This is a genomic window from Variovorax boronicumulans, assembly GCF_030812215.1.
In the GTDB taxonomy this organism is placed as follows: Bacteria; Pseudomonadota; Gammaproteobacteria; order Burkholderiales; family Burkholderiaceae_C; genus Variovorax; species Variovorax boronicumulans_C.
This window is the reverse complement of the sequence record NZ_JAUSSG010000010.1, coordinates 275,820-332,184: the sequence shown is the minus strand read 5'-3', so window position 1 is coordinate 332,184 and position 56,365 is coordinate 275,820. Positions and strand designations below refer to the sequence as shown.

At 66.6% G+C, this 56,365-nt stretch carries 51 protein-coding genes, 2 tRNA genes and 1 other RNA gene (2 of these 54 only partly in view); 36 read left to right on the top strand and 18 right to left on the bottom strand.

What is annotated here, in order from left to right:
- Window positions 1-970, bottom strand: the start of a protein-coding gene (locus tag J2W23_RS25750) for a hydantoinase/oxoprolinase family protein (RefSeq protein ID WP_307650756.1). The gene continues 1,133 nt to the left of window position 1, outside the view; the window shows 970 of its 2,103 coding nt (coding positions 1-970); it begins with the start codon at window positions 968-970; its stop codon lies off the left edge, out of view.
- A 15-nt stretch (window positions 971-985) separates the two neighbouring features.
- Window positions 986-1,837, bottom strand: coding sequence for a fumarylacetoacetate hydrolase family protein (locus tag J2W23_RS25745; RefSeq protein WP_307650755.1), 852 nt, complete (start codon window positions 1,835-1,837; stop codon window positions 986-988).
- A 155-nt stretch (window positions 1,838-1,992) separates the two neighbouring features.
- Between J2W23_RS25745 and J2W23_RS25740 the strand changes: the two genes are divergently transcribed.
- From J2W23_RS25740 to J2W23_RS25725, 4 genes are all read left to right on the top strand, one after another.
- Window positions 1,993-2,922, top strand: coding sequence for a LysR family transcriptional regulator (locus J2W23_RS25740; protein WP_307650754.1), 930 nt, complete (start codon window positions 1,993-1,995; stop codon window positions 2,920-2,922).
- A gap of 425 nt (window positions 2,923-3,347) precedes the next feature.
- A complete protein-coding gene (locus J2W23_RS25735) occupies window positions 3,348-3,647 on the top strand; it encodes a helix-turn-helix domain-containing protein (protein ID WP_176657010.1) in 300 nt (99 codons plus the stop codon).
- Window positions 3,647-4,978 (top strand): HipA domain-containing protein, encoded by a 1,332-nt coding sequence (locus tag J2W23_RS25730; RefSeq protein WP_307650753.1) that lies wholly within the window; start codon window positions 3,647-3,649, stop codon window positions 4,976-4,978. Before J2W23_RS25735 ends, J2W23_RS25730 begins: the two co-directional genes overlap by 1 nt.
- Before the next feature lie 154 nt (window positions 4,979-5,132).
- Window positions 5,133-5,546 (top strand): PaaI family thioesterase, encoded by a 414-nt coding sequence (locus J2W23_RS25725; RefSeq protein WP_307650752.1) that lies wholly within the window; start codon window positions 5,133-5,135, stop codon window positions 5,544-5,546.
- A gap of 240 nt (window positions 5,547-5,786) precedes the next feature.
- Here J2W23_RS25725 and J2W23_RS25720 read toward each other — a convergent pair.
- The 5 genes from J2W23_RS25720 to J2W23_RS25700 form a co-directional block, all read right to left on the bottom strand.
- A tRNA-Arg gene (locus tag J2W23_RS25720) sits at window positions 5,787-5,863 on the bottom strand.
- A gap of 47 nt (window positions 5,864-5,910) precedes the next feature.
- A tRNA-Pro gene (locus tag J2W23_RS25715) sits at window positions 5,911-5,987 on the bottom strand.
- A gap of 47 nt (window positions 5,988-6,034) precedes the next feature.
- The gene (locus tag J2W23_RS25710; RefSeq protein WP_176657031.1) at window positions 6,035-6,739 is read right to left on the bottom strand and encodes a glutathione binding-like protein; all 705 of its coding nucleotides are present in this window, start codon (window positions 6,737-6,739) and stop codon (window positions 6,035-6,037) included.
- Window positions 6,740-6,842: 103 nt separating this feature from the next.
- On the bottom strand, window positions 6,843-7,106 hold the full coding sequence (locus J2W23_RS25705; protein ID WP_176657032.1) for a UBP-type zinc finger domain-containing protein: 264 nt from the start codon (window positions 7,104-7,106) through the stop codon (window positions 6,843-6,845).
- 41 nt (window positions 7,107-7,147) lie between these two features.
- Window positions 7,148-8,827 (bottom strand): FAD-dependent oxidoreductase, encoded by a 1,680-nt coding sequence (locus J2W23_RS25700; RefSeq protein WP_176657033.1) that lies wholly within the window; start codon window positions 8,825-8,827, stop codon window positions 7,148-7,150.
- Between the two features lie 137 nt (window positions 8,828-8,964).
- Between J2W23_RS25700 and J2W23_RS25695 the strand changes: the two genes are divergently transcribed.
- The 3 genes from J2W23_RS25695 to J2W23_RS25685 are packed head-to-tail and all read left to right on the top strand — an operon-like array spanning window position 8,965 to window position 12,654.
- Entirely contained in the window at window positions 8,965-9,855 is an 891-nt protein-coding gene (locus J2W23_RS25695) for a GNAT family N-acetyltransferase (RefSeq protein WP_176657034.1), read from the top strand.
- A complete protein-coding gene (gene ppk1, locus J2W23_RS25690) occupies window positions 9,852-12,173 on the top strand; it encodes a polyphosphate kinase 1 (RefSeq protein ID WP_373423984.1) in 2,322 nt (773 codons plus the stop codon). The genes J2W23_RS25695 and ppk1 overlap by 4 nt, the downstream gene beginning before the upstream one ends.
- 19 nt (window positions 12,174-12,192) lie before the next feature.
- Complete coding sequence (locus tag J2W23_RS25685) at window positions 12,193-12,654, top strand: SixA phosphatase family protein (protein ID WP_176657664.1); 462 nt, start codon at window positions 12,193-12,195, stop codon at window positions 12,652-12,654.
- 1 nt (window position 12,655) lies between these two features.
- Here the strand turns inward: J2W23_RS25685 and J2W23_RS25680 are convergent, their stop codons facing one another.
- Entirely contained in the window at window positions 12,656-14,176 is a 1,521-nt protein-coding gene (locus J2W23_RS25680; RefSeq protein WP_307650750.1) for a Ppx/GppA phosphatase family protein, read from the bottom strand.
- Between the two features lie 256 nt (window positions 14,177-14,432).
- Between J2W23_RS25680 and pstS the strand changes: the two genes are divergently transcribed.
- Genes pstS through phoR form a run of 7 tightly spaced genes read left to right on the top strand, consistent with a single transcriptional unit; the run spans window position 14,433 to window position 21,075 of the window.
- Complete coding sequence (pstS, locus tag J2W23_RS25675; RefSeq protein ID WP_176657037.1) at window positions 14,433-15,467, top strand: phosphate ABC transporter substrate-binding protein PstS; 1,035 nt, start codon at window positions 14,433-14,435, stop codon at window positions 15,465-15,467.
- 33 nt (window positions 15,468-15,500) lie between these two features.
- The gene (gene pstC, locus J2W23_RS25670) at window positions 15,501-16,580 is read left to right on the top strand and encodes a phosphate ABC transporter permease subunit PstC (RefSeq protein ID WP_176657038.1); all 1,080 of its coding nucleotides are present in this window, start codon (window positions 15,501-15,503) and stop codon (window positions 16,578-16,580) included.
- Window positions 16,577-17,461 carry a phosphate ABC transporter permease PstA gene (pstA, locus tag J2W23_RS25665; protein ID WP_307650749.1) on the top strand — a complete coding sequence of 295 codons (885 nt, stop codon included), beginning with the start codon at window positions 16,577-16,579 and terminating at the stop codon, window positions 17,459-17,461. The genes pstC and pstA overlap by 4 nt, the downstream gene beginning before the upstream one ends.
- 18 nt (window positions 17,462-17,479) lie before the next feature.
- Complete coding sequence (gene pstB, locus J2W23_RS25660) at window positions 17,480-18,259, top strand: phosphate ABC transporter ATP-binding protein PstB (RefSeq protein ID WP_021007056.1); 780 nt, start codon at window positions 17,480-17,482, stop codon at window positions 18,257-18,259.
- 12 nt (window positions 18,260-18,271) lie between these two features.
- Window positions 18,272-18,973 carry a phosphate signaling complex protein PhoU gene (gene phoU, locus J2W23_RS25655; protein WP_176657040.1) on the top strand — a complete coding sequence of 234 codons (702 nt, stop codon included), beginning with the start codon at window positions 18,272-18,274 and terminating at the stop codon, window positions 18,971-18,973.
- A gap of 27 nt (window positions 18,974-19,000) precedes the next feature.
- The gene (gene phoB / locus J2W23_RS25650; RefSeq protein WP_042578302.1) at window positions 19,001-19,693 is read left to right on the top strand and encodes a phosphate regulon transcriptional regulator PhoB; all 693 of its coding nucleotides are present in this window, start codon (window positions 19,001-19,003) and stop codon (window positions 19,691-19,693) included.
- Window positions 19,694-19,737: 44 nt separating this feature from the next.
- Entirely contained in the window at window positions 19,738-21,075 is a 1,338-nt protein-coding gene (gene phoR, locus J2W23_RS25645) for a phosphate regulon sensor histidine kinase PhoR (RefSeq protein WP_307650748.1), read from the top strand.
- Between the two features lie 24 nt (window positions 21,076-21,099).
- Here the strand turns inward: phoR and J2W23_RS25640 are convergent, their stop codons facing one another.
- From J2W23_RS25640 to J2W23_RS25630, 3 genes are all read right to left on the bottom strand, one after another.
- The gene (locus J2W23_RS25640; protein ID WP_307650747.1) at window positions 21,100-22,443 is read right to left on the bottom strand and encodes an MATE family efflux transporter; all 1,344 of its coding nucleotides are present in this window, start codon (window positions 22,441-22,443) and stop codon (window positions 21,100-21,102) included.
- Between the two features lie 164 nt (window positions 22,444-22,607).
- Window positions 22,608-24,335 (bottom strand): hypothetical protein, encoded by a 1,728-nt coding sequence (locus J2W23_RS25635; RefSeq protein WP_307650746.1) that lies wholly within the window; start codon window positions 24,333-24,335, stop codon window positions 22,608-22,610.
- A gap of 75 nt (window positions 24,336-24,410) precedes the next feature.
- Window positions 24,411-24,680 carry a type B 50S ribosomal protein L31 gene (locus J2W23_RS25630; protein WP_019653042.1) on the bottom strand — a complete coding sequence of 90 codons (270 nt, stop codon included), beginning with the start codon at window positions 24,678-24,680 and terminating at the stop codon, window positions 24,411-24,413.
- A gap of 193 nt (window positions 24,681-24,873) precedes the next feature.
- Here J2W23_RS25630 and J2W23_RS25625 point away from each other — a divergent pair, with 193 nt between their 5' ends.
- Complete coding sequence (locus tag J2W23_RS25625) at window positions 24,874-25,941, top strand: oxidoreductase (protein ID WP_307650745.1); 1,068 nt, start codon at window positions 24,874-24,876, stop codon at window positions 25,939-25,941.
- 54 nt (window positions 25,942-25,995) lie between these two features.
- Here J2W23_RS25625 and rho read toward each other — a convergent pair whose 3' ends face one another.
- Both rho and trxA read right to left on the bottom strand, forming a co-directional pair.
- A complete protein-coding gene (gene rho / locus J2W23_RS25620) occupies window positions 25,996-27,261 on the bottom strand; it encodes a transcription termination factor Rho (RefSeq protein ID WP_081266259.1) in 1,266 nt (421 codons plus the stop codon).
- 183 nt (window positions 27,262-27,444) lie between these two features.
- Window positions 27,445-27,777, bottom strand: coding sequence for a thioredoxin TrxA (trxA, locus tag J2W23_RS25615; protein ID WP_042578306.1), 333 nt, complete (start codon window positions 27,775-27,777; stop codon window positions 27,445-27,447).
- Window positions 27,778-27,934: 157 nt separating this feature from the next.
- Between trxA and J2W23_RS25610 the strand changes: the two genes are divergently transcribed.
- The 3 genes from J2W23_RS25610 to J2W23_RS25600 are packed head-to-tail and all read left to right on the top strand — an operon-like array spanning window position 27,935 to window position 35,072.
- The gene (locus J2W23_RS25610) at window positions 27,935-30,580 is read left to right on the top strand and encodes a PD-(D/E)XK nuclease family protein (protein WP_307650743.1); all 2,646 of its coding nucleotides are present in this window, start codon (window positions 27,935-27,937) and stop codon (window positions 30,578-30,580) included.
- A complete protein-coding gene (locus J2W23_RS25605; RefSeq protein WP_307650742.1) occupies window positions 30,577-33,837 on the top strand; it encodes a UvrD-helicase domain-containing protein in 3,261 nt (1,086 codons plus the stop codon). Before J2W23_RS25610 ends, J2W23_RS25605 begins: the two co-directional genes overlap by 4 nt.
- Window positions 33,834-35,072 (top strand): TIGR03862 family flavoprotein, encoded by a 1,239-nt coding sequence (locus tag J2W23_RS25600; RefSeq protein WP_307650741.1) that lies wholly within the window; start codon window positions 33,834-33,836, stop codon window positions 35,070-35,072. The genes J2W23_RS25605 and J2W23_RS25600 overlap by 4 nt, the downstream gene beginning before the upstream one ends.
- A gap of 12 nt (window positions 35,073-35,084) precedes the next feature.
- Here J2W23_RS25600 and J2W23_RS25595 read toward each other — a convergent pair whose 3' ends face one another.
- Window positions 35,085-35,513 carry a GNAT family N-acetyltransferase gene (locus tag J2W23_RS25595; protein ID WP_307650740.1) on the bottom strand — a complete coding sequence of 143 codons (429 nt, stop codon included), beginning with the start codon at window positions 35,511-35,513 and terminating at the stop codon, window positions 35,085-35,087.
- 103 nt (window positions 35,514-35,616) lie between these two features.
- Window positions 35,617-35,713: signal recognition particle sRNA small type (gene ffs, locus J2W23_RS25590), an RNA gene on the bottom strand.
- Between the two features lie 112 nt (window positions 35,714-35,825).
- On the opposite strand from ffs, the gene dnaX reads away from it, so the two are divergent.
- From dnaX to J2W23_RS25555, 7 genes are all read left to right on the top strand, one after another.
- Complete coding sequence (gene dnaX / locus J2W23_RS25585; protein ID WP_176657048.1) at window positions 35,826-37,715, top strand: DNA polymerase III subunit gamma/tau; 1,890 nt, start codon at window positions 35,826-35,828, stop codon at window positions 37,713-37,715.
- A gap of 65 nt (window positions 37,716-37,780) precedes the next feature.
- Window positions 37,781-38,113: a YbaB/EbfC family nucleoid-associated protein gene (locus J2W23_RS25580; protein ID WP_007836669.1), complete on the top strand. Its 333-nt coding sequence runs from the start codon at window positions 37,781-37,783 to the stop codon at window positions 38,111-38,113.
- A 7-nt stretch (window positions 38,114-38,120) separates the two neighbouring features.
- Window positions 38,121-38,711 carry a recombination mediator RecR gene (gene recR / locus J2W23_RS25575; RefSeq protein WP_013540938.1) on the top strand — a complete coding sequence of 197 codons (591 nt, stop codon included), beginning with the start codon at window positions 38,121-38,123 and terminating at the stop codon, window positions 38,709-38,711.
- A gap of 57 nt (window positions 38,712-38,768) precedes the next feature.
- Window positions 38,769-39,161, top strand: coding sequence for an MAPEG family protein (locus J2W23_RS25570; RefSeq protein ID WP_176657049.1), 393 nt, complete (start codon window positions 38,769-38,771; stop codon window positions 39,159-39,161).
- A gap of 147 nt (window positions 39,162-39,308) precedes the next feature.
- A complete protein-coding gene (locus J2W23_RS25565; RefSeq protein WP_013540940.1) occupies window positions 39,309-40,343 on the top strand; it encodes an ABC transporter substrate-binding protein in 1,035 nt (344 codons plus the stop codon).
- Between the two features lie 52 nt (window positions 40,344-40,395).
- A complete protein-coding gene (locus J2W23_RS25560) occupies window positions 40,396-41,211 on the top strand; it encodes an ABC transporter ATP-binding protein (protein ID WP_307650739.1) in 816 nt (271 codons plus the stop codon).
- Complete coding sequence (locus J2W23_RS25555; RefSeq protein ID WP_176657051.1) at window positions 41,208-42,041, top strand: ABC transporter permease; 834 nt, start codon at window positions 41,208-41,210, stop codon at window positions 42,039-42,041. Before J2W23_RS25560 ends, J2W23_RS25555 begins: the two co-directional genes overlap by 4 nt.
- A 21-nt stretch (window positions 42,042-42,062) precedes the next feature.
- Here J2W23_RS25555 and J2W23_RS25550 read toward each other — a convergent pair whose 3' ends face one another.
- The 3 genes from J2W23_RS25550 to gloB form a co-directional block, all read right to left on the bottom strand.
- Window positions 42,063-43,826 carry a monovalent cation:proton antiporter-2 (CPA2) family protein gene (locus tag J2W23_RS25550; protein WP_307650738.1) on the bottom strand — a complete coding sequence of 588 codons (1,764 nt, stop codon included), beginning with the start codon at window positions 43,824-43,826 and terminating at the stop codon, window positions 42,063-42,065.
- 71 nt (window positions 43,827-43,897) lie between these two features.
- Window positions 43,898-45,517: a transglycosylase SLT domain-containing protein gene (locus tag J2W23_RS25545; protein ID WP_307650737.1), complete on the bottom strand. Its 1,620-nt coding sequence runs from the start codon at window positions 45,515-45,517 to the stop codon at window positions 43,898-43,900.
- On the bottom strand, window positions 45,514-46,293 hold the full coding sequence (gene gloB / locus J2W23_RS25540) for a hydroxyacylglutathione hydrolase (RefSeq protein WP_307650736.1): 780 nt from the start codon (window positions 46,291-46,293) through the stop codon (window positions 45,514-45,516). Before gloB ends, J2W23_RS25545 begins: the two co-directional genes overlap by 4 nt.
- A 19-nt stretch (window positions 46,294-46,312) precedes the next feature.
- On the opposite strand from gloB, the gene J2W23_RS25535 reads away from it, so the two are divergent.
- The 11 genes from J2W23_RS25535 to J2W23_RS25485 form a co-directional block, all read left to right on the top strand.
- Window positions 46,313-47,065 carry a class I SAM-dependent methyltransferase gene (locus J2W23_RS25535; RefSeq protein ID WP_176657666.1) on the top strand — a complete coding sequence of 251 codons (753 nt, stop codon included), beginning with the start codon at window positions 46,313-46,315 and terminating at the stop codon, window positions 47,063-47,065.
- Between the two features lie 32 nt (window positions 47,066-47,097).
- Entirely contained in the window at window positions 47,098-47,547 is a 450-nt protein-coding gene (gene rnhA, locus J2W23_RS25530; protein ID WP_042576760.1) for a ribonuclease HI, read from the top strand.
- A 140-nt stretch (window positions 47,548-47,687) separates the two neighbouring features.
- On the top strand, window positions 47,688-48,623 hold the full coding sequence (locus J2W23_RS25525; protein ID WP_307650734.1) for a helix-turn-helix domain-containing protein: 936 nt from the start codon (window positions 47,688-47,690) through the stop codon (window positions 48,621-48,623).
- A 149-nt stretch (window positions 48,624-48,772) separates the two neighbouring features.
- The gene (locus J2W23_RS25520; RefSeq protein ID WP_307650733.1) at window positions 48,773-48,997 is read left to right on the top strand and encodes a hypothetical protein; all 225 of its coding nucleotides are present in this window, start codon (window positions 48,773-48,775) and stop codon (window positions 48,995-48,997) included.
- Window positions 48,994-50,406, top strand: a complete 1,413-nt coding sequence (locus J2W23_RS25515) for an amidase (protein WP_307650732.1) — start codon at window positions 48,994-48,996, stop codon at window positions 50,404-50,406. The genes J2W23_RS25520 and J2W23_RS25515 overlap by 4 nt, the downstream gene beginning before the upstream one ends.
- Before the next feature lie 154 nt (window positions 50,407-50,560).
- Window positions 50,561-51,961, top strand: a complete 1,401-nt coding sequence (locus tag J2W23_RS25510; protein ID WP_307650731.1) for an amidase — start codon at window positions 50,561-50,563, stop codon at window positions 51,959-51,961.
- A 50-nt stretch (window positions 51,962-52,011) separates the two neighbouring features.
- Complete coding sequence (locus tag J2W23_RS25505) at window positions 52,012-53,244, top strand: urea ABC transporter substrate-binding protein (RefSeq protein ID WP_176657059.1); 1,233 nt, start codon at window positions 52,012-52,014, stop codon at window positions 53,242-53,244.
- A 49-nt stretch (window positions 53,245-53,293) separates the two neighbouring features.
- Complete coding sequence (locus J2W23_RS25500; RefSeq protein ID WP_307650730.1) at window positions 53,294-54,160, top strand: ABC transporter permease subunit; 867 nt, start codon at window positions 53,294-53,296, stop codon at window positions 54,158-54,160.
- 20 nt (window positions 54,161-54,180) lie between these two features.
- The gene (locus J2W23_RS25495; protein WP_176657061.1) at window positions 54,181-55,263 is read left to right on the top strand and encodes a branched-chain amino acid ABC transporter permease; all 1,083 of its coding nucleotides are present in this window, start codon (window positions 54,181-54,183) and stop codon (window positions 55,261-55,263) included.
- Window positions 55,260-55,982 (top strand): ABC transporter ATP-binding protein, encoded by a 723-nt coding sequence (locus J2W23_RS25490; protein WP_176657062.1) that lies wholly within the window; start codon window positions 55,260-55,262, stop codon window positions 55,980-55,982. The genes J2W23_RS25495 and J2W23_RS25490 overlap by 4 nt, the downstream gene beginning before the upstream one ends.
- Window positions 55,972-56,365, top strand: partial view of an ABC transporter ATP-binding protein gene (locus tag J2W23_RS25485; protein WP_307650729.1) — the 5' portion only. Its footprint extends 317 nt past the window's final position; the window shows 394 of its 711 coding nt (coding positions 1-394); the start codon lies at window positions 55,972-55,974; its stop codon lies beyond the right edge, outside the window. Before J2W23_RS25490 ends, J2W23_RS25485 begins: the two co-directional genes overlap by 11 nt.

Here is a 56,365-nt window from a genome sequence, read left to right as displayed (position 1 = left end):
GCTCGTAGCCGCCAATCAAGGCCGAACCCGTCGTCAGGGGGCGCCCCTCGCTGATCACGCCGGCCTTCGCCGTCGTTCCGCCCATGTCGAAGGCAATTGCATCCCCCATGCCGAGCTGGGCGCAGATGGCCTGCGCACCGATGACGCCGGCCGCCGGGCCCGACTCCAGCATGCGCACGCAGTCGCGCCGGGCGTGCTCGCTGGGAAAGAGCCCCCCAGTGGACTGCACGACATAGAAGTCGCCGTCGAACCCGCCCTTGGCCAGGTGCTTCTCCAACTCGCCGAGGTAGGCCGATACACGGGGCCCGACGTAGGCATTGGCCACGACGGTGGAGACACGCTCGAACTCCCGGTATTCCTGCGAGAGTTCGTGCGAGGCAGTCACGAATGCGCCCGGCAGTTCTTCCTGCAGGATCTGCTTGACGCGCTGCTCGTGCGCCGGGTTGCGATAGGAGTGCAGCAGCAGCACGGCCACCGCCTCGATGCCCTGTCCGCGCAGCTCGCGCGCCAGCTCGCGCACGGCCGCCTCGTCCAGCGGCTTGTGCGTGCTGCCGTCAGCGCGCAGCCGCTCCGCAACCTCGAAACGCAAGGAGCGCTTGACCAGCGGCGTGTGCTTGTTGAAAAAGAGGTTGTACGCGTCCGGGCGATTGACGCGGCCGATCTCGTAGATGTCGCGGAACCCTTCGGTGATCAGCAGAGCGGTCTTGGCACCGTTGCGTTCGAGCAGCGTGTTGATCGCGATGGTCGAGCCATGCAGAAAAAGATTGCCGTTGTGCACGTCGATGTCGGCGCTGTCCAGCGTGCGCTGGATGCCGTCCACGAGTTGCCCGTGCGTGGACAGCGCCTTGCCGAACAGGAGCTTGCCGGAAGCTTCGTCGAAGGCGGCCATGTCGGTGAACGTGCCGCCGATGTCGACGGCGATGCGCAGCTTGGCGCCAGTGAGAGCTACCGCCTGAGTTTTGTTTGCCATGGTGATTGCGCGTGGTCAGGCTGCGGTAGCGATGCGGTTTCGCAGAACGCCGAGGCCGGTGATTTCAACCTCGACCACATCGCCGTCCGTCATGTACACGGGAGGTGTGCGGCGGTCGCCCACGCCACCGGGTGTGCCGGTCGCAATCACGTCGCCAGGGGACAGCGGCGTGAAGCGCGAGATGTATTCGATCAACACGGGGATGGTGAAAATCAGGTCGGCAAGCGATGCCTTCTGCATCACCTCGCCGTTGAGCCGTGTCTCGAGTGTCAGCGCGTTGACATCCGGTACTTCGTCGGCGGTCACGAGCCAAGGGCCCAACGGACCGGTTCCGGGGAAGTTCTTGCCCGGCGTCCACTGATGCGTGTGGCGCTGCCAATCGCGCACGGTGACGTCGTTGAAGCATGCGTATCCGGCAACATGGTCGAAGGCCTGCGCCTGAGAGATCTCGCGCCCCCCTTTGCCGATGACGACGGCAAGCTCGCCCTCCCAATCGAAGCGCTCCGAGAAAGAAGGGCGACGTACGACATCCCCGTTCGCGGCCAGTGAATCCGCGAAGCGGACGAACAAAGCGGGATATGCGCTGTCGTCGCGCTTGGTTTCGGCGACGTGGGTCTTGTAGTTCAGGCCGACGCAGATGAACTTCTGCGGGGTAGGCAGAACCGGCAGAGCCTGCGTCGCTGCGGCTTGCACCGATAGGCCGCTGCTGGCCGCGGCCTGTTCAAGCTCGCGTTGTGCGTTGGCGCGGAGTACCGCTGCGAGGTCCGGATAACGGTGGAGAAAGTCTGCCGGAGGCTGCAAGTAGCGGTCGGCCTGCACCACGCCGTAGGTGGCCTGCCCGTCATGTTTGAAGCTGGCTAGTTTCAAGGGTGTCTCCTTGGATAGAACTCTGTGGGTTGGGAAGAGGAAGTGCGTTGTGTGAACGCGTGGACCAAATGTAGAAATCGGCGGGCCATCCGCCTAGATAGAATCCAAAGGTTTCAGACTTGCCAATTTAGGCATGGCTCATGAGGGAAATCCCTATGAACATCGCAAGCGTCAAACTCTTCCTCGAGGTGGTGGAGGCCGGCAGCCTCAGTAAGGTGGCTGCACGCCGCCAGACGGTGCAATCGCACGTCAGTCGCCAGATCAGTGAGTTCGAAGCGGCATTGGGTGGCCCGCTCTTTCGCCGCACAGGCCGGGGTGTGGCCCTGACCGAACTGGGCGCACGGGCTGTCGTGCGACTGCGCTCATGGCTTCAGGAAACGGAACGCCTTACGGAGGAACTGCGCACGGAGTCCGGCAAGCTGCTCGGCGAAGTCCGGATGGGCATCATTCCTTCGGCTGCACATCCATTGGTGACCCGGTTGTTCGAGCGGCTGCACTCGGAGCATCCGGGTATTCGTCTCAACATTGCCGAATCTCAAGGCATTGAACTCGACACGATGCTGGACACCGGCGTCGTCGACATGGCGATCCTCTTTCGCTTCAACCGCCCGAGTGGCCGCGAGGAGAAGTTGCTGAGCGTTGCGCATACGTACTTGGTCTCCGCTCCTGGCGATGAGATCACGCGAGAGGCCACGGTGAACTTCTCTCGTCTGTCAGGACTGAAGCTGGTTCTTCCCCGACGACCCAGCCATTGGCGCGAGGCACTTGACGAGGCCGCGCGCAGCCTGGGCTTCAAGCTCGCGTCTGTCGCTGAGGCGGACTCGTTGACGGTGCAGAAAGAACTCGTGGCTCAGACGCCAGGCCTGTACTCGGTGCTCGGCCCATACTCGATAACCGCAGAACTGCAGAGTGGCCGTCTGCAAGCCAGCAAGCTGGTGAAGCCTGATCTTCTCCGACACGTCACCTTGGCTTTTCCGAAGCAAGGCAAGCTCTCACCGGCGTGCCGCGTTGTCGCAGAAATTGTTCAGCAATTGGTTGAGTCCTGGGGCAATGAACTCACCGAGCCAGCAGACGAGGTCGAATAGGGCGCCCGCAATGTCCAGACCTTCGCGGCTTCATCAGTCGCATATACCTTCCCCTGCGAACAATCAAGTCCGAGTTGGAGAAAGTTGACGCACCGAAAGATCTTGTCTAACACCGAAGGGGAGGCATCGGTTTCGCGCTGGCAAGCCTTATTGACGACACGACAGATTTCGCTGCAGATGGCGAAACGGGAGCTTGGCAGCAAGGGCTCGCTGAAGACGGTCAAGGCACTGGTGGGGATCGGATAGCGCAGGAAAATGCTCGAAGGAGATCTTCACGCCCGCGTGATACTTGTCATTCGCGCGAGATCTGTTTCGCTATACCGAAACAAATGCCTGTAGCAACGCGGATAGCGGATTGTTTCGGTATATCGAAACTAATGGTAAATTTCGATTTTTGCGCTATAGTTTCGGAAAATCGGAACTATATGGCCCGCACGCTTCCTGAATTCCAGCAGAACCTGAGTCCAGCCGCTGCTTCACTCGAGCAACTTGGCAAGCTCGTGCGAAATCGACGCGCCCAGTCGCGCATGCGCATCGACGACGCAGCTTCCCTCAGTGGAGTTTCCAGCGACTTGCTTTCGCGTCTGGAGAACGGCAAGCCGGTGACCGCGGACAAGCTCATGCTCGTGCTGGAGAGCCTGGGCCTTCGCATGCTCGTCGTGCCCAAGACCGACATTCCCGTCCTAGAAGCAGCGCTTGACCGGCCGGCGAGCGAGGGTCGATGATGAAAGGGTACATCCTGGGCGTCTACACGGGAGCCGTGCGCGTCGGCACGCTGGGCTATGACCCGGCTCAGGATGCCTTCCGCTTTGACTATGACGTTGCTTGGCGGGCGTTGCCAAGCCGGTATCCGCTCTCGCCATATTTGCCCTTGGAGGGGGGCGCGGCGCCGCAGGCCATCCGCCGTTTCCTGGAGAACCTGCTCCCTGAAGGCGAGGCACTGGTTGTGGCAGCCAGCGATGCTCGAGTGGCGCGCAACAACGTCTTCGGGCTTCTTCGCCACCTCGGACATGAGACTGCTGGCGCGCTGAGCTTTATCGCTGCCGGCCAAGTGCCGGGCGAGCAGGAGCCACTGCGCCGGCACCTGCCGTTCGAAGAACTGCAGGCACGGATCGACAACCGTGCGAACGAACCCTTCAATCGGTGGGACGGCAAAGTACGCATGTCCATCGCGGGGCACCAGGACAAGCTTCTGGTGGCCATCGAAGAAGACCAACTGTTCCTGGTCGACGGGGTGCTGTCGTCTACGCACATCCTCAAACCGGAGCCTGTGCGCGAGGAAGCAAGGTGCATGGTGGCCAACGAGCATTTCTGCATGCAGTTGACCAACCGCATCAGCATGCGGCGCTGGAAGGCGCCTGGTGCCGCGCGCGTGAGCATCCTGCGGGTGCCGTCGCCGGTCTTGAGCATCGAGCGATTCGACCGCCGCAGGACGCCGGACGGTGTCGAGCGGTTGCACATCATTGATGGGTGTCAGGCGCTGGATCTGTCGGTGAGTGCAAAGTACGAGCGCAACTTGGGGGATCAACCGGAGGTGCGGCACATTCGCGATGGCGCCAGTTTCGAAAAGCTCGGCACACTCAGGTCCGGGTTTGTCGAACCGGCGCTGGGGATGCAGCGCCTAGTCCTTTGGGCGGTCGCGACCCTGCTCTTCGGCAACAGCGATTCGCACGGCAAGAACATCTCGTTCTTCGTCGACCGCGCAGGGCTCACGCCGACGCCGCTGTATGACCTGGTGAGCGTCGTGCAGTACGCGGCGTTCCATCACGACCTGGCGATGGCATTCGGGGATGAGTTCGAGCTGGAAGCAGTGCGCTCGTTCGCGCTTGCAGACTTCTGCGTGCGCATGGGCGTTGAACGCAGGTATTTCGCACGCGAGCTGACGCGACTCTGTGAGTTCGCACTTCAAGAGGCGCCCGCGCAGGCGGCGGACCCCGTGTACATGGGAGAGGAAGTCGCGTTCGTGCAGGGCCTTGCTCAGTTCGTGGCCAGCCGAGCGCAGGCCTTGTTGGCCATGGCGCGCGATATCCCGAGATTCACTGCGGACAACTTCTAGTCGTCAACGTCGCAAGACCAGAGCAGCCGCTCCTTGCGGCAATGCCATAGAGCAGCTGCAGCCCCAGGGCGGGGGATGAACCGCAAGAACGAAGGCGAAAGACCGCCCGGCTTCAGATGAGAATGGCCGCTGATTTCATCAGCGGACGATTTCAATGAACGACGATCTAGAAGCACGTATTCGCTCTGGCCAAGCATTGGCCGAATCGATGGGCAACTTCCACGTGACGGGGTGGTCGCCAGAGCGCAAGACGCTCCGGGCCGCCTTCACGGTAAGACGCGAGTATTGCCATACGAACGGCACCATCGCCCAGGGCGGATTCATCACCGCCTGGCTCGATGCCGCCATGGCCCATGCCGTGATGCACGACTCGGAGCATCTGCAGACTGTCTTCAGTCTCGAAATCAAGGTGAGCTTCTATGAAAAGGTCGGCCCGGGTGAGGGGTGGGTCGAAGGGCGGGTGATCAAGCGTGGCAAGCGCATTGCGTTCCTCGAAGCTGCGCTCTACAACCCGGAGGGCAAGCTGGCCGCCGAGGCATCCTCAACCGGAATACTGGCCAGCCTCTAGTTGCGTTGGCGCCGACACCCTTGTGCTTTACGTGCCTCACGAATGTGTCGGTCAATGGCATGGTGATCTCCGTGCTGTCGGTACCTGGATTCAGGCCACGTGCAGGTACCTGAAGAAGTACCGACAAATTACGAAGATTCGATGCTACGGCCCGACATCGCGAGAGGCAAAGAAAAACCCGCCACCCCCTGTGAGAAGTGCGAGTTCTGAGGCAGCGTGAAGCTGCATGAAATGGGTGATTGGCCTGCCCGGAGGGGATCGAACCCCCGACAACCTGCTTAGAAGGCAGGTGCTCTATCCAACTGAGCTACGGGCAGATTCCGGGCCGGACAGAAGCAAAAACGAAAACACTGAAAAGAAAACTTGGTCGGGGCGAAAGGATTCGAACCTTCGACCCTCTGGTCCCAAACCAGATGCGCTACCAGGCTGCGCTACACCCCGACAAGCCTTCTATTCTAGCCCGGATATTGACCGGGTCTTGAGCTTTCTCAGCGTTTCTCGTATTGAGTCTTGCCGAAAAGAACCTGGCGCTCCTTGTCGCCGGTGAGCGGCTGGCGCAGATCGGCCAGCACTTTCACGCCGCGCTGCACGGCCGGGCGCGCGGCGATGCCGTCGAACCAGGCCTTCAGGTGCGGGAAGTCGGTGAGGGTGATGCCCTGGTTTTCCCAGCTGCGCAGCCACGGGAAGATGGCGATGTCGGCAATCGAATAGCTCTTGCCGGCGATGAACTTGTTCTTCGACAGCTGCTTGTCGATCACGCCGTAGAGGCGCCGCGCCTCGTTCGTGTAGCGGTCGATCGCATAGGCGATCTTCTCGGGCGCGTACAGGCGGAAGTGGTGCGCCTGGCCAAGCATGGGGCCGACGCCGCCCATCTGGAACATGAGCCACTGCAGCACGTCGTAGCGTTCGCGGTCGCCGGTGGGCAGGAACTTGCCGGTCTTGCCCGCGAGGTAGACGAGGATCGCGCCCGACTCGAACAGCGAGATCGGCTTGCCGTCCGGACCGTCGGGGTCGGTGATGGCGGGGATCTTGTTGTTGGGGCTGATCTGCAGGAACTCGGGCGCGAACTGGTCGCCCTTGCCGATGTTCACCGGGTGCGCACGGTAGGGCAGGCCGCACTCCTCCAACATGATGTGAATCTTGTGGCCGTTGGGCGTGGGCCAGGAATAGACCTCGATGGGCGATGCGGGCATGTCTCGGGCTCCGGGAAGGAAGGGATGTGACGGGAGGGCCGCAGCTTATACGTGCGATTCCAAACCCGTGCCGGCGCGGGAATTCGCCTTGCGGCAGTGCGCGTCAGCCCACCTGCAGCCGGTGCGTGTTGCACCACATCCAGTCTTCGCCGGGCTCCAGCGACTGAATGACCGGATGTCCCTCGGCCTGCGAATGCCGCGTGGCATGCCGGTTCTTCGACGAGTCGCAGCAGCCCACGTGGCCGCAGTGCACGCACAGGCGCAGATGCACCCAGGTGTCGCCGGTCTTCAGACAGTCTTCGCAGCCGCGCTGGGTGTGGGGTTGCGCGATGGTGGCGGGCACGTGGTCGCAGGCTTTGATGGGCACCGAAGAACTCCTTGATATCTGGTTGAGTGAGATTGAGGGGGTCAGGCCACGGCTGTCGACTGCGACAGGTGCTGGTGAATCAGCGCCACCGCCGCCGCACCTTCGCCGATCGCGCCGCCCACGCGCTTGACCGAACCCGAGCGCACGTCGCCCACGGCGAAAACGCCGGGCACGCTGGATTCGAGCGCCGTGGCTGGCCGCGCTGGAAAGCCGCTGCTCGCCGCCGCGCCGGTCAGCACGAAGCCGTGCTTGTCGACCGCGACGGCGCAGCCTTCGAGCCACGACGTCTCGGGCTCGGCGCCGACGAACAGGAAGATGTTGCGCGCCGCGCAGTCGTGCTCGTTGCCGCTCGTGTGGCAGCGCCATGTTGCGCCCGTGAGGCCTTCGTCGGAGCTGCCATGCAGGCGCACGAGTTCGGTGTGGGGCTGCAACTCGATGTTGGGCGTGGCCTCGATGCGGTCGATGAGATAGCGCGACATGCTCGCCGCCAGCGATGGTCCGCGCACCAGCACGTTGACCTTGGCCGCATGACGCGAGAGGAACACGGCCGCCTGGCCCGCCGAGTTGCCGCCGCCGACCAGCGCCACTTCCTGCTGCGAGCAGATCTTCGCTTCGATGGCCGAGGCCCAGTACCAGATGCCGCGGCCTTCGAATTCGGCCAGGCGTGGAACGTCGGGGCGCCGGTAGCGGGCGCCGCTCGCGATGACCACCGTGCGCGCGTGGATCGTGCGGCCGTCGGCCAGCGCGATTCCGAGGCTCTCGTGTTCGTTCTCGCGCGAGCAGTCCAGCGACGTGACCTTCGCCGGAATCAGCATCTCGACACCGAACTTCTGGGCCTGCACGAAGGCCCGCCCCGCGAGCGCCTGGCCCGAGATGCCGGTCGGAAAACCCAGGTAGTTCTCGATGCGTGCGCTGGCGCCGGCCTGGCCGCCGAAGGCGCGGCAGTCGAGCACGATCACGCGCAGGCCTTCGGAGGCGGCGTACACGGCGGTGGCGAGGCCGGCCGGCCCCGCGCCGACCACGGCCACGTCGAACAGCTCGTTGTGCTCGACGGTATCGACCATGCCGAGGCAGCGTGCCAACGCGTCCTCGGCCGGGTTCACCAGCACCGAGCCGTCGGGGCACACGGCCAGCAACTGGCAGGTGCCATATTGTTCGAGCAGCGCAGCGGCGTCGGGGTCTTCGGCCGCATCGACCAGGTGATAGGGATAGCCGTTGCGCCGCAGGAAGTTTTCGAGGCGCGCCATGTCGGCCGACTGCGGCTTGCCGATCAGCACCGGCCCGCTCGCGCCGGATTCGATCAGTGCCACGCGCCGCAGGATCAGCGCGCGGGTGATGCGCTCGCCCAGATCGGCTTCGGCCACCAGCAATGCGCGCAGTTGCTGGGGCGATACGAGCAGCGCCTCCACGTCTTCGTCGGCATGTCCGTCGACCAGGGCAGGGCGGCCGCTCAACTGGCCGACTTCGGCCAGAAATTCGCCCGGGCCCTGCCGCACGATCGGCACCACGCGCCCGAGCCCGTCGCGCTGTGTGACAGCGACCACGCCCTTGAGCAGCACGAACATGCCGGGGCCGGTTTCTCCGGCGGTAAAAAGCCGCTCGCCGCGCGCGAATTGCTGCACGCTGCCGAAGCGCGCGATGCGCGCAATCTCGGTGTCATTGAGGACGGGAAAGGTCTGGTGAAAGCGGCTGCTGTCGGTGCCGTTTGCTGCGGTGGCCATGTGTTCCAAGCTCCATGTCGCGAATCCATCGCATTAGACGACGAAGTGTGCCTGTAACACCGTCATGCGCATGCAATCTTCCTGACACGCCGGCTTCATCGCAGGTGCGGAGACTCCCTCGGCAGAAAGGGTTCCCCATGAAAGAACTGCCCAACCCGACGTTTCCGCTTTCGCAGATCGGGCTGCGCGCGGCCTTGTGGCCTGCGCCCACGGTCGTCGCTGCCGCCGGTGCTTCCACCACGGCCCGTGTGTCGGTGCCGCAGGCACCCGCCGTCATTCTTCCCCCGCCTGTCGAAGCCAAACAGGGCATCACGGTCGGCTGGGCCCGCCATCTCGACGACGTGCGCGCCGCGCAGCGCCTGCGCTACGACGTGTTCGTCGGCGAAATGGGCGCCCGCGTCTCCTCGCCGCTGGCCGGCCACGACATCGACCTGTTCGACGATTTCTGCGAGCACCTGCTGGTGCGCGACGAGCTCACCAACCAGGTCATCGGCACTTACCGCGTGTTGACGCCGGCGCAGGCGCGCCGCGTCGGCAGCACCTACAGCGACACCGAATTCGACCTGACCCGCCTGCGCGACCTGCGCGAGCGCATGGTCGAACTGGGCCGCAGCTGCGTGCACCCCGAACACCGCCAGGGCGGCGTGATCCTCGCCCTGTGGGGCGCGCTGGCCGGCTTCATGCACCGCAACAAGCTGGACACCATGATCGGCTGCGCGAGCATTCCGATGTCGCACAACGGTGTGACGAATGGTGACGCGGCGGCCAGCATCTGGCGGCAGGTCTCGGCCAGCCACATGGCGCCGATCCAGTACCAGGTGCAGCCGCGGCTGCCGCTGCCGGTCGAACGGCTGGACAGCACGCTCGACGTGGAACCGCCCGCACTCATCAAGGGTTACCTGCGCCTGGGCGCCAAGGTGCTGGGCGCACCGGCCTGGGATCCGGACTTCAACGCCGCCGACCTGCCGATGCTGATGCGCATCGACGACCTGCCGGCGCGCTACCGCAAGCACTTTCTCGGCGCATGAAACCGGCGGCTGTCCGTCCTGACGACGGGCCGTCCGCCCTCCCTCCGGGCATGATGGAGCCGCACAGGGCTGGGGATGCTGCGTCACGCGAGCGTCATTCAACTGTCACAAATGACATCGACACTGTCATATTTCCGCCTACGTCTGCTCCCGTGCCGCTTGCTCCAGAATCAGTGTCCATGTCACCAGCCTCCGCAGACCGGTCGCCCGCCGTCGCGGCACCTGCCTTCTCCCTGCTCGACCGGGATCACAGCATCCTGTCGTTCAACGAGCGCGTGCTCGACTGGGCCCATCGGCCCGAGGTTCCGCTGATCGAGCGGCTGCGCTACCTGTGCATCGTGTCTTCCAACCTCGACGAGTTCTTCGAGGTCCGTGCCGCGCCGCACCTGATCGCCGGCAGCGCCGGCGACCAGAAGGGCACCTACACCGTCGATTCGTTCGAGCAGCTGGCCGAGGCGGCGCACAAGCTGGTGGCACGCCAGTACGCGCTGTACAACGACGAGCTGATGCCGACCTTCGCGACGCACGGCATCCACATCATTTCCCATGGCGAGCGCAATCCCGCGCAGCGCAAATGGGTGAGCGAGTATTTCGAGCGCGAGGTGCGCCCGCTGCTGATTCCCGTCGGGCTGGACCCGGCGCACCCCTTCCCGCAGGTGGCCAACAAGTCGCTCAACTTCATCGTGCGGCTGGGCGGCAAGGACGCCTTCGGGCGCGAGAACCCGATCCAGATCGTCAAGCTGCCGCGCGTGCTGCCGCGGCTGATCCGCATGCCTGCCAAGGTGTCGGACGGCAAGACGCTGTTCGTGGCGCTGTCGAGCGTGGTGCGGGCCCATCTGTCGAGCATGTTCCCGGGCCGCGAGGTGGGCGACTTCTCGCAGTTCCGCGTTACGCGGCACTCCGACTTGGCGGTGGACGAGGAAGACGTCAAGAACCTGCGTACCGCGCTGCGCCAGGGCCTGCAGCACCGCCACTACGGTCAGGCCGTGCGCCTGGAGGTGTCGGCCAGCTGCGCCGAATCGCTCGCGAGCTTCCTGCTGGCGCAGTTCAACCTGCCGCCCGAATCGCTGTACCGGGTGCACGGGCCGGTGAACCTGGCCCGTCTCACGCAGCTGATCGACCTCATCGACGAGCCGCAACTGCGCTTTCCGCCGTATTCGGCGTCGTATCCCGTCACGCTGTCACCCGCCCAGTCGTTCTTCGAGCGACTGCAGCGCGGTGATGTGCTGATCCACCAGCCCTTCGAGAGCTTCGACGGCGTGCTCGCCTTCCTGCGCGAAGCGGTGCTCGACCCGCAGGTGCTGGCCATCAAGCAGACCATCTACCGCACCGGCGCCGATTCGGAGCTGATGGACCTGCTGCGCGAGGCCGTGCGCCGCGGCAAGGAAGTCACCGTGGTGGTGGAGCTCAAGGCGCGCTTCGACGAAGAGGCCAACATCAACTGGGCCGAAATGCTGGAGTCGATCGGCGCGCAGGTGGTGTACGGCGTGGTGGGTCTCAAGACCCACGCCAAGATGCTGCTGGTGACGCGCCGCGAGGGCAAGCAGCTGCGCCGCTACGGCCATCTTTCCACCGGCAACTACAACCCGCGCACCGCGCGCCTGTACACCGACATCAGCCATCTCACGGCCGATCCGCTGCTCACGGCCGACATGGAGGCCGTGTTCGTCCACCTGGCGAGCCAGAGCCGCCTGCCCAAGCTCAACCGCATGTGGCTCGCGCCCTTCGACCTGCACAAGAACCTGGTCGCGCAGATCGATGCGCTGGGCCTGGCGGCATCGAACGGCGAGCCGACGCGCATCGTCGCCAAGATGAACGCGCTGACCGACGACGCACTGATTGCCGCGCTGATCCTCGCGGGGCAGAAGGGCGTGAAGATCGACCTCATCGTGCGCGGCGCCTGCACGCTGCCGGCGCAGGTGCCGGGGCTCACCGACAACATCCGCGTGCGCTCGGTGATCGGGCGCTTCCTGGAGCATTCGCGGGTCTTCTATTTCCGCAATGGCGAGGACGAGTCGCTCTATCTCTCGAGCGCCGACTGGATGAACCGCAACATGATGCGGCGCATCGAGCTGGCCTGGCCCGTGACCGACCCGGGCCTGCGCCAGCGCCTGATCGACGAATGCCTGGTGGCCTACCTGCACGACGGCCGCGACGCCTGGGACCTGGGCGGCGACGGCATCTACGCGCGCGTCGACCGCGACACGCACCCGGGCGAAGAGGGCGCATCGCGCGCCATCGAGGCCCACGGTGCCCAGACCGCGCTCATGAACCGCTATGCATCGCGAGGGCATCATGGCGATGCATCCAGCAACTGAAGACCGAAAGACGATGACCATGGACTTGATCTTCTGGCGCCACGCCGAAGCCGAGGACTGGACCGAGGGTTGCGACGACATGCAGCGCTCGCTCACCGCACGTGGCGAAAAGCAGGCCAAGCGCATGGCCAGCTGGCTCGACCGGCAACTGCCCGACGGCACCCGCATCATCTGCAGCCCCGCGCGGCGCTGCGAGCAGACCGCCTTGGCGCTGGGCCGCAAGTACAAGCTGCGCAACGAGTTGGCACCCGACACCACGGCCGATGCGCTGCTGGGCGCGGCCGGCTGGCCCAACGGCAAGTCGGTGGTGCTGATGATCGGCCACCAGCCCTCGGTGGGGCAGGCGATCTCGCTCCTGCTGGGCCTCAAGCAGGACAGCTGCCCGGTGCGCAAGGGTGCGCTGTGGTGGATTCGCACCCGCGAGCGCGACGGCGACGTGCAGACCGTCGTGGTGACGGTGCAGTCGCCCGAGCTCCTTTAAGTCAAACGCCGCTCAGTTCCACGCGCCAGTTGCTGGTCTTTTGCCAGGCCAGCACTTCCTCGCGCAGAAGGTGCGCCGACTGCGGATAGGCCTCGGCCCAATCCGGTGCGCACACGATGGTGAACGCCCGTGCGCCCAGCGCCGCGAGGTGCAGCGCCTGCGGATCGGGGTCGCGCCGCGCGTGGCAGAGGATCACCGCCAGCCGAAGCGCCAGCAGTTGCATCACGAAGGTCTCGTCGTCGAGCGAGGCCTCGAGCTTGCGCAGCTTGCCGCGCTGTCCCAGCACCAGTTGGCCGAGCGCATGCAGTTCGTTCACCGCGAAGCCGGGCGCGTCGGTGTTGTCCAGGATGTAGGCGCCGTGCTTGTGATAGTCGCTGTGCGACACCAGCGCGCCGATCTCGTGCAGTTGCGCGGCCCATCCGAGCTTGCGCAATGCGCGGCCAGCGCGGTTGGAGGTGCTGCCGCCGCGCGCGGCGGGGGCGAGCTGAACAAACAGAGAAGCGGCGGCATCGCCCACCCGCCTGGCCTGTGCGGCATCGACCGCGAAGCGCGTGGCGAGCCGCGCCACCGTGGCGGTGCGCATGTCGGCGACGCTCTCGTCGCGCTCCAGCAGTTCGTAGAGCACACCGTGGCGCAGCGCGCCCTGGGCGACTTTCATTTCTTCGATGCCGAGCAGATCGAACACCGCCCGCAGCACGCTCACGCCGCCGCCGATCACGGCCTTGCGGTCTTCGCGCATGCCGTCGATGCGCAGCTTGTCGGCGCTGCCGGCCTTGAGCAGGCGGTCCAGCAGCCAGTCCAGGCCCTCGCGGGTGACGAGGCCAGGCTCGGCGCCGGCCGCGGCCAGCACGTCTCCGACCGCGCCGATGGTGCCCGAGGCGCCGTACGCCACGTCCCACTGGTCACGGGTGTAGCTGCCGAGCGCGTCATCGAGCACCGCCTTGGCGGCCACTTCGGCGGCGCGGAAGGCGGCGGGGGTGAACTGGCCTTCGGCGAAGTGCTTCATCGACCAGGCGACGCTGCCCACGCGGTACGACTCCATCAGCTCGGCCTGGAGCGAGCGGCCGATGATCATTTCGGTGGAGCGCCCGCCGATGTCGACCACCAGCCTGCGTTCGCTGTCCGAGGCGTCGGTGTGCGGGAGCATGTGCGCCACGCCCTGGTAGATAAGACGGGCTTCTTCCCGGCCGGGGATCACGTCGATGCCGAAACCCAGGATGGTGCGTGCGCGCAGCAAGAATTCTTCGCGGTTGCGCGCTTCGCGCAGCGTCTGCGTGGCGACGGCGCGCACCTGCGAGCGCTTGAAGCCGGCCAGCCGCTCGCCGAAACGCGCCAGCGCATCCCAGCCGCGCTGCATGGCTTCGGTCGTGAGGTTGCGGGCGCTGTCCAGGCCATTGCCCTGGCGCACTGTTTCCTTCAGGTACTCGGTGCGGTGGATCTGGCCGTGGTCGACCTGTCCGATTTCGAGCCTGAAGCTGTTGGAGCCGAGATCGACTGCCGCGAGGCGGGTGCCGTTTTGCATGTAGTTCTGGTGAAGAGGGCGGTGTTGTCTTTGATCGTAGCGCCGTGGCAGGCGCACCGCGTCCCGAATCGCTCAGTGGCGAGGTCGGGAAGGCTAGGCGCGGTGCATGACGGTTGTGTGACAGCGTCACACGTCCCGAAGGGGAAACACCGGCATTTTCCCTCGACAGCGGGGTGTCATATTGATGTCACACAAGCTTTCTAGAGTCCGTCCCAAGCCCGAAAGGGACTACTTCTTACTTCTAAAAGGAAGCTTCATGAAAACGACGTTCAAATTTGCAACCGCCGGTCTCGTGGCCGCGCTGTTCTCCATTCCCGCCCTCGCACAAGACGTGACCGGTGCCGGCGCCAGCTTCCCCGCACCGCTGTATGCCAAGTGGGCTTCGGACTTCAACAAGGCCACCGGCGTCAAGATCAACTACCAGTCGGTCGGTTCGGGCGCTGGCTTGAAGCAGATCGAAGCCAAGACCGTCGATTTCGGTGCCTCGGACGCTCCCCTGAAGGACGACGAACTCCAGGCCAAGGGCCTGATGCAGTTCCCTACCGTCATCGGCGGCGTGATCCCCGTGGTGAACATCACCGGCATCAAGCCGGGCGAGCTGAAGCTCAACGGCCAGGTCCTGGGTGACATCTACCTGGGCAAGATCACCAAGTGGAACGACCCCGCCATCAAGGCGCTGAACGGTTCGCTCGCCCTGCCTGACGCCGCCATCGCCCCGGTTCGCCGCGCCGACGGTTCGGGCACCAGCTTCCTGTTCACCAACTACCTGAGCAAGGTCAATGCAGAGTGGAAGTCGAAGGTCGGCGAAGGCACGGCCGTGAACTGGCCCACCGGCGCGGGCGGCAAGGGCAACGAAGGCGTCGCCGCTTTCGTGAACCGCCTGCCCAACTCGATCGGCTACGTCGAGTACGCCTACGTCAAGCAGAACAAGATGACCTATGCCCAGCTGCAGAACGCCGCCGGCAACTTCGTCTCGCCCGACGACAGCGCCTTCAAGGCCGCCGCCGCCGCTGCCGACTGGAACAAGAGCTTCTACCAGGTGCTGACCAACCAGGCCGACAAGGGCGCATGGCCCATCACCGGCGCCACCTTCATCCTGCTGCACAAGGTGCAGGACAAGCCCGCCAACGCGACCACCGTGCTCAAGTTCTTCGACTGGGCCTACAAGGGTGGCGACAAGACCGCCGACGACCTCGACTACGTGCCGATGCCCGACGCTGTGAAGGCCACCATCGCCAAGTCGTGGGGTGAAGTGAAGGACGCATCGGGCAAGCCCGTCGCGTTCAAGTAAGCAACCCACCCACCAGTCCAGAACGGCGCATCCATGAGCAGCACTTCGCTCGAGGACGCGCCGCTTTCGTCTTTGCCGGAGCGACCCGTGTCATCCACTCTTCCTGCTGCCGCCACGTACGACCTCGCGGCCGACCGTGGCCGCGCCACTGCGCTTCCACCGCCGGTGAAGGCGCCGCGTTCCGGCCCGATGGCCGATCGCCTGTTCGGCTGGGCCGCCAAGGGCGCCGCGCTCCTGACGCTTGCGATGCTGATCGGCATCCTGGTGTCGCTCGTCGCCGGCGCATGGCCCGCCATCTCGAAGTACGGCCTCGGCTTCCTCACCAACAGCGTGTGGGACCCGGTGCAGAACGAGTACGGCGGCCTCGTGATGATCTACGGCACGCTGGCCACCTCGTTCATCGCCCTGGTGATCGCGGTGCCGGTGAGCTTCGGCATTGCCCTCTTTCTGACGGAGCTGTCGCCCAACTGGCTCAAGCGCCCGCTGGGCACGGCCATCGAATTGCTCGCCGCCGTGCCGTCCATCGTGTACGGCATGTGGGGCCTGCTGGTGTTCGGCCCGATCCTCTCGACCTGGGTGCAGCAGCCGCTGCAGAAGCTGCTCGCCGGCGTGCCGTACCTCGGCGCCCTGGTGTCCGGCCCGCCCGTGGGCATCGGCATCCTGTCGGCCGGCATCATCCTCGCGATCATGATCATCCCGTTCATCGCCTCGGTGATGCGCGACGTGTTCGAGGTGACGCCGCCGCTCCTGAAAGAGTCGGCCTACGGCCTGGGCTCCACCACCTGGGAGGTCGTCTCCAAGGTCGTGCTGCCTTACACCAAGGCGGGTGTGATCGGCGGCATCATGCTCGGCCTCGGCCGGGCGCTGGGTGAAACGATGGCGGTCACGTTCGTGATCGGCAACATGAACCAGCTCAACTCGCTGTCGGTGTTCGAGGCTGCCAACAGCATCACCTCGGCCCTGGCCAACGAATTCGCCGAAGCCGGCGCAGGCCTGCACCAGGCGGCGCTGATGTATCTGGGCCTCGTGCTGTTCTTCATCACCTTCGTCGTGCTGACGCTTTCCAAGATCCTGCTGGCCAAGATGAAGAAGAGCGAAGGGACCAAGTCGTGAGTACAGCGCAAGACCTCATCAACGCCAAGACGCTCGCGGAGACGCGCCAGGCCAAGTTCGCTTCGCGCAACCGCGTCAACAAGATCGCGCTCACGCTGTCGCTCGCCGCGATGGTGTTCGGGGTGTTCTGGCTCGTGTGGATCCTCTGGGAAACGCTGCGCCTGGGCATCGGTGGCCTCGCCATCGCCACCTTCACCGAGATGACGCCGCCGCCGAACGAAGTGGGCGGCATCGCCAACGCGATCTTCGGCTCCTTCGTGATGGTGATGCTCGCCACCTTCGTGGGTACGCCGATCGGCATCATGGCCGGCATCTACCTGGCCGAGTACAACCCCAAGGGCTGGCTCGCCTCAGTCACGCGCTTCGTGAACGACATCCTCTTGTCGGCGCCCTCGATCGTGATCGGCCTGTTCGTCTACGCCGTGGTGGTGGCCTACTTCAAGACCTTCTCGGGCCTGGCCGGTGCGCTGGCGCTCGCGCTGATCGTGATTCCGGTGGTGATCCGCACCACCGAGAACATGCTGCAACTGGTGCCGCCGGGTCTGCGCGAAGCGGCCTACGCGCTGGGCACGCCGAAGTGGAAGGTCATCATCAGCATCACGCTGCGCGCCGCGCGCGCCGGTGTGGTCACGGGCATCCTGCTGGCCGTGGCGCGCATCGCGGGTGAAACCGCGCCGCTGCTCTTCACCGCGCTGAACAACCAGTTCTGGACCGCCGACGTGAGCCAGCCCATGGCCAGCCTGCCGGTCACGATTTTCAAGTTCGCGATGAGCCCGTACGAGAACTGGCAACAGCTGGCCTGGGCCGGCGTGTTCCTGATCACCGTCGCCGTGCTCGCCCTCAATATCCTGGCGCGGGTCCTCACGCGCACCAAACACTGACTGAAGAAGAAGCTCGCAATGCCAAATACCGTCGCACAACCGTCGCGCTCGAAGATCTCGGTCAAGGACCTGAACTTCTACTACGGCAAATTCCACGCGCTCAAGGGCATCAACCTCGAGATTCCCGAGAACAAGGTCACGGCCTTCATCGGCCCGTCGGGCTGCGGCAAGTCGACCTTGCTGCGCACCTTCAACCGCATGTTCGAGCTCTATCCCGAGCAGCGCGCCGAAGGCACGATCGCCCTGGATGGCGAGAACCTCCTCACCTCCAAGCAGGACGTGGCGCTCATCCGCGCCAAGGTCGGCATGGTGTTCCAGAAGCCCACGCCGTTCCCGATGTCGATCTACGACAACATCGCCTTCGGCGTGAAGCTGTTCGAGAACCTCTCGGCCAGCGAGATGGACGACCGGGTCGAGTGGGCCCTGAAGAAGGCCGCCCTCTGGACCGAAGTGCGCGACAAGCTGCAGCAAAGCGGCTCGGGCCTCTCCGGCGGCCAGCAGCAACGCCTGTGCATTGCGCGTGGCATCGCGATCAAGCCCGAAGTGCTGCTGCTCGACGAGCCGTGCTCCGCCCTCGACCCGATCTCGACCGCGAAGATCGAAGAGTTGATCGCCGAGCTGAAAAACGAGTACACCGTGGTCATCGTGACGCACAACATGCAGCAGGCCGCCCGCTGCAGCGACTACACCGCCTATATGTATCTGGGCGACCTGATCGAGTTCGGCGCGACGGAGCAGATGTTCTTCAAGCCGCAGCGCAAGGAGACCGAGGACTACATCACCGGCCGTTTCGGCTAAGGAGACAACACCATGAGCGAGAAACATCTTTCCAGCCAGTTCGACAGCGAACTCAACGGCGTCTCGTCGCGCGTGATGGAGCTCGGCGGCATGGTCGAGTCGCAGATCCACCAGGCGGTGTACGCCCTGCTGCAGTTCGACGCCGAGGCGGCCGACCGCGTGATGGAAACCGAGCACCGCGTCAATGCGATGGAAATCGACATCGACCGCGAGCTCTCGTCGATCATCGCGCGCCGCCAGCCGACCGCACGCGACCTGCGCCTCCTGATCGCCATCAGCAAGACCACCGCCAACCTGGAGCGCGTGGGCGACGAGGCCAACAAGATCGCGCGCATGGTCAAGTCGATCATCGAGAGCGGTTCGGCCCGCCAGCTGCCCACGACCGAGCTGCGCATCGCGGCCGACCTGGCCTCGGGCCTGCTGCGCACCGCGCTGGACGCCTTTGCGCGCCTGGACACGGCAGCGGCGCTGTCGATCCTGAAGGACGACGACCTGATCGACAAGGAGTTCGACGGGTTCGTGCGCAAGCTGGTCACCTACATGATGGAAGACCCGCGCACCATCTCGGCCAGCCTGGACCTGCTGTTCCTGGCCAAGGCCATCGAGCGCATTGGCGACCACGCCAAGAACATCGCCGAGTTCATCATCTACATCGTCAAGGGCGCCGATGTGCGGCACACTTCGATGCAGGAGATCGAATCGGCGCTGCAATAACGGAGAGCAAGACTCTCTCAAGAAAGCATGAAAAAACCCCGAGTCCTGATCGTCGAAGACGAGTCCTCGATCGCCGAGCTGATCGCCGTCAACCTGCGCCACAACGGCTTCGAGCCGATCTGGTCGGAAGACGGTGCCGCGGCGCAACGCGAAATCGACGCCTTCCTGCCCGACCTGATCCTGCTCGACTGGATGCTGCCGGGCCAGAGCGGCCTGCAGCTTGCGCGCCAGTGGCGCAAGGACCCGCGCACCAAGGCTGTCCCGATCCTGATGCTGACCGCGCGCGGCGACGAGCCCGACAAGGTCGCAGGCCTGGATGCCGGCGCGGACGACTACATCACCAAGCCGTTCTCCACGCAGGAAATGCTGGCCCGCATCCGTGCGGTTCTGCGCCGCCGCGCGCCCGAAGTGGTGACCGAGCGCGTGGAAATCGGCGAACTGGCGCTCGACACCTCCACGCATCGCGTGACCTGGCAGGGCGCCGCGCTCAAGGTCGGCCCGACCGAGTTCAAGCTGCTGGCCTACCTGATGCAGCACGCCGAGCGCGTGCACAGCCGGGCGCAGCTGCTCGACAAGGTGTGGGGCGACCACGTCTACATCGAGGAACGTACGGTCGACGTGCACGTCAAGCGCCTGCGCGAATCGTTGGGCGCGGCCGCACCGATGGTCGAAACCGTCCGGGGAGCAGGCTACCGCCTGACGGCCCAAGTCACGGTTTGAACACCGTGGCGTCCCTTGGCCGCGGGCGCGGATAATCGCCCGCCATGCCTTTCCGAATTGCTACTTTTTTAATAGCGTCCCTTGCAATAGGTGCGGGCGCTGTCGGCATTTTTGGCTGGCATTTCGGCTGGCTGGGGGCCTGGCTGGGCGCAGTGCTGTGGCTCGGGCTCGATGCCTGGCGCGCCGAGCGGCTGCTGCAGGTGCTGCGCAACGACGCCGCCGGCCTGCCGACCCGGGGCCCCGGTGTCTGGGGCGAACTGGCCGAACGCATCCGCAAGCTGCTGCGCGACCGCGAGCAGCAGACCCGACAGGCCGTAGACCGGCTGCAGGAGTTTCTGGCCGCCATCCAGGCGTCTCCCAACGGCGTGATCCTGCTCGACGAGCAGGGCCGCATCGAATGGTGCAACCAGACGGCCGCCGGCCAGTTCGGCATCGATGCCGAGCGCGACCTGCTGCAGCACCTGGCCAATCTCGTGCGCGATCCGGCCTTCGTGGCCTATCTGGCGTCCTGGAACTACAGCCGCGACGTCGTCATCGACGCCTCAGGCCCAGGCCACACGCACCAGCGCAGCCACCCGGTGCGGCTGTCGGTGCAGGTGCATCCCTACGCGGGCAACCGCCGCATGCTGCTCACGCGCGACATCACGGCGCTGGAGCAGGCCGAGGCGATGCGGCGCGATTTCGTGGCGAATGTGTCGCACGAGATCCGCACGCCGCTCACGGTGCTGGCGGGTTTTGTCGAAACGCTGCAGAACCTGCCGCTCGATGCGGACGAGCGCACGCGCTATCTCTCGCTGATGAGCCAGCAGTCGCACCGCATGGAAACGCTGGTGAACGACCTGCTGACGCTGTCGCGCCTGGAGGGCAGCGCATCGCCTTCGGGCAACCAGTGGATCCGCATCCGCGCCCTGCTGGCGCAGTGCGAGGACGAGGGACGCGGCTTGTCGGGCCGGCTTGCGCCGCTGGGCCATCGGCTCTCGTTCACCATCGATGCCGAGTCCGAGATATCGGGCGCGCCGACCGAATTGCAGAGCGCGATGTCGAACCTGCTGAGCAACGCGATCCGCTACACGCCCGGCGGTGGCGAGGTGGCGGTGAGCTGGCGGGTGCTGCCCGACGGACGCGGCGAATACGCGGTGAAGGACACCGGCCCCGGCATTGCCGCCGAGCACATTCCGCGCCTCACCGAGCGCTTCTACCGCATCGACCGCAGCCGTTCGCGCGAGACCGGCGGCACCGGGCTCGGCCTCGCGATCGTCAAGCACATCGCACAGCGGCATGGCGCCGAATTGCGCATCGAGAGCACGGTGGGCAAGGGGAGCCGGTTCGCGCTGGTGTTCCCGGCCACGCGGGTGCGCGAGGCGCGCGTGCTGGCGAAGTGAGCTTGCGCAGAGGGCCAGTGTTCTTCAGCCGGCCCGCTTGTGCATCGTCCAGCGCAGCAGTGCGCTGAACAGCAGGCCCGTGAACACCAGTGCGCCGGCGCTCATGATCCAGAACGCCATCGGCGATTGCATCGCCGGCCATGGCCCGAGGCCGCGGTAGGCCAGCAGGTAGCTCCCGCCGAGGCCGAGACCCCAGAGCATCGCGCAGTAGATGACCAGTGGCGCCAGCGTCACGCGGTAGCAGCGCAGCACGAACACGCACAGCGTCTGCAGGGCATCGGCGACGTGATAGAGCGCGACGACGGGCAGCAGCAAGGCGGCCAGCGCGATCACGGCCGGATTGTCCGAATACACATTGGCGAGCTCGTGGCGGAGCATGACCATGGCGCCCGCATAGACGAAGGCGCACAGCATGGCCAGCTCGAAGCCGAGGCGACAGGCGTGCCGGGCTTTCGCGGGATCGCCGGCGCCGAGCCAGAAGCTCACGCGCGCGCTGGTCGCGATGGCGAGCGAGAGCGGCATCATGTACGCCACCGCCAGCAGGTTCGAGGCGATCTGGTGCGCCGCCGCCGCCGCGGTGCCCAGGCGTGCGATGAACAGCGCCATCAACGTGAACGAGGTCACTTCCACCAGCACCGCCAGGCCGCCAGGAACACCCAGCCGTGCGAACTGGCGGATCTGATGCCAGTCGGGAGGCTCGATGCGTTCCCAAAGCGCATAGCCGCGATAGAAGGCGCTGCTGCGCAGCAACCAGACCGCGCAGCCGAGCATCGCCCAGTTCACGCACAGCGTGGCCCACGCGCAGCCGACGAGACCCATTGCCGGCAGGCCCGCGCCGCCGAAGGTGAACCAGATAGACAGCGGCAGCTTCACCGCCAGCGAGGCCAGTTGCAGCCAGGTCACTAGCTGCGGCTTGCCCAGGCTCTGGTTCAGCGTGCTGAAGAGTCGGAAGAGCAGGGACGGCGCCAGCGCGAAGGCGAGCACCGCGAGATACGCCTCGACCTCGCTGCGCATCTCCGCCGGCACCTGAGTCCAGCGCAAGGCGCCGCCGGGCAGCAGCAGCGCCACCATGCCCACCGCGATGGCGATGCCGGCCAGGTAGAGCGATTGCCGCACCGAGCGGCCCACCTCGCCGCTGCGGCCCGCGCCGTGCAGTTCGGCCCACACCGGCAGCAGCGCCTGCAGCACGCCCATCAGCGAGACATACACGCTCACGAAGATGGCCGCGCCGACCGAGAGCGCGGCCAGCGCGTGCTCCGAATAGCGACCCGCGATGATGGTGTCGGTCACGCCGAAGGCCATCACGGCCAGCTGGCCGACCAGCACCGTGCCGGCGTGGCGTGCGATCAGTCCCCGTTCGCCCGCCACGGGTCAGAAGGCGCGAATGAATTCGGCGTGCCCGAGCAGCCTGCCCAGGCACGCCCGATCAAGGCGCAAAGCGCAGCCATAGCTTGGGCTATGGCGAGCATTTGCAACGCCGAGCGGGTGCGCCTGGGGGGATGAGCGGGCATGACGGATTCGTTCACGACTTCTTAGGGCGCGATCTTCTGGTAGAGCAGCAGGTCGTCCGCGGCGCTGCTGGGGCGGCGCAGGGTGCCGCTGAAGCGCCACTTCTCGAGCGGAATGATGGTGTGCAGCCGCTCGATCGTGTCGGGGCTCACCACCAGCCAGGGGCAGTCGGTGCCCAGCAGCAGGGGCTGCAGGTTGAAGTTGCCGTGGTGGCGCAGCGCCGCGATGTGCGGCCGGCTGAGTGCCAGTTCGGCGATGCAGCTGGGCTGGCCCACGCGCTCGGCGACGGCGCGCACCTGCGGCAGGTAGCTGCGCGCGTAGTCGATGGGCGGCAGCCAGAGCGTCATCAGCAGCATCCAGCAAAGCGCGGTGCCGCCGGCCGGCAGCACCAGCGTCTTCCAGAGCGCGGCGCGGTGGCGCCCGGTGCGCCAGCGCACAAGCCAGCACCACGCGATGGTCGCGGCCAGCGCGAGCACGAATGCGATCGGCGAGAACTCGCCCACGAAGCCCGGCACCAGCCGCGCGACGCTGGCTGCGGGCTTGCGCGGCACGCCGGTCAGCATGGCGATCCAGTAGAGCCAGCCCAGCACGGCCAGGCCGCTGAAGAAAAGCACGTTGAACCAGTCGATGAGCGCCGAGGCGCTGCGCCGGAAGGTGGGCAGCGCGAAGGCCGCGAGCGTGGCGAAGGCGGGCAGGGCGAGCAGCAGCGAGCGGTCGGAGTAGTCGGTGGTCCAGGTGGCGGCCAGCGGCACGAGTGCGAACCAGAACGGCAGCGCGACATGGCGCGCCGTGAGCTGGCGGCGCCAGCGCCAGAGCGTCCAGATCGCGAGCGGCCAGACCGGCCAGGTGAACCAGAGCAGCAGCTTGGCCTGGCTGCGGATTTCGCCGCCGATCGAGTTGCCGTCCAGCGTGATCTTCCATTGCGACAGGCCGAGGCCGAACACCAGTGCCGCTGCCAGCAGCGTGACGCCGATCATCGTGAAGAGGGCGCCGCGGGTGTAGCCGGGACCATCGTCGGAACCTGCATCTGCCCCCGCCTGGGCGACGAGGTGCCGCTCATAGGCGATGTAGAGCGCGCTGCCGACAGCGAGCGCCAGCCCGACGGTGGGGGCACCGCTCAATGTCATGCCGAGCGTGCCGATCACCAGTGCGATCGCTGGGCCGGCGCGGCGGTACGGCAGTGCGGCCACGCCGTAGAACAGGTGTGAGGCGAAGTACAGCTGGGCGAGGGCGGGCGTGGTTTCATGCCCGAGCTGGGCGAGGCCCAGGCAGGCGATCAGCGCGAGCAGGCCGCCATCGGCGATGGCACGCGCGTAGTCGGTCGGACGTGCCTCGCCGCCGAAGGCAAACGCCACCGGCTGGGCGCGTGCCGTGCGAGCGAGGTAATAGACGGCGTACCACGTGGCCGTGAAGGTGCCCCAGAGCAGCAGCGCGAAGACGAATCGCACGGCCAGATCGGGGTTCAGCCACGCGGGGGCGAGCTTGATCGCAATCGCGCCGATCCAGTAGGGGACCAGCGCGGGCGTCTCGGGCTGCATGCCCAGCAAGAGGGGATCGAACCAGCGCGCGATGCCTTCGGTGCTTCGGGCCAGTTCGGCCATGTAGCCGAAGGCGGTGATGTCGGCGCTCTTCCACGGTCCGCGCCCGACCAGGCCCGGCAGCAGGTAGGCCGCACACAACAGCAGCAGCGCGATGCGCGGCAGCCGGCGCACGGCATTCTGGGCGACGATCGCGGGAGTGGGCTGGTTCAAAAGGGCGAAAGGAGATTCGGAATGAAAAAGGGCAGCGCGGTAAACCGGGCTGCCCTCGACGCCAAAGCGCGTGCTTTACTTCGAAGCAGCGCCGGTGGTCTTGCCGAAGCGGTTGCGGAACTTCTCGACGCGGCCGCCCATGTTGTCGACCGACTTCTGCGTGCCGGTGTAGAACGGGTGCGATTCGCTCGTGGTGTCCAGCTTGAACAGGGGGAGCTCGCGACCGTCGTCGGTCTTGCCCATTTCCTTGGTGTTCGCGCACGAACGGGTCACGAACTTGAAGCCGTTCGACATGTCGACGAACAGAACTTCGCGGTAATTCGGGTGGATGCCTTCTTTTGCCATGGTTTTTCCTTTTGCGCTGTTGGAATCAATGCGCGGTCGATGCGAGAGCCACAAGCGCGTCAACGGTCGAAATGGACTGGGTCGGCGGCTGTCCCGGGGGTGAGGGGATCGCTGGGCAGGACGCCCGGCTGCACTTTTCGCGGAGCCGGCGATTATCGCATACTGGCCGTTTTGAGCGAAAAGTGGCCCACAGATGACTTCCACAGCGTTGCGCGCCGGCCTCGTCGGCTACGGTTTCGCCGGCCAGACCTTCCATGCGCCCGTGCTTTCGGCGGTTCCGGGGCTCGAACTGGCGGCCGTGGCAAGTTCGCAGCCGCACAAGGTCCACGCGGACTGGCCTGGCGTGGCCGTGGTGCCGGACGTGGCGGCGCTCGTGGCCCGGGCGGACATCGACCTCATTGTGGTCGCCACGCCCAATGCCCAGCACCACCCGGTTGCCAAGGCTGCGCTGGAAGCCGGCAAACACGTCGTGGTGGACAAGCCTTTCACGCTCGATGTGGCCGAAGCCAGGGAGCTAGAGCTGTTGTCCCGGCGCAACAATCGCGTCCTGGCGGTCTATCAGAACAGGCGATTCGACGCCGACTACCTGACGTTGAAGGAGCTTCTCGCTAGCGGCGAACTGGGGCGGCCGGTGTACCTGGAATCGCATTTCGACCGCTTCCGGCCCGAGGTTCGCGAGCGCTGGCGAGAGCAGCCGGTGCCGGGATCGGGGCTGTGGGTGGACCTGGGCGCTCATCTGGTCGACCAGGCCGTGCAGCTCTTCGGTCGTCCCGACACGCTCCAACTCGACACGGCCGCCTTGCGCGACGGCGCACTGGTCGAGGACTATTTCCATGCCGTACTGCGCTACGAGAGTGGCCCGCACGCTCCCCTGCGCGTAGTGCTCCACGCCACGACGCTCGCCGCCCACGCGGCGCCGCGCTACATCGTGCACGGCACGCGCGGGAGCTACGTCAAGCACGGCGTCGATCCACAGGAAGATGCGTTGCGCGCCGGCCAACGTCCGCCCGCCGAGGGGTGGGGTGCCGATCCGCTGGACGGCGAACTCACGTTGATCGGCAGCGACGGCGCGCCGCATTTCCGCGCATTGCCGACGCGGGCCGGCAACTATGTCGACTACTACGCCGCGGTCCGCGACGCGATCCTGGGCAATGGTCCGAACCCTGTCCCGCCCGAGCAGGCCGTCGCGCTGATGGAACTGCTCGACATTGGGCGCCAGAGCGCAGCCGAAGGCCGCGCCATCCGCATCGAGCGCCCATGAAAAAAGCGCGTCGGCCTGTGAGGGCCGACGCGCTTTTGCGGGAGAGCGAGGCGCTCAGCCGCCGCGACGCATCATGTCGAAGAACTCGACGTTGGTCTTGGTCGCCTTCATGTTCTTGAGCATCAGCTCCATCGACTCGATCTCGTCCATGTTGTACATGAGCTGACGCAGGATGCGGGTCTTCTGCAGGATCTCGGGGGCCAGCAGCAATTCTTCGCGGCGCGTGCCGCTGCGGTTGAGCTGGATCGAGGGGAACACGCGCTTTTCGTACAGGCGGCGGTCCAGGTGGATTTCGGAGTTGCCGGTGCCCTTGAACTCTTCGAAGATCACTTCGTCCATGCGGCTGCCGGTGTCGATCAGCGCGGTGCCGATGATGGTCAGCGAGCCGCCTTCTTCCACGTTGCGCGCGGCGCCCAGGAAGCGCTTGGGGCGCTGCAGCGCGTTGGAATCGACGCCGCCGGTCAGCACCTTGCCCGAAGAGGGCACGACGTTGTTGTAGGCGCGGGCCAGACGCGTGATCGAGTCCAGCAGGATCACCACGTCTTTCTTGAGTTCGACCAGGCGCTTGGCGCGCTCGATCACCATTTCGGCGACGTGCACGTGGCGGGCTGCGGGCTCGTCGAAGGTCGAAGCGATGACTTCGCCCTTCACCGTGCGCTGCATTTCGGTCACTTCTTCAGGGCGCTCGTCCACGAGCAGCACCATCATGTGCACGTCGGGATAGTTGGCGCTGATCGCGTGGGCGATGTGCTGCATCATCACCGTCTTGCCGCTCTTGGGCGGCGCCACGAGCAGGGCGCGCTGGCCTTTGCCGATGGGGGCGATGATGTCGATGATGCGGCCCGTGATGTTCTCTTCGCCCTTGATGCCGTCGCGCTCGAGCTTCATCTGCTCCTTGGGGAACAGCGGCGTCAGGTTTTCGAACATCACCTTGTGCTTGTTCTGCTCGGGCGGGCCGTCGTTGACCTTGTCCAGCTTGGTCAGCGCGAAGTAGCGCTCGCCGTCCTTGGGCGTGCGCACTTCGCCTTCGATCATGTCGCCGGTGTGCAGGTTGAAGCGGCGCACCTGGCTCGGCGAGATGTAGATGTCGTCGGTGCTGGCGGTGAAGCTGGTGTCGGGGCTGCGCAGGAAGCCGAAGCCGTCGGGCAGGATTTCGAGCACGCCGTCGGCGAAAACCTGTTCGCCGGCCTTTGCGCGCTTCTTGATGATCGCGAACATCAGCTCCTGCTTGCGCATGCGGCCGACGTTTTCGATCTCAAGCGCTTCAGCCTGCTTGAGGACTTCAGACACGTGGAGTGCCTTGAGTTCGTTTAAGTGCATGGAATGACCCCTCGCGGGGTAATCGAAACGGAAAACGGGGGGAGGTTGAATGTGTAGCGAGAACTGCTGCACTAACCGGGGAACTCGAACCGGTTGCCTGAAAGGGCCGGTGATCTGTGGGAGATTATGACAGGAAAAACGCGCCGGCCAAGCGCATTGCGCGCTGGCCGGATCGAATGTCGCTTATGCGAGTTGCTGGTCGATGAAGGCCGTGAGTTGCGCCTTGCTCATGGCGCCGACCTTGGTGGCGGCCAGCTGGCCGTCCTTGAACAGCATCAGCGTGGGGATGCCGCGAATGCCGAACTTGGCAGGGATGTCGCGGTTCTCGTCCACGTTCAGCTTGGCGATCTGCAGTTTGCCTTCGTAGGTGGCCGACACTTCGTCCAGGATCGGGGCGATCATCTTGCAGGGGCCGCACCATTCGGCCCAGTAGTCGACCAGCACCGGCTGGCTGGACTTGAGCACGTCGGCTTCGAAAGAGGAATCGGAGATGTGTTTGATGAGTTCGCTGGCCATGTGATGTGTCCTTGTGCGCAGAGAGTTTCGGTGCAGCTAAAGTGCAGGTCATTGTGACAGAAACCAAGGGGCGGGGTGCCATGCGCAGCCGCTATGACGGCGATAGCCAAAGGCCTTGCGGATCACGTCCTCGCACTCTCAAACCCCTCGATAGAACATGAACGAAGGCCACCCCGTCCACGCTCTGTGGTGCGACCCCGTCGACGGTGTTGTCGCGCGGATCGTCCGCGCGCTCGCCGAACGCGAGCTGCATGCGGCGCGCACCGTGGTGCTGGTGCCGTATGCGCAACTGATGGGCGTGGCGCGCGGCATGTGGACGCGTTGCGGCAGCGCCGGCTTTGTGCCGCGCTTCGAGACCACGCACAACTGGGCACGCAGCGCGGGCGGCTTCCTGCCGACGGGCTACGACATCGCATTCGACATGGCGCGCGACCTCATCACGGCCCAGGCGCTGCTGTTGCAGTCCGGGTTCAACAATGAGCGGTTCGCGCTGGCGGGCCGCGTCGTCGAACTGGCCTACCAGCTCGCGCCGCTCGCATCGGCATCGTTGCCGGACGCGCGCGTCGGCGAATGGGCCCTGCGTGCCGCGCAGGTGGCCGAGGCGGGCAGCGAGTCGGAGTGGTTCCGCATCGAAAGCGCGCTGATCCGCATCGCCGTCGCCTGGGCCGCGACCTCGGGCTACGCAACAGACGTGCTGCTCCGAGAAAGCACGCGCAACCAGGTCGATGCACTGATCGTGCTCGAAGGCTTCCAGGCCGATCCGCTCACCCAGACGCTCTGCACCCTGTGGGGCGATCACGCGCTGCATCTCTCGCTGGTACCCGCGAACACGCCCGTGGACCCCGCGGCTTCCCATGTGGCAGCAGACCCCGAGGACGAAGCCGAACTCGCCGCTGCCTGCGTGCTGCGTCATCTCGCCGAAGGCCGCGCCCCGGTCGCGCTGATCGCCACCGACCGCGCACTCACGCGCCGCGTCAGCGCCCAGCTCAAGGCGCAGGGCGTCGTCACGCATGACGAAACCGGTTGGAAGCTCTCGACCACGCGCGCCGCCGCTACGTTGATGAGCGCGCTGCGCGCCTGCGCCCATGACGCCGCCAGCGACCAGGTGCTCGAATGGCTCAAGAGCGGCGCCGATGGCGATGCGCTGGCTGTGCAGGCGCTCGAAGCACGCCTGCGACGCGAAGGCCTGCGCGACTGGTCCGCCTGGTGCAGCCTCGTGGCCCGTAGCGAGAAGCCGAACGACCTGGCGCTGCTGCCCTACACCGAAGCCATCGAAGCGCGCCGCGCATCGATGATGAAGTCCAGGCCCGTGGCCGAATGGCTGCGCGCATTGCGCGAACTGCTCGAAGGCAGCGGCCAGTGGACGCCGCTGGCCGACGACATGGCGGGCGGCAAGGTCATCGCCGCGTTGTGGCTCGATGCCGATTCGCATGGCGATGCCGACGAGTTTCCCGGCGGCCGCCACACGCTGGCCGAGTTCACTGCCTGGGTCCGCGACGTGCTCGAAGACGCGAGCTTCGTGCCGCCCACCGGCGACCAGGCGCCCCGCGTGATCGTGCTGCCGCTGTATCAACTGCTCGGCCGCGCATTCGGTGCGGTGGTCATTCCCGGCTGCGACGACCGGCGGCTGCCCGCATCGCCCGAACCGCCCGGCAACTGGAGTGCCGTCCAGCGCCTCGAACTGGGCCTGCCTTCGCGCGAGACCCTCGAAGCCGCGCAACGCTCTGCCTGGACCGCGGCCCTTCACAACCCCTGGTGCGAACTGGTCTGGCGCGCGTCCGATGCGAGTGGCGAGCCGGTCCGCCCGAGCCCGCTCGTGCAGGCATTGCAACTTGACCACGCACTGCAACCCTCCGTCGATCCGCGTCCTGCGCGCGAGGTGCCTGTACAGGCGACCGTATACCCCACGCCCTCAGGCGCGTTGCTCCCGCTGGAGAGCATTTCGACCAGCGTGTACGAAGACCTCCGCCGTTGCCCCTATCGCTTCTTCGCGCTGCGGCAGTTGGGGCTGCGCAGCGCCGACGAGCTCGACGTGGAGGTCGACAAGCGCGACTTTGGCAACTGGCTGCACGCGCTGCTCGGCCATTTCCACGAGGCGCTGATCGAAACCCCGACTCAGGATCCGCAGGAGCGCGTGGCGCTTGTCGAAGAAGCCGCGCAGCGCGCCACGCGGGAATACGGTCTCTCCGACGCCGAGTTCCTGCCTTTTGCCGCGGCATGGCCCGCGGTGCGCGACGGTTATCTCGAATGGCTCGGGGGGCACGAGGCCAGTGGCGCGGTGTTCGTCGAGTCCGAACCCTGGAAGGAGCAGCCGCTGGGCGATCTGCGCCTCGTCGGCCGCCTCGACCGGGTCGACCGCACGTCCGACGGTCAGGCCTTCGTGATCGACTACAAGACCGAGTCCGCGAGCGTCACCAAGGAGCGCGTGAAAGACCCGACCGAGGACACGCAGCTCGCCTTCTATGCAGCGCTGGTGGCCGATGACACCCTGCGTGCGGCCTACGTCAACGTAGGCGAGAAGTCCTCGGGCACGCAGACCGTCGAGCAGCCCACGGTGGTCGAGGCGAGGGATGCGCTGGTGGCCGGCATCATGAGCGACTTCACCCGCATCGCCGGGGGCGCGGCGCTGCCGCCGCTGGGCGAGGGCGCTGTCTGCGACTACTGCGCCGCCCGTGGCCTGTGCCGGAAAGATTTCTGGGGCGATGACGCCCCCCGGCTTGCCACTGCGTGTGCTTCGCCACCCCCCGAGGGGGAGACGCCTCCGCCTTGGGACGGCCCAGCGGTCGGAGGCGATACGAAATGAACGGCGCAGCCTACGAACACAACGGCCGGCACGTCACGCGCGAGGCCTTCTACACCGTCGCCTGCGATCCGCGCCGCTCGGTGGCCGTCGAAGCCTGCGCGGGCGCGGGCAAGACGTGGATGCTGGTGTCGCGCATCTTGCGTGCGCTGCTCGAAGAGGGGGACTCCGCCTGCGAGCCGCATGAAATCCTCGCGATCACTTTCACCAAGAAGGCGGCCGGCGAGATGCGCGAGCGCCTCGACCAATGGCTCGAGCAATTCGCGGAAGAGAGCCCCGAAGAACTGGTGAAGCAGCTTGTGATGCGCGGCGTCGAGCCTGCTGCCGCGCTCGCCGCCGTGCCGCGACTGAAGGGCCTCTACAGGCGCCTGCTCGAAGGCGGCCGCCCGGTGCAGTTCCGCACTTTCCACGCCTGGTTCGCAGGCCTGCTGCGCAATGCGCCGCTCGCCGTGCTGCGCGAGCTGGGCCTGCCGTCCAACTACGAACTGCTCGAAGACGATGCCGAGGCCCGCGGCCACACCTGGCGGCCTTTCTTCGAGGCGGTCACGGCCGACAAGCATGCGCTGGCCGACTACTACGCCGTCGTCGCCACGCATGGCCGCTCGCAGACGGCCAAGGCGCTGGGCGAAGCGCTGACCAAACGCGTCGAGTTCTCGCTGGCCGATGCCGAAAACGCCGTCCAGCATTTCAGTGCCCTCCACCCGACTCTCGATGGACTGGACGAACCGACCGATGCCCTGCGCGGCGAGCCGGTCCGCCGCCGCTGGCTCGACCGCGCTGCCGCACTCGGCAAGGAGAGCAACAAGACGCCGCAGAAAGCCGCCGAGGCCATCATCGATGTCTTCGGCGTCGGCGAGCCGCCGGCCGAATCGCTCGCCGCGGCGCTCGCGCACCTGAGAAAGAATTTCTTCGTCGCGAGCGAAGACCGTCTCACCAAGAACCTGCAGAAATTCCCCGCCGCGCAGGAGGCCGAAGCCGAGCTCCAGGTGCTGTGCGCCGCGCAGGCCCAGCATGCGGCGTGGCTCTACCAGCAGCGCATGACGCGGCTCACGCGCCTGCTGATCGCCGCATTTGCGGACGTCAAGCGCGCGCACGGTTGGGTCGACATGAACGACGTCGAGCAGGCCGCGCAGCTGCTGCTTGGCCAGTCGGCGTTGTCGGGCTGGGTGCAGGAGCGGCTCGATGCCCGCATCGCGCACCTTCTGATCGACGAGTTCCAGGACACCAACCCGCTGCAGTGGCAGGCGCTCTACGGCTGGCTCAGCGCCTACACCGGCGCGGGCGGAAGCGCGCCGCGCGTGTTCATCGTGGGCGACCCGAAGCAGAGCATCTACCGCTTCCGCCGCGCCGAGCCGCAGGTGTTCATTGCCGCCAAGAAGTTCGTGCGCGAAGGGCTCGACGGCGAACTGCTCAATTGCGACCACACGCACCGCAACGCGCGTGCGGTGGTCGGGCTGGTCAACCAGGCGATGCTGGCCGCGCAGGACGCGGGTGAGTTCGACGGCTACCGCGCCCACACCACCGAGCGCGGCGACGAAGGCGAACTGCTCAAGCTGCCGGCCATCGACCGCGATGCGCTCGGCGACGCGGCCGAGGCAGTGCCGGCCGACGACGGCATGCTGCACTGGCGCGACAGCCTTGTCACGCCGCGCGTGCTGCCCGAAGAACAACTGCTGCAGAAGGAATGCGAGCAGGCCGCGCGCTGGGTGGCACAGCGTATTGCCGACGGCATACCGCCGCGGCAGATCATGGTGCTGGCGCGCCGGCGCAATCGCTTGTCCGCGATGCAGGACGCGCTGCGCCAGCGCCACATCCCCGTGCAGCAGCCCGAGAAGAACGAGCTGCACGATGCGCCCGAGGTGCAAGACATGGTCGCGCTGATCGATGCGCTGGTGTCGCCCGCGCACGATCTCTCGCTGGCACGCGCGCTGAAGTCGCCGCTTTTCAGCATCGACGACGAGGCGCTGGTGCAGCTGGCGCTCCGGCAGCGCGAGCAGCCATCGTCGAGCTGGTTCGCGTTGATACAGAAGGGCGAGGGCCTCCCGCCGGTGTTGGCCGAGGCGGGTGCCAGCCTGAAGAAGTGGCAGCGCTGGCTCGTGACTCTGCCGCCGCACGACGCCATCGACGCGATTTTTCACGATGGCGATGTGCTTGCGAAATTCGGCGCCGCTGTGCCCGCCGCGATGCGCCAGAGCGCGCTCGCCAACCTGCGCGGACTCATGTCCGCATCGCTCGAAATCGAAGGCGCGCGCTTCGCCACGCCCTATGCACTGGTTCGCGCGCTGCGCGCCGGCGGCGTGCGCGCGCCGTCGGTGGCCGCGCCCGATGCCGTGCAATTGCTGACCGTGCACGGCGCCAAGGGCCTGGAAGCCGACACGGTGCTCATGCTCGATTGCGATGCCGCGCCGCCGCGCGCGCAAACCATGGGCGTGCTGGTCGAGTGGAAAGGCAGCGACAGCGCGCCGACCCGCTTCGTGTTCCTCGCGAGCGAGAAGACGCCGCCGGCCTGCGCCGCTTCGCTGCTCGAAGAAGAGCAGCGTGCACGCCACCGGGAGGAACTCAACGGCCTCTACGTCGCGACCACGCGAGCGCGCGAGCGACTGGTGCTGTCGTCGGTGCGGCCGGCGCGCGCCAACGACGGCAGCTGGTGGGCCCGGCTGGAATCGGCCTGCGAGCCAACCGAGGCCGACGAGCCGCTGGTTGCATTGCCCACCGAGACCGGCGTAGCCAGTTTCTCGATGAAGCAGATGCCTTCCGTGACTGCCGCCGGCGATCAGCCTTCCGCCAGGAAGGCGGCCGATGCCACCGTTGACGCCCGCGCCGCCGCCTTCGGCGAGGCCATGCACCGGCTGCTCGAATGGGCGGTGCCAGGCGAGACGCTGCCCTCGGCCCACGTGCGCGCGGCGGCCCGCGAATTCATGCTCGATCCGCAACAGGCACGCGGCGCCGCGACGCTGGCCGAACGCATCCGCGCGGGCGCGGGAGCCTGGGTGTGGGACGATCGCAGGGTCGATTGGCATGGCAACGAAGTCACGCTGGTCCATGAAGGCGAGACATTGCGCATCGACCGGCTGGTGCGCGAGCGCGAGACCGGTGCCTGGTGGATCCTCGACTACAAATCCGCAGCGCGTCCCGAGCGGGACGCGACGTTGATCGCACAGATGCAGCGCTACCGCGCGGCCGTGCAACATGCCTACCCCGGTGCCACGGTACGCGTCGCGTTCCTCACCGGGCAGGGCGAACTGGTAAACCTCGAATGACCCTTTCCCCAACCGTCGCCGTGATCGGCGGCGGACCTGCCGGCCTGATGGCGGCCGAAGTCCTCGGCGCGTCCGGCGCGCAAGTGCACGTCTACGACGCCATGCCCTCGGTGGGCCGCAAGTTCCTGCTGGCCGGCCGCGGCGGGCTGAACCTCACGCATTCGGAACCTTTCGACGTGTTCATGAGCCGGTTCGGCGAACGCCGTGCACAACTCGAGCCGATGCTCGCGAAGTTCGGCCCGCAGCAAGTGCGCGAATGGGCGACCGGTCTCGGCATCGAGACTTTCGTCGGCACGTCAGGGCGCGTGTTCCCGACGGACATGAAGGCTGCGCCGCTGCTGCGCGCGTGGCTGCATCGGCTGCGTTCGGCGGGTGTGCAGTTTCATATGCGCCATCGCTGGCTGGGCGATGCGTCGCTCGATTCGGCCGCGCTGCGGTTCGCCACGCCGACGGGTGAGACCTCGGTGAAGGCGGATGCGGTGGTGCTGGCGCTCGGCGGTGCGAGCTGGGCGCGGCTGGGGTCCGATGGTGCGTGGGCGCCGTGGCTGCAAGGGCGCGGCATCGATGTCGCACCGCTGCTGCCTGCCAACTGCGGTTTCGACGGGGCAGGGTGGAGCGCGCATTTTTCCAGCCGCTTTGCGGGGCAGCCGTTCAAGTCGGTGGCGATTTCGTTTACCGACAGCCAGGGGCGCAGCTTCGCGCGCAAAGGTGAGTTCGTTGCGACGGCCACGGGCATCGAAGGCAGCCTGATCTATGCAGCGTCGGCCTTGCTGCGCGACGAGATCGCTTCGCAGGGCAGTGCCACGCTGTTGCTGGACCTGTTGCCTGATCGCAGTGCGGAACAGGTGTTGGCCGCGGTGAAGCACCCACGCGGCGCGCGCTCGTTGAGCAGTCACCTCAAGAGCCGGCTCGGCATCGAAGGCATCAAGGCGGGCGTGCTGCATGAAGCGCTGAGCAAGGAGGCGATGCAGGACCCGGTGCAACTCGCTGCCACCATCAAGGCGGTGCCGCTGAAGCTGGTCGCGACGCGGCCACTCGACGAGGCGATCAGTACCGCCGGTGGCGTGCGCTTCGACGCGCTCGACCCGGCGCTGATGGCGACGGCGCTGCCCGGCGTGTTCGCGGCAGGAGAAATGCTCGATTGGGAAGCGCCGACCGGTGGCTATCTGCTCACGGCGTCGATGGCCAGCGGGGCGGCTGCGGCGCGCGGCGCGATCCGGCGGTTGGGCCTGTAGCAGCAGGCCCGCTCAGCGCTCGCACGGCCAGAAGAACACCTGCTCGGGGTCGGCCGCATCGAGGTTGTCGATGTGGCCGCTCTCCCTGAAGCCGGCTTCTTTCAGCAGCGATTGCATCGCCCCGTTGGAGCGGTTCGTGGAGGTGAAAAGCTTTGGGCGTTCGCAGGTCGACTGGAAGTGATCGACGAGCCTCAGGCCGAGTCGCCTGCGGCGAAACTTCTCGTCGACCATCAGCATCTCGATGAAGCCGCAGTCGAAGAAGTGGTGGTGCAGGACGCCGTAGGCGGCGATGTCGCCATCGACCTCGATCACGTGGCAGAAGCGGTCCTTGATCCACCGTTGGATCTGCGCGGCGCGGCGCGAGTCGTGCGCGGCCACGGTGTCGAGACGCACCAGTAATTCGAGATCGCTGATGTCGGCGGGCCGGATGTCCAAGTTCATGGATGGCAGCGCGAAGTTCTGGGAGGTTGAGGTGTCCGGGGGGGCGGCAACTCTTGGACACAGCGCGTGAGCTCTCCGGGAGCTCACGGCTTCTAAATGTTAGGTTGACGAGCCTTACCCCTGGCACTGACTACGCAGTTAGGGCTGCTTGGTTCCCCACCTGACCCGGTTGGCCACTTCACCATGCAGGGAGGCCCGTCAGCGTGCATTCTAACCGGGTGAATTTGCCCCCTTCGCGGGAGCGTGAATGATTTCGGCGCGGCGGGGAAACAAGCGTGAAGTGGCCTCTCCGCGCCTTTTAGAATGCCCGCAATGTCTTATCTCGTGCTCGCTCGCAAGTTCCGTCCGAAAACCTTCGGTGAGATGGTCGGCCAGGGGCATGTGGTGCAGGCGCTCGAGAACGCACTGACCACGCAGCGCCTGCATCACGCCTATCTTTTCACCGGCACGCGGGGCGTGGGCAAGACCACGGTCTCGCGCATCCTGGCCAAGTCGCTCAACTGCCAGGGGCCGGACGGGCAGGGCGGCATCACCGCCACGCCGTGCGGCGTCTGCCAGGCCTGCCGCGACATCGATTCGGGCCGCTTCGTCGACTACACCGAGCTCGACGCGGCCTCCAACCGCGGTGTGGACGAAGTGCAGTCGCTGCTCGAGCAAGCCGTCTACAAGCCGGTGCAGGGGCGCTTCAAGGTCTTCATGATCGACGAAGTGCACATGCTCACCAACACCGCGTTCAACGCGATGTTGAAGACGCTGGAGGAGCCGCCCGAATACCTCAAGTTCGTGCTTGCGACCACCGATCCGCAGAAGGTGCCGGTCACGGTGCTGTCGCGCTGCCTGCAGTTCAACCTGCGGCCCATGGCGCCCGAGACGGTGCTCGAACACCTCACGAGCGTGCTGCAGACCGAGCAGGTGCCGGCCGAGCCGCAGGCGCTGCGCCTCCTGGCGCGCGCGGCGCGCGGTTCGATGCGCGATGCGCTCTCGCTCACCGACCAGGCCATCGCATTCGGCAACGGCGAACTGCTGGAGACCGGCGTGCGCCAGATGCTCGGCAGCGTGGATCGCGGCCACGTGTTCCGCCTGATCGAGGCGCTCGCACAGGGCGATGGCAAGACGGTGGTCGACACCTCCGAGGCGCTGCGCCGCGATGGCATGTCCGCCGCTTCCACGCTCGAGGAAATGACCGCGGTGCTGCAGGCCATGGCCGTGTTGCAGGCGGTGCCTTCACGTGCGGAGTCGGCCGATTCAGCCACCGACCCCGACGCCGCCGATACCGCGCGCCTTGCATCGCTGATGCCGGCCGACGAAACGCAGCTCCTCTACAGCCTCTGCCTGCACGGCCGTGGCGAGCTGGGCCTGGCGCCCGACGAATATGCCGCGCTGACGATGGTGTTGCTGCGGCTGCTGGCCTTCAAACCTTCCAACGCGGCTGCTTCGACGGCTTCCCCGGAAAAAAAAACTCTGAATGAAGCGCAGGGTGCGGCGCCAAGGGTGCCGACTCCCGTCGCTCCCCCTGTGCCGGCCCCGACTCCGGCGCCGGCGCCCGTGGTCAGGCCCCTGGCCGAATCTCCGCCTCCGGCTGCGCCCATGCCGCCTGTTCCGGCACCCGCCGCAGCATCGAACGTCTCGGCGTCGGTTCCCGCGGGACACCGCCTGGCCGTCGTCGACGAACCCCTGCGACAGTCGGACCCCAGGCCTTCTCCCGCAGATACCCCCGCCAAGGTCGTCGGCATGCCGATCCGCGTGCAGCCGCCTCCTGGCCAGCGCGATGCGCCGCGCACCGACGAGCAACGCGGCCCGGCCGCACCGATTCCGCCCAGCGAGGACGGCGACTTCTGGTACGCCACGGTCACCCAACTGGTCGCGGCCGAAAGCATCACGGCCCTCGCGCGCGAACTCGCGCTGCAATCGCAGCTCGTGGGGCGCGACACCGACCAGTGGATCCTGCGCATCGAGCGCGAAACGCTCAATCAGCCATCCAGCCGCGAGAAGCTGACCGCGGCGCTCAACGCGCTCGGCCACGACATCAAGCTCGCCATCGAGATCGGCGGCGTGGTCGACAGCCCCGCGCGCCGCAACCGGCATGCGGCCGAGGAGCGCCAGCGCGTGGCCGAGGAGGCCATCCACAGCGACCCCGAGGTGCAGATGCTGATGCGCGACTTCGATGCGAAGATCGTCCCCGGAACGCTGCGGCCCGCCTGAGCCGGCACCGCAGCCGCGTCTCTTATCCTTCACCCCTTTTCTTCACCACACATACAGGACCAACGATGTTCAACAAAGGACAACTGGCCGGCCTCATGAAGCAGGCGCAGGCAATGCAGGACAACCTCAAGAAGGCCCAGGAAGAACTGGCCCATATCGAGGTCGAAGGCGAATCGGGCGCCGGTCTCGTGAAGGTCGTCATGACCTGCAAGCACGACGTCAAGCGCATCACGATCGACCCGAGCCTCCTGGCCGACGACAAGGACATGCTCGAAGACCTGGTGGCCGCCGCCTTCAACGCAGCGGTGCGCAAGGCCGAGGAAACCAGCGAGCAGAAGATGGGCAAGCTCACGGCCGGCATGCCGGGCCTCCCGCCCGGCATGAAGCTGCCGTTCTGAGCGATTGATGGCCGACGCCAGTTCGCTCGACGCATTGGTCGATGCGCTGCGCCGCCTGCCCGGCGTCGGCGTGAAGTCGGCTTCGCGCATGGCGTTTCACTTGCTGCAGCACGACCGCGACGGTGCCCAACTGCTGTCGCGCGCACTGCAGCAGGCAGCGGGCAATGTGCGGCACTGCGAACTCTGCAACACCTTCACGGAAGCACCGATCTGCAGCGTGTGCATGGACTCGCGCCGCGATGGGACCAAGCTCTGCGTGGTCGAGACGCCCGCCGACCAGGCCGCGCTGGAGCGCACCGGCGCCTTCCGGGGCTATTACTTCGTGCTGATGGGAAAACTCAGTCCGCTCGACGGCATCGGGCCGAAGGACATCGGCCTGCAGAAGCTGTTCGACCGCGCGCTCGATGGCACGGTGAGCGAAGTCATCCTCGCCACCAACTTCACCGCCGAAGGCGAGGCCACCGCGCATGTGATCGGCGAAGCGCTCAAGCAGCGCGGCCTCACCGTGACGCGCCTCGCGCGCGGCGTTCCGGCCGGCAGTGAACTCGAATACGTGGACCTGGGCACCATCGCGCACGCACTGGTCGACCGCCGCTAGCGTGGTGCAGCGGCCATGGCGGTTGCCGCGTGCGCTGCCGAACGGAGACAACCCGACATGACCCTTTCCCTGCTCACCATCGCCTACTGGTGCGTGTTCTTCGCCTGCGGCCTGCCGTACCTCGCGGCATGGATCGCCAAGGTCGGCGCCTTCGGCCCGCGCGACAACGTGCATCCGCGCGACTGGGCCGCCAGGCAAAGCGGCTGGCGCGCACGCGCCAACAGCGCACAGGCCAACACCTTCGAAGGGCTGCCGTTCTTCATCGGCGCGGTGATCATCGCGCACCAGCTGGGCGCCAACCAGGCGCGGCTCGACATGCTGGCGGTGGCCTATGTCGTGCTGCGCGCGATCTACCTTGCGATCTACATCAAGGGTCTCGGCGGCGTGCGCAGTGCGGTCTGGGCGCTCGCGTTCCTCGTCAACATCGCGATTCTTTTCCTCGCGAAATAGGCCGCTGCAGGCCATCTGGCAGAGGGCCCGTGGAGGCCTTCATGCTTACGTGGAAACCCGCACGGGATGACCCCGATGCAGGCAACGGTCGCGCACCCCTAAGCTCGATTCACTTCACAAGAATCAAAGAGCCCGCAGGACCGCTTCATGCTTCATCGCAGAACCCTTATTTCCGCCTCCGCAGTCGCTGCCGCAGCGATTGCGCTGCCGCGGGTTTTTGCGCAAGCCAAGCTGGAAAAGACCAAGGTCTCCATCGCGGTCGGCGGCAAGGCCGCGTTCTACTACCTGCCGCTGACCATCTCCGAGCAGCTCGGCTACTTCAAGGCCGAAGGGCTCGAGGTGGAGATCTCCGATTTCGCCGGTGGCGCGCGTGCGCTGCAGGCGGTGGTGGGCGGCTCGGCCGATGTCTGCTCGGGCGCCTACGAACACACCATCAACCTGCAGGCCAAGAACCAGTTCTTCCAGGCCTTCGTGCTGCAGGGCCGCGCACCGCAGATCGCCGTGGGCGTGTCGACCAAGAACATGGCGGGCTATACCGGCATCCAGGACTTGAAGGGGAAGAAGATCGGCGTTTCCGCTCCGGGTTCGTCGACCAACATGGTGGCCAACCTCGTGCTCTCGCGCGGCGGGCTCAAGGCGAGCGACGTGAGCTACATCGGCGTGGGCGTCGCGGCCGGCGCGCTCACCGCGCTGCGCTCGGGCCAGATCGACGCCATCAGCAACACCGATCCGGTGATGACGATGCTCGAGCAAAAGGGCGATGTGAAGATCATCAGCGACACGCGCACGCTCAAGGGCACGCAGCAGGTGTTCGGCGGACCGATGCCCGCGGCCTGCCTCTACGCGCCGATCGATTTCATCCAGAAGAATCCCAACACCTGCCAGGCGCTGGCCAATGCCATCGTGCACGGCCTGAAGTGGCTGCAGACGGCGGGGCCGGGCGACATCATCAAGACGGTGCCGGAGACCTATCTGCTCGGCGACCGGGCGTTGTACCTCGCGTCTTTCGACAAGGTGCGCGAATCGATCGCCACCGACGGCCTCGTGCCGGCCGACGGACCGAAGACGGCCCTCACAGCCATCGCGAGCTTCGACACTGCGGTGAAGGCCGAGAAGATCGATCTCCTCAAGACCTACACCAACGATTTTGCTAGGCGCGCGAAGGACAGGTTCAAAGCCTGACTCCGAACGTCCCCGCGACCCGGCCTTGGCCGGGTTTTTTAATCCTGCAGACATGTCCGACCACGCACTCGAACTCCTCTCCATCAGCTGCACCTTCCACTCGAAGGACGACCCGGGCCAGCGCTACACCGCGGTCGCCGACACCACGCTGCGCATCAAGGCCGGCGAGTTCGTCTCGGTGGTCGGGCCTACGGGCTGCGGCAAGTCGACGCTGTTGAACGTGGGCGCGGGGCTGCTCGAGCCGTCGTCGGGCGCGGTCAAGGTGTTCGGGCAGACGCTCGCGGGCGTCAATGCGCGTGCGGGCTACATGTTCCAGACCGAGGCGCTGATGCCGTGGCGCAGCGCGGTCGCCAACGTGATGGTGGGACTGCAGTACCGCGGCGTGTCCGATGCCGATGCGCGCGAGCAGGCCGAGGCCTGGCTCTCGCGCGTGGGGCTCTCGGGCTTCGGCGACCGCTATCCGCACCAGCTTTCCGGCGGCATGCGCAAGCGCGTGGCGCTGGCGCAAACGCTGGTGCTCGACCCCGACATCATCCTCATGGACGAGCCCTTCAGCGCGCTCGACATCCAGACGCGGCAGCTCATGGAAAACGAGGTGCTCGAGATCTGGAGCGCGAAGAAGAAGGCGGTGCTCTTCATCACGCACGACCTCGATGAAGCCATTGCGATGAGCGACCGCGTGGTGGTGCTGTCGGCCGGGCCGGCGACGCATCCCATCGGCGAGTTCGACATCGACCTGGCCCGTCCGCGCGACGTGGCCGAGGTGCGCACGCAGCCGCGCTTCGTCGAGCTGCACACGCAGATCTGGGAAGTGCTGCGTGACGAGGTGCTCAAGGGCTACGCGCAGCAACTGAGGAAAGCCGCATGATCCCGCGCCTGAACGAGCGCAACGCGCGCTTCTGGCAACTGGTGCTGCTGGTGCTCATCCTGGTGGGGTGGCACCTGGCGTCGCGCAACCAGCAGTTCGCCTTCTTCGTCGGCGAGCCGATCCAGGTGGCGGGCCGTATCTGGAGCTGGTTCCTGCCGTTTGAGGTGCCGCCGAACCTGTTGTTTCCCGAGGGGCTGAAAGGCAATGCCGACATCTACCGGCACCTGGGCACCACGTTGCTGGAGACGGTGCTGGCCTTCGGCATCGGCACCGTGCTGGGACTCGCATGCGGGCTCTGGCTGGCGCTCGCGCCCACCGCGAGCCTGATCCTCGACCCGTACATCAAGGCCGCCAACTCGATGCCGCGCGTGATCCTCGCGCCGATCTTTGCGCTGTGGTTCGGCCTCGGCATCTGGAGCAAGGTGGCGCTGGCGGTCACGCTGGTGTTCTTCATCGTGTTCTTCAATGTCTACCAGGGCGTGCGCGAGGTGAGTCCGGTGGTGCTGGCCAACGCGAAGATGCTGGGCGCCAACCAGCGGCAATTGCTGCGCACCGTTTATCTGCCGAGCGCCACGAGCTGGGTGTTCTCGAGCCTGCACACCTCGGTGGGACTGGCCTTCGTCGGCGCGGTGGTTGGGGAGTACCTGGGCTCGGCGCGCGGCGTGGGCTACCTGATCCTGCAGGCCGAGGGCACCTTCGACGTCAACACCGTCTTTGCCGGCATCGTGGTGCTCACGGCCTTTGCGCTGGCGCTCGATGGGCTGGTGGGGCTGATCGAGAAGCGCCTCATGAAGTGGCAGCCGCGCAGCGGGGAGACCGAGAAACTCTGAAGCGCGCAGCCGCGCAGGGGTTCAGGTGCCCTTGCCGTGCGCTTCCGTGTTCACCTGCACCAGCGCGCGGCCCGCGAAGATGCCGCCCGCCATCTCCAGCACGACGCGCTCCGCGTCGCGCCGCCGCAGCTCGCCGATGACCTCGTCGGCTTCCGTGTCGGAGGCGCCGAGCGCCAGCACACCCTGGCGGCCGAAGACCATCGCCGATTCGAAGGTTTCGCGGATCTGGAATTCGACGTCGAGCTTGCCGATCTCCAGCATGTGCTCGCGATCGTAGGAACGGACCAGCAGCTGGGCGTGCGGGAACTCGGCCTTCAGCAGCTCGACGATGCGCGTGGTCGCGGCCTTGTCGTTCACGCACACCATGACGACGCGTGCGCTGTGCGCACCGGCGGCGTGCAGCACGTCGGCACGCGAGCCGTCGCCGTAGTAGACCTTGAAGCCGAATTCGGCGGCACCGCGGATGGCCTCGGTGTCGGTGTCGATGATCGAGATCGAGGCGCCGCGCGCGAGCGCGCCCTGGATCGCGATCTGGCCGAAACGGCCGAAGCCGATGACCAGCACGTTGCCGGCCAGTCCCTCGGCCTTCTCGACGCCCTCCATCGAGGCGGTCGATGCCGGTGCGAAGCGGCGGTGCGCGAGCACCGCGAGCGGCGTGAGCGCCATCGACAGCACCACCACCGCCGTCATGTTGGCGTTGACGGTCGGGCTGATCACCTTGGCACCGAGCGCGGCGGAAAACAGCACGAACGCGAACTCGCCGCCCTGCGCCATCAGCACCGCGCGGTCGAGCGCGTCGGCGGGCGAGCTCTTGGCGAGCCGCGCCACGCCGTAGATGCACAGCGCCTTCACCACCATCATCGACACCACGCCGGCCACGATGAGCTGCCAGTTCTGCGCCACCACCGCGAGGTCGAGCGACATGCCCACGCCGATGAAGAACAGGCCCAGCAACAGGCCGCGGAAGGGTTCGATGTCGGCCTCGAGCTGATGGCGGAAGGTCGATTCCGACAGCAGCACGCCCGCAAGGAACGCCCCCATCGCCATCGACAGGCCGCCCAGCTGCATCAGCAGTGCAGCGCCCAGCACCACCAGCAGCGCTGCCGCCGTCATGACCTCGCGTGCCTTGGAGTTGGCCAGGATGCGAAAGAGCGGGTTGAGCAGCCAGATACCCGCGGCCACGAGCGCCGCGAGCGCGCCCACGGCAATGCCGGCGCCGATCCAGCGCGAGGGCGCAACGGCCTGCTGCGCCGCATCCACCGGTGCGATGAACGCCACGATGGCCAGGAGCGGCACGATCAGCAGGTCTTCGAAGAGAAGGACCGCGACGATCTTCTGCCCGCGCGGCGCGGCGATGTCCCCGCGTTCGCCGAGCAGCTGCATCACGATGGCGGTGGAGGTGAGCACGAAGCCCATCGCGCACACGAACGACACGGCCAGCGGAAAGCCGAAGGCCATGCCCACGCCCGTGAGCAGAAGGCCGCACACCACCACCTGCAGGCTGCCGAGGCCGAAGATGTCGCGGCGCATGCTCCAGAGGTGCGAGGGCCGCATCTCCAGCCCGATCACGAACAGGAACATCACGACGCCGAGTTCGGCGGTATGAAGGATCGTTTGCGGATCGGTGAAAAGCCCGAAGCCGAACGGGCCGATGGCCAGCCCCGCGGCCAGGTAGCCCAGGACCGAGCCGAGGCCCAGCCGCTTGAACAGGGGCACGGCGACGACCGCGGCTCCCAACAGCGTGACGACCTTGACGAGATCGCCCGCACTTCCTTCAACAGCCATGGCATGGCCCTCCCTTTTGTTGTGTTCCGGCGCTGCCCGCCGGCGGGGGGCGACGCTTCTTCAGCGCTTGCTCAGCGCTTCTTCTTCGACGGCGTGCCGCCGCGCTTCTCGCGCACGACCTGCTTGCCGGCGGGTACCTTGACGACGTTCTTGCCGCGCGCCTGGCTGGACTGGGCAGCGGCGCCGCCTCGCTTCGAGGAGGCCGCTGCAGCATGGCCGCGTGCAACCGCTACGCCGGCACCGACACGCGCCGCCGGTGCCGCGCGAACCGGCAGGTACACCACGACGCTGTAGCCGCGCTTGAATGCATGGTTGGGCTTCACGTCGTTCCACTCCGCCACGTTGGACGGTGCGAGCTTGTAGCGGCGGGCGATGCTCGCCACGCTGTCGTTGCGGCCGGCCTTCACGGTGGTGCGGCGGTTGACGATTTCGGGCTGGAAGCTCAGGTGGCCGCCATCGGCCACCACGGCCGCCACGTCTTCCTTCACGCGGGCGCCGCGCGGCACGATGAGCGTGGAGCCGGCCCTGATGAGCATGCGCGGCGGCACGTTGTTCATTGCGCGCAGGTCGCTCTCGCTCATGCCGGAGCGCTGGGCGGCGTCGGCCACCGTCATGGTGTTGGGTACGACCCAGGCGGTCCAGCTGGCGTACTGGCCTTGCGAGTAGGCGTCGAAGTTGCGCTGGAACACGGCGGCGTTGTCCCAGGGCAGCAGGATCTGCGGCGTGCCCGCGGCGATCAGCACCGGCTTGTGCGCAGCAGGGTTGAGCGCGCGGAAGTCCTCGATGCGCACGTCGGCCAGCTTGGCCGCCAGCTCCACGTCGAGGTCACGGGTGAGCGTGACGGTCTGGAAGTAGGGGTGGTTGGCGATGAGCGGCAGCTCGGCGTTGAAGGCTTGCGGATTCGCCACGATGTTCTTCACCGCCTGCAGCTTGGGCACGTACAGCCGCGTTTCGGCCGGCATGCTGAGGTCGCTGTAGGTGGTGGGCAGGCCGGCGCGCTGGTTCTTGGCGATGGCGCGGCTCACGCTGCCTTCGCCCCAGTTGTAGGCGGCGAGCGCGAGCTGCCAGTCGCCGAACATGCCGTAGAGCTTCTGCAGGTAGTCGAGGGCGGCGCGGGTGGAGGCCACCACGTCGCGGCGGTCGTCGCGGAAGATGTTCTGCTTCAGGTCGAAGTCGTTGCCGGTGGCCGGCATGAACTGCCACATGCCCGCCGCACGCGCGCTGGAGACGGCCTGCGGGTTGAATGCGCTCTCGATGTACGGCAGCAGCGCGAGCTCGGTCGGCATGTTGCGCCGCTCCAGTTCCTCGACGATGTGGAACATGTACTTGTTCGAGCGCTCGGTCATGCGCTGGATGTAGTCGGGCCGGCTCGCATACCACTGCTCGCGGTCGCGCACCAGGTCGCTTTCCAGGTTGGGCATCTTGAAACCGCGGCGGATGCGGTCCCACATGTCGGTTGGCGGAGCCAGCGTGACCACGCTTTGCGAGTGGGCCTCGCCGCTGGAGAGGGGGGAGAGGGCGTCGCGCGGATAGATGGGAGCCGCGCTGCCGGCGACCTTGGAGCCGGTGCCACCGGCGGTGGCGCCGGTCTTGGGGGAAGTGCTGGAGGAGGATGAAGGGGTGTCGGTGGGTGCTGCGCAGCCTGCGAGCACCAGTGAACCTGCAAGGCAGGTGGCAGCAATAAATTTCATCGGAAGTCGTTTTTCCATTGGCGCAGTGCGGCGAACACATCGGCTTCGGCCGCGTCGGCGGAAAGCTCGGCATGCGCGCGCACCGCTCGAAGGACAGTGGCTTCGCGGCTGCGAAGAAAGGGGTTGATCAGGCGTTCGGTCGCCAGCTGCGCGGGCAGCGTGGGCTGCCCTTGCGCGCGCAGGCTTTCGCAGCGCGCGTTGTAGTGAGTCAGATCGGCGTTGCCCGGTTCCACCGCGCGAGCGAAACGCAGGTTAGCAAGTGTGTATTCGTGGGCACAGCACACGCGCGTGTCGCCGGGCAGCGCGGCGAGCGCGTCGAGCGAGGCCAGCATCTGCGCCGGCGTGCCTTCGAAGAGGCGCCCGCAGCCGCCCGAGAACAGCGTGTCGCCGCAAAAGAGCAGCGGTGCGCGGCCTTCTGCGGCTGGAAGAAAGTAGGCGATGTGGCCGGCCGTGTGGCCCGGCACGTCGATCACTTCGAAGCGAAGGCCGAGCGCTTCGGCGATGTCGCCTTGCATATGAGGCGCGAAGGGCTCGGGAATGCGCTCGTGCGCGGGGCCGTGTACCGGCGCGCCCGTGGCGGCATGCAGCGCGGCCACGCCACCGGTGTGATCGGCGTGGTGGTGCGTGACTAGAATCGCGGCCAGCCGCAGCTTGTGGTGCGCCAGCGCATCGAACACCGGTTGGGCGTCGCCCGGATCCACGACGATGGCGCTGGACCCGTCGTGCAGCATCCAGATGTAGTTGTCAGCGAAGGCGGGCAGCGGAACGAGGGTCATGAGCGGTCAAATTATAGGTTTGCAGGATTGGTTTGCGACCCCTCCGGGACGCTACCTCCTCGCGTGGGAGCAGGCCCAGTTCGATCAGGCGGTGGCCGATGTGTTCGGCTATCACGCGCTGCAGCTGGGCGCGGCCGAAGTCGAGGGCCTGCGCACGAACCGCATGCCGCACCGCTGGCTGGCGCTGAGCGACCCGATGCGGCCCGCCAAGGCGACGCTGCTGACCGACTTCACGGCGTTGCCGTTTGCGGCCAACAGCCTCGACCTGGTGGTCATGCCGCATGCGCTGGAACTGAGCCCCGATCCGCACGCCACGCTGCGCGAGGTCGAGCGGGTGCTGGTGCCCGAGGGCCGCGTGGTGATCTGCGGGCTCAACCCGGCCAGCCTCTGGGGCATGCGCCAGCGGCGCGCGCACCTGTACCGCAAGCTCGGCATCGGCGATCTTTACCTGCCCGAAGGCGGAGAGTTCATCGGCTACTGGCGCATGCGCGACTGGCTGCGGCTCTTGAGCTTCGAGGTGGAATCGGGGCGCTTCGGCGTCTACCGGCCCGCGGTGCGCAGCGATGCCTGGCTCGAGCGCTGCCGCTGGATGGACAAGGCCGGGGAACGCTGGTGGCCGATCTTCGGTGCGGCGTATTTCCTGGTGGCTGTGAAGCGGGTGCGCGGCATGCGCCTTTTGAGCGCGGACTGGCGCCGCGCCGCGGCACGCGCCACGGCGCCGGTGTCGATTGCGGGCAAGGTGCATCGGCACCAGCCGGACCGGACGGATTGAATCGAATACAGAGAAAACAAGGAAAAGAGAGCTTGAACGAAGTCGTGATCTACACCGATGGTGCATGCAAGGGCAACCCCGGACCCGGGGGCTGGGGCGCGTGGCTCAAGTCGGGCGCCACCGAAAAGGAATTGTTCGGCGGCGAACTCAACACCACCAACAACCGCATGGAACTGACTGCGGTCATCGAGGGCCTCGCCGCGCTCAAGCGCCCCTGCAAGGTGCTGCTCTACCTGGACAGCCAGTACGTGCGCATGGGTATCACCGAATGGATCCGCGGCTGGAAGGCCAAGGGCTGGATGACCGCCAGCAAGCAGCCGGTGAAGAACGTCGAGCTCTGGCAGCGCCTGGACAAGCTGGTGGCCGAGGGTGGCCACACGATCGAATGGCGCTGGGTCAAGGGCCACTCGGGCGATCCCGGCAACGAACGCGCCGACATGCTTGCCAACAAGGGCGTGGACAAGGCGCTGGGGCGGATCTGACGTAGGGTCAGCCCCGACGCTGCCGGCGCGTGCGCTTGCTAGAGTGCCCGCAACGCAGCGAAGCCGGCCGACACAGGGCACGATTGTTGCTTGGGTTTTGGTATTCCACCCGCCGGTGGCACCGTCCATTCGTTCGCAGCATGAACCTCGACTACTCAACGGACACGGTCGAACGCAGCCAGCGCTTCGACTACTGGAGCGATGTGGTGCGCAAGCACTTCATTCCGGCCGCGAGCCGCGTGCCCGATCGAGAGCACTTCAACGCCCACTTTTCCGTCCGGTCGCTCGGCAACCTCACGCTGGCCGAGATGTCCTCGCCGCGCCACTACTGGGAGCGCGACGCGCAGCATCTGCGCAGCGGGCCGAACGAAGATTTCATGCTGAGCCTCATGGTGTCCGGGCACGGCGTGCTGTCGCAGTCGGGCCGTGAGGTGGTGCAGCGCAATGGCGACATCGTTCTCTACGACGCCGCGCGCCCCTTTACCTTCGATCTCCTGCCCGAATCGAACCTGCTCGTGCGCATTCCGCGGTTGCAGCTGCTCTGCAGGTTTCCCGAGGCCCAGAACCTGACGGCCATGCACCTGGCCGACGGCCACCCCATCGCCAGGTTGCTGGGCAGCATGATCCGAGAGGCCGCGGTGCTGGAGCTGTCGGGCCGGGAGGGCATGCAGGCCAGCCTTGCAAGCTCGCTGCTGGACATGCTCTCGGCGGTGCTCCAGTTCCAGGTCGGGGGCACCGATGCCGTGCAGTTCTCTCACGATGCGCTCTTCCAGAAGACACGCGACTACATCGCCGCGCACCTGGACGATTGCGAACTCGATGTCGAACAGATTGCCGCCGCGCAGCACGTGTCTGCCCGTACGCTCGCACGGGTGTTCGCCGAGCATGGCACCACGCCGATCCAGTGGCTCTGGAAGCAGCGGCTCGAGGCGAGCCACCGTGCGCTGCGCGAGGGCCGCGTGCGGCAGGTCACGCAGGCGGCGTTCCAGCACGGCTTCAGCGATCTCTCGCACTTCTGCCGGGTGTTCAAGAAGGCCTATGGCGTGACGCCCCAGACGCTGTTGCGCCGCCACTAGCGTTCGCCCGCGCCGGCGTTCGCTCCTTGCGCAAGGCTGGCGAAAGATTGGCGGTTCCAGCCCATCGCGCTGGCCTTTGCAGCCAAGCCGCGCGCGGCGTTGCTCTCTATCGTGAAGTCCACAAGCTTCCTTCACGAACGGAGACAACGATGAATGCTTCCCCGCCCGCAGATGCGGTCGATGTCGGCGCGCTCGCCCGCTGCGCGGCCCTGGACCTCAGCCCCGAACGCCGCGCGGCGGTCGAGGCCTTGCTGTCCGCCTGGATTCCCGCGGCCAACGAACTGAGCCGCAAGATGAGCGATGCGGCCCACCGCGAGCTGATGCCGGTCACTGCCTTCTTGCATGCCCACGAACTGCCCGAGGACGCCGCATGAGCGAGCTGCTCGATCTCGGCCTCGCCGAAGCCGCACGCCTGGTGCGCGAGCGCAAGGTCTCGCCCGTGGAACTGGTGGAGGCATCGCTCGCACGCATCCGCGCGCACGACGGCGTGCTCAAGTCGTTCATCACGGTGTTCGAGGAGCAGGCGATGCAGGTGGCGCGCGCCGCCGAGCTGCTCTCGGGCGCGGGCCACGAGCTCGGCCCGCTGCAGGGCATTCCGCTTGCGCTGAAAGACAACGTCGCGGTGCGCGGCAGCCGCACCACGGCAGGCAGCAAGATCCTGGCCGACTGGCTCCCCGAGGCCGACGCCACCGTGACCACGCGGCTGCGCCAGGCCGGCGCGGTCTTCATCGGCAAGACCAACATGCACGAGTTCGCCTGGGGCGGCACCTCGGCCAATCCCCACTACGGCGCGGTGCGCAACCCCTGGGACCCGGCGCACTTTCCGGCCGGCTCCAGCGGGGGCTCGGCGGTCGCGGTGGCCGCGCGCTTCTGCTTCGGCGCGATCGGCACCGACACCGGCGGCTCGATCCGCCTGCCTTCGGCCGTCAATGGCATCGTGGGCCTTCGTCCGACCTATGGGCGCGTCAGCAACCACGGCGTGGTGCCGCTCGCATGGAGCATGGACACGGTGGGCCCGATGACGCGCACCGTCGAGGACTGTGCGCTGATGTTCGGCGCCATCGCGGGATTCGATCCGAAGGACGCGGGCAGCGCGCCACGCGCCTGCGACGACTACCTGCAGGCGCTGGGCGGCGGCTGCCGCGGCCTGCGAATCGGCATCGTGCCGGGCTACTTCTTCGAGCACCTGCAGGCGCCGGTTCATGACGCGGTGAAGGAGGCCCTGGCCACCTTCGTCGACCTGGGCGCCGAGCTGGTCGATGTCGACATCCGCAACATCCACGGCAACATCTCCGCGCAGCTCACCATCGAATCGGCCGAGCCCAGCACCTATCACCAGCGCAACCTGCGCGAGCGCCCCGAGGACTACGGCGACGACGTGCGCACCCTGCTGGAAGCCGGCGAAATGCTGTTGGCCACCCAGTACCTGCAGGCCCAGCGCTACCGCGCGCTGCTGCGGGCCGAATTCCTCGATGCCTTCAGGCGGGTGGACGTGTTCGTCTGTCCCTCGCTGCCTTTCGTCGCCACCCGCATCGGCGAGACGCGCGTGGAGATCGAGCCGGGGCGGCAGGAAGACATGCTCTCCGCGATCATGCAGTTCACCGGCGTCGCGAGCCTCACGGGGCTGCCTTCGATGAACGTGCCCTGCGGGTTCGATCCGCACGGCCTGCCCATCGGCATGCAGATCATCGGACGGCCCTTCGCCGAGGCCACGCTGCTGCGCGCGGGCCATGCCTTCCAGCAGGCCACTGGCTTCCACAAGCGCGCGCCCGCGCTGCGCTGAAAGAAAAAGCGTCGCTGGCCGGTCCAGCACATCGCAATGGCGCTGCGAGCCAAGCGTTCGCGGCGGCCCTTCGATACCTTCAATACCTTCGGTGGGCAGCTTCAGACAAGCCTGTTCCTCGCCCCGATCCACAACGAAACGGAGTCTCCCAGCCATGCCCGACAACGATCTGCACTACCTCGAACTTCTGGAAGTCGGCCGCCGCATCCAGGCCAGGGAACTGTCGCCCGTGGAGGTGACGAAGGCGCAACTCGAACGCATCGGTGCGCTCGACGGAAAGCTCAAGAGCTATGTGCGGGTGCTCGGGGATTCCGCGCTCGCCGAGGCGGCGCGCGCCGAAGCGGAAATCGCCAGGGGCGAGATCCGCGGCCCGCTGCACGGCGTGCCGATCGCCATCAAGGACCTGTGCTGGACCGAGGGCGTGCCGACCGCCGCCGGCATGACGCTCTACAAGGACTTCGTGCCGACCGTCGACGGCACCGTGGTGCGCAAGCTGCGCGAGGCGGGCGCCGTCATCCTCGGCAAACTGCAGCTCACCGAAAGCGCGTATGCGGACCACCATCCCTCGGTCTCGCCGCCGGTCAATCCGTGGAACGCGGCGCACTGGCCGGGCGTGTCGTCCAGCGGCTCGGGCGTCGCGACCGCGGCGGGCCTGTGCTACGGCTCGCTGGGCACCGACACCGGCGGTTCGATCCGCTTTCCCTCGGCTGCCAACGGCCTCACGGGCCTCAAGCCCACCTGGGGCCGCGTGAGCCGCTACGGCGCCTTCGAACTGGCCGCGACGCTGGACCACATCGGCCCCATGACGCGCAGCGCGGCCGATGCGGGCGCAATGCTCGGTGCCATTGCCGGCGCCGACGTGAACGACCCGACGGCCAGCCTCGCGCCGGTGCCCGACTACCTCGCCGATCTGGACAAGGGCATCGCCGGCCTGCGCATCGGCATCGACATGCGCTGGGCGACCGAGGGCGTCGACGCACCCACGCGCGAGGTGCTGGAGGCCGCCATTGCCGCGGTGCGCACCCTCGGCGGCGATCTGCGCGAGGTGCGCTTTCCCGATCCCGCGCAGGCCATCGAGGACTGGTTCCCGCTGTGCGGCATCGAGGCCGCCGTGGTGCACGAGAAGACCTATCCGTCGCGCAAGGACATGTACGGTCCGGCAGTCGCGGGCCTCATCGAGCTGGGCCTCGCGCAGCGCGGCGTGGACTACCAGAAGATCGTTCTGCGCCGCCACGACTTCAGCGGCAAGGTGCGCGCGATGTTCGAGGACATCGACCTGCTGCTGATCCCCGCCACGGGCATCGCCTCGCCGACCATGGAGCGCATGGCGCAGATGGGCGTCGATGCCGACCTCATGGCCGCGATGCTGCGCTACACCTGCCCGTTCGACATGACCGGCAGCCCGACCATCACGCTGCCCGGCGGCTTCACCGCGGGCGGCATGCCGGTGGCGTTCCAGTTCGTCGCGCGGCATTTCGACGAGGCGCTGCTGGTGCGCGCGGGCGCGGCCTTCCAAGAGGTCACCGACTGGCACCGCCGGCACCCGGCGCTCTGAGCCGCGGCCACTTTCCTTTTCCTTTTTTCCCTGTCTGAAAGCACATCACCATGAAACTACGTCACGCGCTTTTCTCCCTGGGCTGCACGATGGTGCTGGCCACCGCCGCAACCGCGGCCCTGGCTGCCGAGCCGTTGAAGGTCGGCCTGATGGAAGACGTCTCGGGCGACCTCGCCGTGCTGGGCAAGCCCAAGCTGAACGGCTCGCAACTGGCGGTGGAAGAAATCAACAAGGCCGGCGGCATCCTGGGCCGGCAGATCGAACTCATCCACCTGGATCCGCAGGGCGACAACGCGCGCTACCAGGAGTTCACGCGGCGCCTCCTGAGCAAGGACAAGGTCGACGTGCTGATCGGCGGCATCACCTCGGCCTCGCGCGAGGCGGTGCGGCCGATCGTCGACCGCACGCAGACGCCGTACTTCTATACCAACCAGTACGAAGGCGGCGTGTGCGATGCGAACATGATCAGCATGGGCGCGGTGCCCGAGCAGCAGTTCTCCACGCTCATTCCGTACATGGTCGAGAAGTTCGGCAAGAAGGTGTACGTGGTCGCGGCCGACTACAACTTCGGGCAGATCTCCGCCGAATGGAACCGCACGATCCTGAAAGACGTGGGCGGCACGGTGGTCGGCGAAGAGTTCATTCCGCTGGGCGTCTCGCAGTTCGCGCAGACCATCCAGAACATCCAGAAGGCCAAGCCCGACTGGCTCTTGATGCTCAACGTGGGCGCCGCGCAGGACTCGTTCTTCGAGCAGGCCGCCGCCGCCAAGCTGAACCTGCCGATGGGCTCGTCGGTGAAGGTCATGCTGGGCTTCGAGCACAAGCGCTTCGCGCCGCCCGCGCTCAACCGCATGCACGCCACGGCCAACTGGTTCGAGGAAGTCGACACGCCCGCGGCCAACGACTTCAAGAAGCGCTGGCATGCCAAGTTCCCGAACGAGCCCTACATCAACGACATGGGCTACAACGCCTACAACGCGCTCTACATGTACAAGACGATGGTCGAGAAGGCCAAGTCGACCAAGCTGGCGGACATTCGCAAGGTGATCGCGGCCGGCGAGGCCTGCATCGAGGCGGCCGAGGGCAAGGTCTGCATCGACCCCAAGAGCCAGCACGCCTCGCACGAGATGCGCCTGATCGCGGTGGACGAGAAGCACAACGTGAAGGTGCTCAAGGACTACGGAACGATCCAGCCGTACTGGCTTGGCAAGATCGGCTGCGACCTCACCAAGAAGAACGACCGCAAGCAGTACACGCCGTCGGACCTGCCCAAGAAGCTCTGACGCATCGCGCCTCGACCCATCCGATCGACCGGTCCAGCAGGGAGCAGCGGTGTTCGCCGAAATCTTCTCGTTCTTCTACCAGTTCGCCGACGTGTTCGCGTTCCTCATCCTCTCGGCGGCCGGCCTGGCCATCGTGTTCGGGATGATGGGCGTGATCAACATGGCGCATGGCGAATTCATCATGTGCGGCGCCTACGTCACCGTGGGCCTCGTGCATGCGGGCTTTCCGCTGCCGCTCGCGCAGCTGTGCGGCACGCTGGCCGCCGGGCTGATCGGCGCGGCCGTGGAGTGGAGCCTGGTGCGCAAGCTCTACAAGAGGCCGCTCGATTCGCTGCTCGCCACCTGGGGCCTGAGCCTCATCGTGACGCAGGGCATGTTGCTGGTCTTCGGCTCCACGCTCACCGGCGTGGGCACGCCCGAGGGCAGTTTCGTGGTGGGCGACTACACCTTCTCGGTCTACCGCATGGTGCTGTTTGCAGCGGCGGTGGCAGTGCTGGGCGGCATCTACTTCATCTTCATGCGCACGCGCTTCGGCGTGCATGCGCGCGCCACGATGCAGAACGCATCGATCGCGCAGGCCACGGGCGTGCGCGTGGGGCGTGTGTATGCGCTGAGCTTCGGCATCGGCGCGGCGCTGGCGGGGCTGTGCGGCGCGCTCTATGCGCCCACGATGACGCTGATTCCCACGATGGGCGCGGCCTTCCTGGTCGAGGCCTTCGTCACGGTGGTGGTGGGCGGCGCCAACGTGCTGCTGGGCACCGCGCCGGCGGGCATGCTGCTCGCGGTCATCCGCACCGGCCTGAACGGCTGGGGAGGGCAGATCGTGGGGCAGATCGGCATGCTGCTCGCCGTGATCGTGGTGATCCGCATCCTGCCCGAAGGCGTGTCCGGATGGCTGGCCCGCAAGACGCGCTGAACCCCCACGGAGTCACACGAATGTTCCAACTCATCAACGGCCCGCAGACGCTGGGTGCCACGCGCGTCTTCTGGCTTCCCTTCATCGCGGTGCTCGCGGCCGTGCTGTTGTACCCGGCCTTCGCCGACGGCTACGACGTGGGCAACATGGCCTACCTCCTGACCTGGGTGTTCATGGCCATGGGCCTGTGCCTGGTCTGGGGCTACGGCGGCATGCTGTCGTTCGGGCAGACCTTCTTCTTCGGCATCGCGGGCTACGGCTACGGCGTGGCCGCGGTCAACCTCGGCGGCGACGCGGGCACCACCTTCCTCGCGCTGGCGATCGCGCTGTGCCTGGCGGCGGTGGCCGCGGCGGTGCTGGGCTACTTCATGATCTGGGGGCGGGTGGGCGGCGTGTTCTTCGGCATCGTCACGCTGTCGGCCACGCTGGTGCTGGCCTTCTTTCTCGGGCAGACGGCCGGGCCCGAATGGCACATCGGCAGTGCGCGGCTGAACGGCTTCAACGGCATGAAGGACATGGCGCCGCTGAACATTCCGTGGTTCGGCGACGACCCGCTGGTGTTCGACGGCATCGCGCTGTACTACCTGGTGGTGGGCCTGATCCTGGTGGTGTACCTGGGCCTTCGCATGATGCTGAACTCCCGTTTCGGCAACGTGATCGTCGCGGTGCGCGAAGACCCGCAGCGCGCCGAACTGCTCGGCTACGACGTGCGCAAATACCAGCTCGCCACCTTCGTGATCGGCTCCACGCTCGCGGGGCTGAGCGGCGTGCTCTACACCTCGTGGGGCCAGTTCATCACGCCGGCCAGCGTGGGGCTGCCTGCGGCGGCGATGCCGATCGTGTGGGTCGCGTTCTCGGGCCGGGGCGACATCACCGCCACGCTGGTGGGCTCGTTCCTTGTGCTCTGGGCCTTCCAGGCGATCACGGTCTACAGCCAGCAGGCGGCGCTGCTGCTGATGGGCGCGATGCTGCTGTGCACGGTGATGGTGGCGCCGCAGGGCTTCGTCATTGGCGTGGTGCAGGCGGTGCGGCGGCTCTTCGGGCGCCGCCGTTCGTCCAAGGAACCCGCGGCGCCCACGGTGCAAGAGGAGGCGCGCGCATGAACGCCTTGCTCGAGACACGGGCGCTGTCCAAGCGCTTCGGCGGCCATGCGGCGGTGTCGGAAGTCGACCTGTCGGTGCGCCAGGGCGAGATCCATTGCCTCATCGGGCCCAACGGCGCGGGCAAGAGCACGCTGTTCAAACTCATCGTGGGCACGCACGAGGCCTCGGAGGGAAGCATCGCGTTCCAGGGGCGCGACGTGACACGCGAGCGTCCGTTCCGGCGCGTGCAACAGGGCATGAGCATCAAGATGCAGGCGCCCAGCGTGTTCAGGGAGTTGCCGGTGCGGCAGAACATCCACATCGCGCTGCAGCACCACACGCGCCTGGCGGACCTCCAGCGCGAGGAGGACCGGCTGCTCGAACTGCTCGACCTCGCAGGGGACGCCACCAAGCTCGCGGGCGAGTTGGCCCATGGCCAGCAGCAGTGGTTGGAGATCGGCATGGCGCTCGCGCTCAAACCGGTGCTGCTGCTCATGGACGAGCCCACCGCGGGCCTCTCGCCCGAGGAAACCTTCAAGACCGGCGAACTGATCCAGAAGCTCAACGCCGAAGGCATGACGGTGCTGGTCGTCGAGCACGACATGGCCTTCATCCGCCAGATCGCGCAACGCGTGACGGTGCTGCACTTCGGCAAGGTGTTCGCCGAAGGCTCGATCGGCGAAATCATCGCGGATCCGCGCGTGGCCGAGATCTATTTGGGAAAGACGCATGACCATTGAGACGATCCTTGAGCTGCAGGGCGTGCAGGCGAGCTACGGCGCCACGCCGATCCTGCAGGGCGTGGACATGAAGGTGCGCAAGGGCGAGATCGTGAGCCTCATCGGCCGCAACGGCGTCGGCAAGACGACCACCATGCGCTGCCTGATGGGCCTCCTGCGCACGCGCGGGGGCAGCGTGCGGCTGCAGGGGCAGGACATCGCGGCGCTCTCCAGCGATGCGCGCGCGCGCCTGGGCATCGGCTATGTGCCGCAGGGCCGCGAGGTGTTCGCGCGCATGACGGTGGCCGAGAACCTGATGGTGGGCGAACTGGTCGGCGGCCCGCGGGGCAAGAAGCAGCCCGACCTGGTCTACCAGTATTTCCCGCGGCTGGCGGAGCGCCGCA

Excerpts from the sequence above, each read along its gene's own strand:
- J2W23_RS25605 (WP_307650742.1), top strand. The coding sequence starts at position 30,577 with ATGAACGGCGCAGCCTACGAACACAACGGCCGGCACGTCACGCGCGAG.
- J2W23_RS25490 (WP_176657062.1), top strand. The coding sequence starts at position 55,260 with ATGAACGCCTTGCTCGAGACACGGGCGCTGTCCAAGCGCTTCGGCGGC.
- J2W23_RS25555 (WP_176657051.1), top strand. The coding sequence starts at position 41,208 with ATGATCCCGCGCCTGAACGAGCGCAACGCGCGCTTCTGGCAACTGGTG.
- J2W23_RS25630 (WP_019653042.1), bottom strand. The coding sequence starts at position 24,680 with ATGGCAAAAGAAGGCATCCACCCGAATTACCGCGAAGTTCTGTTCGTC.
- rho (WP_081266259.1), bottom strand. The coding sequence starts at position 27,261 with ATGCACTTAAACGAACTCAAGGCACTCCACGTGTCTGAAGTCCTCAAG.
- pstB (WP_021007056.1), top strand. The coding sequence starts at position 17,480 with ATGCCAAATACCGTCGCACAACCGTCGCGCTCGAAGATCTCGGTCAAG.
- pstS (WP_176657037.1), top strand. The coding sequence starts at position 14,433 with ATGAAAACGACGTTCAAATTTGCAACCGCCGGTCTCGTGGCCGCGCTG.
- J2W23_RS25730 (WP_307650753.1), top strand. The coding sequence starts at position 3,647 with ATGAAAGGGTACATCCTGGGCGTCTACACGGGAGCCGTGCGCGTCGGC.
- J2W23_RS25550 (WP_307650738.1), bottom strand. The coding sequence starts at position 43,826 with ATGGCTGTTGAAGGAAGTGCGGGCGATCTCGTCAAGGTCGTCACGCTG.
- J2W23_RS25570 (WP_176657049.1), top strand. The coding sequence starts at position 38,769 with ATGACCCTTTCCCTGCTCACCATCGCCTACTGGTGCGTGTTCTTCGCC.
- J2W23_RS25495 (WP_176657061.1), top strand. The coding sequence starts at position 54,181 with ATGTTCCAACTCATCAACGGCCCGCAGACGCTGGGTGCCACGCGCGTC.
- phoR (WP_307650748.1), top strand. The coding sequence starts at position 19,738 with ATGCCTTTCCGAATTGCTACTTTTTTAATAGCGTCCCTTGCAATAGGT.
- recR (WP_013540938.1), top strand. The coding sequence starts at position 38,121 with ATGGCCGACGCCAGTTCGCTCGACGCATTGGTCGATGCGCTGCGCCGC.
- J2W23_RS25680 (WP_307650750.1), bottom strand. The coding sequence starts at position 14,176 with ATGCAAAACGGCACCCGCCTCGCGGCAGTCGATCTCGGCTCCAACAGC.
- ppk1 (WP_373423984.1), top strand. The coding sequence starts at position 9,852 with ATGAAACCGGCGGCTGTCCGTCCTGACGACGGGCCGTCCGCCCTCCCT.
- J2W23_RS25740 (WP_307650754.1), top strand. The coding sequence starts at position 1,993 with ATGAACATCGCAAGCGTCAAACTCTTCCTCGAGGTGGTGGAGGCCGGC.
- phoU (WP_176657040.1), top strand. The coding sequence starts at position 18,272 with ATGAGCGAGAAACATCTTTCCAGCCAGTTCGACAGCGAACTCAACGGC.
- J2W23_RS25520 (WP_307650733.1), top strand. The coding sequence starts at position 48,773 with ATGAATGCTTCCCCGCCCGCAGATGCGGTCGATGTCGGCGCGCTCGCC.
- J2W23_RS25595 (WP_307650740.1), bottom strand. The coding sequence starts at position 35,513 with ATGAACTTGGACATCCGGCCCGCCGACATCAGCGATCTCGAATTACTG.
- J2W23_RS25545 (WP_307650737.1), bottom strand. The coding sequence starts at position 45,517 with ATGAAATTTATTGCTGCCACCTGCCTTGCAGGTTCACTGGTGCTCGCA.
- trxA (WP_042578306.1), bottom strand. The coding sequence starts at position 27,777 with ATGGCCAGCGAACTCATCAAACACATCTCCGATTCCTCTTTCGAAGCC.
- J2W23_RS25515 (WP_307650732.1), top strand. The coding sequence starts at position 48,994 with ATGAGCGAGCTGCTCGATCTCGGCCTCGCCGAAGCCGCACGCCTGGTG.
- phoB (WP_042578302.1), top strand. The coding sequence starts at position 19,001 with ATGAAAAAACCCCGAGTCCTGATCGTCGAAGACGAGTCCTCGATCGCC.
- dnaX (WP_176657048.1), top strand. The coding sequence starts at position 35,826 with ATGTCTTATCTCGTGCTCGCTCGCAAGTTCCGTCCGAAAACCTTCGGT.
- J2W23_RS25510 (WP_307650731.1), top strand. The coding sequence starts at position 50,561 with ATGCCCGACAACGATCTGCACTACCTCGAACTTCTGGAAGTCGGCCGC.
- J2W23_RS25710 (WP_176657031.1), bottom strand. The coding sequence starts at position 6,739 with ATGCCCGCATCGCCCATCGAGGTCTATTCCTGGCCCACGCCCAACGGC.
- J2W23_RS25560 (WP_307650739.1), top strand. The coding sequence starts at position 40,396 with ATGTCCGACCACGCACTCGAACTCCTCTCCATCAGCTGCACCTTCCAC.
- pstC (WP_176657038.1), top strand. The coding sequence starts at position 15,501 with ATGAGCAGCACTTCGCTCGAGGACGCGCCGCTTTCGTCTTTGCCGGAG.
- J2W23_RS25725 (WP_307650752.1), top strand. The coding sequence starts at position 5,133 with ATGAACGACGATCTAGAAGCACGTATTCGCTCTGGCCAAGCATTGGCC.
- J2W23_RS25700 (WP_176657033.1), bottom strand. The coding sequence starts at position 8,827 with ATGGCCACCGCAGCAAACGGCACCGACAGCAGCCGCTTTCACCAGACC.
- J2W23_RS25565 (WP_013540940.1), top strand. The coding sequence starts at position 39,309 with ATGCTTCATCGCAGAACCCTTATTTCCGCCTCCGCAGTCGCTGCCGCA.
- J2W23_RS25695 (WP_176657034.1), top strand. The coding sequence starts at position 8,965 with ATGAAAGAACTGCCCAACCCGACGTTTCCGCTTTCGCAGATCGGGCTG.
- J2W23_RS25580 (WP_007836669.1), top strand. The coding sequence starts at position 37,781 with ATGTTCAACAAAGGACAACTGGCCGGCCTCATGAAGCAGGCGCAGGCA.
- J2W23_RS25625 (WP_307650745.1), top strand. The coding sequence starts at position 24,874 with ATGACTTCCACAGCGTTGCGCGCCGGCCTCGTCGGCTACGGTTTCGCC.
- J2W23_RS25610 (WP_307650743.1), top strand. The coding sequence starts at position 27,935 with ATGAACGAAGGCCACCCCGTCCACGCTCTGTGGTGCGACCCCGTCGAC.
- J2W23_RS25685 (WP_176657664.1), top strand. The coding sequence starts at position 12,193 with ATGGACTTGATCTTCTGGCGCCACGCCGAAGCCGAGGACTGGACCGAG.
- J2W23_RS25600 (WP_307650741.1), top strand. The coding sequence starts at position 33,834 with ATGACCCTTTCCCCAACCGTCGCCGTGATCGGCGGCGGACCTGCCGGC.
- J2W23_RS25525 (WP_307650734.1), top strand. The coding sequence starts at position 47,688 with ATGAACCTCGACTACTCAACGGACACGGTCGAACGCAGCCAGCGCTTC.
- gloB (WP_307650736.1), bottom strand. The coding sequence starts at position 46,293 with ATGACCCTCGTTCCGCTGCCCGCCTTCGCTGACAACTACATCTGGATG.
- J2W23_RS25505 (WP_176657059.1), top strand. The coding sequence starts at position 52,012 with ATGAAACTACGTCACGCGCTTTTCTCCCTGGGCTGCACGATGGTGCTG.
- J2W23_RS25735 (WP_176657010.1), top strand. The coding sequence starts at position 3,348 with ATGGCCCGCACGCTTCCTGAATTCCAGCAGAACCTGAGTCCAGCCGCT.